Below are 57,671 nucleotides of genomic sequence, written 5' to 3'. Positions count from 1 at the left end.
GGTCCAACACGCATTTACAATTAATCAGATGGGGCATATCTTTTTTAAGATAAGAGTTGACCTAACTATTCCAGGCCATCCTATGTTAAAGGTGATTTATAGGGATAATGGTTGTGGTATGTCTGAACATACAATTGAAAATTTATACAAACCATTTTTCACCAGTGCCCGTCAAAATGGCGGTTCAGGGTTGGGTATGCACATATGTTACGATATCGTGGTTAAAGTATTGGCTGGACACATTGATTGTAAATCAAAAATTGGAAAAGGTGTCGAGTTTACAGTCACCTTTCCTGTGAGTTTAGATAACCCCGAGTTCGATAGCTTTTAAAACCGCACGAGTACGATCCCGAACCCCCAGTTTATCCAAGACATTTGATACCTGATTTTTGACCGTACCTTCAGATTTAAATACCGCCTGTGAAATTTCACGGTTACTACACCCAGCAGCAATTAAGCGTAATATCTCAATCTCTTTGGCAGTGAGAGGAATAGGCACATCAGAACTTTCAAATGTACTCTGTTTACTTTGCAAACTTGACACTACACGCTGAGTAATACTGGGTTGAATTAAGGTTTCCCCATTGCTTACTTTTATAATGGCTTCAACTAATGTTTCTAGCGATACATCTTTTAATAAAAACCCTTTTGCCCCCGCCTGAATGGCTTGAATAACCAATTGGTGGTCATCAAAAGTAGTCAGCATAATGACCGGGGAGATATCAATTTCGTTACGGCTATTAAGGGCCTCAACCACTTCAATCCCGTTCATAACGGGCATACGAATATCCATCAAAACAACATCTGGTTTCTGCGTAGAAATAACCTCTAATGCACTTTTTCCATCCGCAGCTTCAGCAACAATGTTGATTTCAGGCGCTAAAGACAACAAACTTTTAATCCCTTCGCGAACCAAGGTTTGGTCGTCGACTACCATCACATTAATACTCATGATAACTCCGGTAATTCTATTTGTATTTGAAAGCCTGCGGTTGTTAATTTTGTATCTAAAACACCACCTAAGTGAGCAATTCTTTCTCGCATTCCGGTCAAACCATTCCCTTCTTGAATATTATTTTGCTGTTTATGACGGCCATCATCATACATTTGAAGTTGCACTGAATCTTTTTTCTGGCACAAATGAATATTAAAATTGGAGGCGTTACTGTGACGCAGAGTGTTAGTAATAGACTCTTGAACAGATCGCAAAATCGCTTCGGCTACATCCACATTGGATATAGTCAAATCGTCTTCAATATCTAAGGAGATAGACAAGTTAGGAACATCGTCTAATAGAGCGTGCAGCGCCTGACTCAATTCAATATGAGACTTTTCCCGAATCTCAGAAACCGCTTCACGCACATCACTTAACAATAACTTAGCTAAATCATGACACTGCTGAATTTTAGCCTGTGCCTCGCCGTCGGATATCCGAGAAGCCACCTGCAAATTGATAGTTAATGCGGTTAAATGATGGCCCAACAAATCATGGATATTGCGCGCAATTCTAACTCTTTCCGCTTGCTTAGATGCTTCGCCTAGCAAGGTTTGAGTAGCCATTAATTCGCGATTAAGCTCCATTGCCTTCTCAGTAGCGCGCTTTTCTTTAATATTTGTATGCACCATATGTAAGGCAAAAATATTAAAGGTCCAAAACAATAACGCGGATACCAGTGATGTATCGGCCTGCCAATAAAAATACATTATTAGCCAAAATGGCGCTGTCCAAATGGGTGACGTGAAAACGGCCTGCTTAAACGACATAAGATAAGGCAGTTGTGCACTCCAAATCGTGACAAGAATGGCCAGAAAGGTAAAAGGACTGAGGAAGCCTAAGCTCATAATTGCTGCATATTGAATGGCAATGAATAGCAGCCGGGTTTGCAAGTTATTTCTGTATTCGTGGTCTGAGATGGCAAGCAAAAAGAACACTATATAAACCAATAATGCACAACCGGCTGCAGCCACTTTTTGCCCAGAGTAGTTATCAGAGCTCACCATCAAAGACAGCGCTATGCTGCTTACTACTGCCCAAGGGAAAATAGCTGAAAGGTTTTCTTTTCTAAACAAGCTTTTCAAAATCTGCATTTAAGAACCACGATAAAATTGCCCCTATGCCAGCAAGTGACACTTAACGAAGACCAAGTATGAACAATTTTAGAATTGAACGCTATAGGTCAAAAGTCACGTTTTAAATAGTGACTTTTGGCACTAAACATTATCTCTAGATTATTTAAACTGGACTCAAATCAAAGCGATGAGCTTAATTATTGTTTTAATTTAAGATAGTGAATTAATGGAGATAAAAATGACAACCTTACTTGCTAGTTTATTCTTTGCACCGTTTATTATAGGAGCCTTGGCTTTTATTCTGTTCAGGCTCCCGTTCAAAGCCACAAAAAGTAAATTCAAGCCTAAAAAGTTTAGTGGTTACTATACTGCGATCATATATTCACTGGTATGTTTCGGTGCGCTCACGGCACTTATGACCATATATTTTCCTATGCTGGTTGAAGAAAAAATGCTGTCTGCGGCCATCGAGTCGCAAGGTTTCATCATAAGTTTACAAGTCATTTTTAGCATCTTAAGCGTGTTATTCGGTATTATGATGCTGGTTTTTTCCTTGCAGCGAGTACATAGTCTTAAGCCAATTGTCACTAAATATCGACATTCAATCATCGCTTCAGGAATTGTTGTCCTTACCGTTCTTACCGCCTTTGGCGGCGGCAAGTTGTTTGCAAACATTGGCAATGCTCAAATTATATTCTGGTTTGCTCCTGGTATAATTGGCGGTATAACAATATTTCTAATTTCAAACGTTTTCGCCCCTAGGGTTAGGTTAAAACATTAATTTTCGCTTTGCTCAAAGTGTTGTTCACGGTATTCCTTGGGGGTTTGGTCAAAGTGTTTGCGAAACACAGCATACATATATTGTAGTGAGGGATAACCACACATTAATGCAATTTCCGATGTTTGCTGTTCACTCGTGGTAAGCATATTACAAGCTTTCGCGAGTTTCTCATTATGAATTTCATTGTGAATACTGTGACCTCTTTCTTCATGAAAGCGAGACTCTAGATTGGATCTTGAAATACCAACATAATCTAAAACTTGATCTACTTTTATGCCTTTACAGGCATTTTGACGAATAAAGTGCATGGCTTGTATTACATGAGGGTCTTTTAAGGCTTTAAAGTCTGTAGATTGTCGCTGGGCAACGCCTACAGGAGGAACGGTCACAATTTTATTTTTTAGGTTTGGGTTTTCCAAACGACGGTGAAGTAACTTAGCAGCCTGATAGCCCATATCAAACCCACCTTGCGTAACAGAGCTTAAACTGATTCGACTCAAATTTCGGGCAATATCATCATCGTCAATTCCGACAATAGAAATCTGATCAGGCACCATCTTACCGGTATGATCGCATGCTTGCAGCAAATGACGGGCACGGGCGTCTGTGACGGAGATAACCCCTACTGGATTAGGCAAACTTTGCAACCAATCGGATAATCGGTTCATTGAATATTGCCAGGTTTCTGGACGCGTAGGATGCCCTCGATACACAGCACATTCGTAGCCATCTTCCTTACATAATTTGATAATGGCTTTTTCACGCTCGGTGGCCCAACGATGATTATCATCTGGCGGAAAGCCATAAAACGCAAAACGCTCTAAGCCTTTATGTTTTAGGTGTTCGTAGGCGCATTTCACCACAGCGACGTTATCGGTGGCCACATATGGAACTTTGGGGTAATCATCGAGGTTTTCGTAAGAGCCACCCACTCCGATAATAGGAAGATCAATATGCTCTACTGCTTGTTGAATAGATGGCGCGTCGAAATCAGCAATGATGCCGTCTCCGACCCAGTCATTGATATTATCTATCCTAGCTAAAAAATCTTCCTCTAAGTACACATCCCAATCTACTTTGGAAGATTGTAAATAGTGCCCAATCCCTTCAATGACTTGCCGATCATAAACTTTATTTGCATTGAAAAGTAACGAAATACTGTGCTTTGCCTTGAACATGCAACACCTCTTTTACGTATTAACATAATTACGTTTTTTTAAGTGAGCGTATAGTAATACCAAATCTAGTAAAAAGAACCCAGACAACAAATTACGAAATTTAATAATTAAATAACATAATTGATACAAAATGGCCTCTCGTAAAAGATGCACAGACATTTTTTCACTTACTGAGACCAACATGTACCTTGGCGTTGATTTAGGCACTTCAGGCATTAAAATTATTTTAATGGACGAAACAGGCAATATTGTAGACAGCGAAACAGAAGCGCTACAGGTTTCTCGTCCACAACCATTATGGTCAGAACAAGACCCTCAGCACTGGTGGTCTGCATGTGACACCGTTATGCAAAAATTGGCAAAACGAAACCAATTACAGCAGGTTAAAAGTATTGGCCTATCTGGACAAATGCATGGCGCGACTCTTTTAGACAAGCAAAACAAAATTATTCGACCGGCCATTTTATGGAATGACGGGCGCAGTCAAGCCCAATGCGAAGAGCTTGAACAGCAAGTAGCAAATTGCCATCAAATTACTGGCAATTTGATTATGCCCGGCTTTACCGCACCGAAAATTTTGTGGGTTCAACAAAATGAGCCAGAGAACTTTGAAAAAATTGCCAAAGTTTTGTTACCAAAAGACTATTTACGTTTCCTTTTAACAGGCGATTTTGCATCTGACATGTCTGATGCAGCGGGCACCATGTGGCTCGATGTAGAAGCACGAGACTGGCACAAAGATATGTTATCAGCCTGTGGTTTAACCATTGAACAGATGCCTAAGTTATTTGAAGGAAACCAAATTAGCGGGCATTTGAACAAAGATTTGGCTAACCGTTGGAATATGCAGTCCGTGCCCGTTGTCGCTGGCGGAGGTGATAACGCAGCCGGAGCCATTGGAGTCGGTTTAGTTAAACCCGGCCAAGCAATGATTTCTCTAGGAACATCAGGTGTGTATTTCCTGGTTTCAAAGGGATTCAAAGCCAATCCTAAGATGGCAGTACATAGCTTTTGCCATGCGGTTCCCAATACTTGGCATTTAATGTCTGTGATGCTCAGTGCGGCAAATTGTTTGCAATGGTTTGCCGAAGGCGTAGCCAAAACAAATGTAACCGACTTATTAACAGAGCTGGAGTCCAAGTCAACTGCATTGGACATCAGTCAAGCCCCCATTTTTCTTCCCTATCTAAGTGGTGAAAGAACGCCACACAATAACCCCCATGCCAAAGGTAACTTTTTCGGCATAACCAATGAAAGTCATCAAGCAAGTTTTACCCTCGCGATTATGGAAGGGGTGAGTTTTGCCTTTGCAGATGGTGTCGATGCCGTCCATGACTCTGGTGCTCAAGCAACAGAAATCACCTTAATTGGCGGAGGTGCCAAAAGTCCCTATTGGCGCCAATTATTAGCCGATGTATTAAATACAAAAATTACCTTTCGTAAAGGTGGTGATGTAGGGCCAGCGTTAGGTGCTGCAAGACTCGCTAAAATGGCGATTCACCCTGAACTAAGTCTAGATGAGGTGTGCCCAGAGCCTGAGATTGTAGAGGTCCACCAACCTAACCCCCATATGGTGGCCATTTATCGCTCCCGTCGAGATAAGTTTAAGAAATTATACCCAGCTCTAAAGGAGCTGTTTTAAATGTTAGCGTGCTGTCGGCTTTTTCAACTGACTTTCAGTAAAAAGCACAAGAGTCTAAGCACAAATCGTAATTGTTAGCTTTGCAATAAACACTCACTATTCATTTTATATTCACAGCAGTCATTAATTTGTAGCAGGAGACCAACATGTCCCAATATTTCGAAAACATTGAAAAGATCCAATATGAAGGTGTGGATTCAGATAATCCATTGGCGTTTCACCATTATAATCCAGAGCAGATGATTCTTGGCAAAAGCATGAAAGAGCACTTACGTTTCGCAGCGTGCTACTGGCACAACTTCTGTTGGGATGGTGCTGATGTATTTGGTCAAGGCACCTTTGGTCGCCCATGGTTGAAACCTGGTGACCCTATGCAACGAGCAAAACAAAAAGCGGACGTGGCATTTGAGTTTTTTAACAAACTAAACATTCCTTTTTATTGCTTTCACGATATAGACGTTTCTCCAGAAGGCGACTCCATCAAAGAATACACTGAAAACTTTGCACAGATGGTAGATGTGTTAGAAGCAAAGCAGGAAGAGTCAGGAGTGAAGTTATTATGGGGCACTGCCAATTTGTTCAGTAACCCTAGATACGCAGCCGGTGGCGCAACTAACCCTAACCCAGAGGTATTTTCCTACGGTGCAACTCAAGTATTCCATGCGATGAATGCCACCAAACGTCTTGGCGGTGAAAACTATGTTTTATGGGGTGGTCGTGAAGGTTACGAAACCCTGTTAAATACGGATTTGCGTCAAGAACGTGAGCAACTTGCTCGTTTTATGCACATGGTCGTAGAGCATAAACACAAAATTGGATTTAAAGGTACTTTACTTATAGAGCCTAAACCTCAAGAACCCACCAAGCACCAGTACGATTACGACAGTGCCACCGTGTACGGTTTCTTAAAACAATATGGTTTAGAACAAGAATTTAAGATGAATATTGAAGCTAACCATGCAACCTTAGCTGGTCATTCGTTCCACCACGAAATAGCTACTGCTGTTTCCTTAGGGATTTTTGGCAGCATTGATGCAAACCGCGGTGATGCACAAAATGGTTGGGATACAGATCAGTTTCCTAATGCCGTAGAAGAGTTATCTTTGATTATGTATGAAGTACTCAAAGCTGGCGGTTTTACCACAGGTGGACTTAATTTCGATACTAAATTACGTAGACAAAGTTCCGATCCTACAGACTTATTCCACGGCCATATTGGTGGCATGGATCACATGGCATTAGGTTTGAAAAAAGCCGCAGAGATCATAAACAATGACTTCTTATCTGCCAAAGTTAAAGAGCGTTATGCTGGTTGGAACAAAAATCTAGGGAAAGAGATTATCGGTGGTGAACATTCTTTGGAATCATTGGCCAAATTTACAGTGGATAATTCATTGGATCCGAAACATCAAAGCGGACAACAAGAATTGTTGGAAAATAAAGTAAACCGTGTACTTTATGGTTAAACCTTAGGGTTACTCATTTTACGTTAACGAATAAAAAGGCCTCTTAATACGAGGCTTTTTTAGATTTAAAGGGTGACCAAAGCAATGAGTGAGTTTTTGACTTTGGACGAGGAAGGTGACTTATTCACGCAACCCTTTGCCACTATATGCCCAGTATATTCCGCCAAATAAATGCGCCACAAAAGCACTATTTTCATAGACTGCAGGTAAATGGCCTAACCCCGTATAAAAAGCGCGTCCACCATGAACCTCTTGATACCAAGCAATGGGATGAAACTCTCCCATTCCCTGGCCTTTAACTCTTCCCCAATCGGCTTGGGGGGCGTAAGTTGACTCATCAACACTCAAAATATAATTTAAGTTAGTACTTAATTCTGGGCCATACTGATACCATTCATCGGTCCATAGTGACACATCAGGTAGCAATTCCAACCCAGGGAAAGTCCGGTCAATAACCGACAGCTCTGCGGTCTGAATAAGCGGATGAATGACAAATTGTCTGCCTACTAACTTTCCATACCAGGGCCAATCGTATTCTGTATCACTTGCGCTATGCACGCCTACAAAGCCCTTTCCAGATTCAATAAATTGTTCAAATGCGGTTTGCTGTGGCTGATTTAAAATGTCCCCAGTGGTAAGTAAAAACATAACCACGTCATACTGAGCGAGATCCTTTTGATTGAATATATTCGCATCTTCGTGCCAATCCATATCAAAATGATGTTTTTCCGACATCTTTGTGAGGGCGCTTATTGCTTGATTCACTGAAGTATGATGAAAACCAGCCGTTTTGCTAAAGACTAAAAGCTTAAACTGTTTGGCCTGCGCTGACATGCTGATGAATAAGGTTACAACCAATACAGCAAATAGGTTTAAGCCATTTTTTATGCTCATAACACCTTTCCTTTTACAAAGTATCTAAAACCAAAAAGGGTGCAAACAAAATGCACCCTTATTTATTAATAATCAGCTCTTAACCAATCATATCTTCTAACTCAGTCCCTTTAGTTTCATGCACTAACTTCACGACAAACAACACCGACAATAGCGCGCAAGAGGCATAAAAACCGTAAGCTCCTGCTAAGCCAATACTAGACAGCATGATTGGGAATGTCATGGTAATGGCGAAGTTCGCGCCCCACTGAAATAACCCAGCTACCGCCAAACCGGAACCGCGAATTTGGTTAGGAAACATTTCTCCCAACATCACCCACATTACCGGTCCCCAAGAGAGGTTAAAGAAAAATACATAAGCATTAGCAGACACCAAAGCTAAGGTGCCTAAACTGCCCAGATCTAAATTACCACTGCTATCAAATTCGGCTGTTGCAAAACAAAAGACCATTAACCCCAAGGTCAATGTCATGCCTATCGAGCCTATTGTCAAAAAAGGCTTACGGCCAATTTTATCAATTAGCATCATAGTAATGACACAAGCGGCAATACTCACTGCACCACTGATAATATTAATCAGTAACGCGTCTGACTCGGAAAATCCAACGGCCTGCCACAACACTGCGCCATAATAAAAAACAACATTGATGCCGACTAGTTGTTGGAACACCGCTAGACCAATCCCTACCCAGACGATTTTTCTTACTTTTCCTGATTGCTTATCCTTCAAATCAGATAATTTAGGTTGATGGTCATCTGCTAACGAAGCTTTAATATCTGTTAATTTTAGCTCTCCTGCCCCAACACCATATAAACGAATAAGCACCTCTTTAGCTTGAGGAAGTTTGTTTTTTATGACTAAAAAGCGTGGGCTTTCTGGAATAAACAACAAGCTGCCGAGAAATAAGCATGCAGGTACTAATTCAATCCAAAACATCCAACGCCAAGCGCTAAATCCCATCCATAAATCAGCTGTTGATACACCAGCTAAATCAGCAAGAAAGTAGTTGCTAACGAAGGCTGCAAATAAGCCGCAAATAATAGCGACCTGCTGAATTGTTGTCAGCATACCGCGTAATCTTGCTGGTGCGATTTCACTAATGTAAGCCGGGGCCATAACTGATGCAGCTCCCACAGCTAAACCACCCAAAATGCGATAAATAATAAACTCGCCAGACGTATCAGCAATACCAGATCCCCAAGCGCTGATAATAAAAAATATGGCTGCTATGATCAGAATTGTTTTTCGACCAAATAAATCGGCTAATCGTCCAGCACAAAATGCGCCTACTGCACAGCCCAACAACATACTAGCGACGTTAAAACCTGTCCCCACACTGTCTGACTTGAATGCAGTTTGTAAACCGTCAACGGTACCGTTAATGACTCCACTGTCGAAACCAAATAAAAAACCACCAATAGTTGCTACACAACTCACCAAAATGATGAACAGCATATTTTCTTTTTCTTGTATCAACGGACGCCCCTAAATGTTGTATCTGATTTTTAGCTGGCAGCCGAAAGCTTTCCATTGCCTTTCAATCACATAACACTGTTAAAGAATTGTTAACGGATAGAATATAGAGAAGACTGTAATTTTGGAAACAAAAAATAATTAAAATAAATCCAATACTAGATTAATGAATGGGATCACCTGCAGGGCTTAGTAAGCGCCTCTGCTAAATGCTTTGGTAACAGAATGACTGGCGGCTCAGACAATAGGTAAGGTAGTTGTATATTTAATTTGTTCCATGGCAAAACTAGAGGTCACATCCGACAGGTCGATGCCTGATACTAACTTTTTATAAAACACATCGAAGGCTTTAAGGTCTGCGACCATCACTTTAAGCATGTAGTCGTACTCTCCGCTCATGCGATAAAATTCAACTACCTCTTCTAAGTTACTGGCATGAACAGCAAACATTTTTAGCCATTTATCATCATGTTTGCCCGCTTTGACTTGTACGAATGCAGTGACATTTAAGCCGACTTTTTCACTGTTCAACAAGGCCACTCGACGATTTATAATCCCCTGTTTTTCAAGGAGTTGAATACGCCGCCAGCAAGGTGTGTTGCTTAGCCCTACCTGCTCGGCAATTTGACTGACCGAAAGTGTTACATCTTGCTGCATTAACCGTAAAATTGCCTTATCAATAGCATCCACAATGTATATATCCAAATTTATTAGAATAAAATTCTAATATAAAGCAAAAATGTAAAACAGTTTAGAATTTTTTACTTTTTTTCTGTGGCACACTTAATAAAAAACAACAATGGATACAAATTTTATGTTGGCAAGGCAAAACACCATTCAACCTCAAGTAGCGTTAAACGAAAAGATACATGACAACATCACCCAAACAATTGGCAATACGCCATTGGTTAGGCTGTCACGATTAATCGAAAATAGCGGACTCGAATGTGATCTTGTTGCCAAAGTGGAATATTTTAATCCTGCGGGCTCGGTAAAAGATCGCCCTGCCCTAGCGATGATCGACGCGCTAATGGCCTCTGAAGAATACACCCCAGACACCCATATCATTGAACCCACATCTGGCAACAATGGAGTGGCTTGTGCATGGATATGTGCGATTCGAAAAATCCCCTTAACCATTGTTATTCCTGAGCACATGTCCATTGAACGCAGAAAGTTAATCCGTTTATATGGTGCACAGGTGATTACCACACCCAAAGCCTTGGGCACTAAAGGCGCAATTGACCACGCAGCGTTATTGGTTAGCCAACAACCTAATGCCGTTTCATTAGATCAGTTTTCTAATCAAGCTAATGTGGACACCCACTTTAATTCCACCGCCCAAGAGATTTGGCGGGACAGCGGTGGCAATCTCGATATCTTTGTCGCTGGCGTGGGCACCGGTGGCACTATTACTGGTATTGCTAAAGCATTGAAGCAACTGAATCCCAACATCCAAATAGTTGCCGTTGAACCCAGTGCTTGCCCAGTGTTAAGCGAAGGAAAAAGTGGAGTTCATAAAATTCAGGGACTCAGCTCTGGCCATGTTCCTGATATTTTAGACGTCAGTGTCATAGATAAGATTGAAACAGTAAGCGATGAGGATGCCGTTGAATACGCGAGAATGTTGGCCAGAGTAGAGGGTATTCCAGTGGGTATTTCATCCGGCGCAGCTGTGTGTGCAAGTATGCGTTTAGCTAACTTAGCAGAGAATAAAGGCAAAAGAATTGTGACATTATTTGCTGATACAGCGGAACGTTATTTTAGCACTGACTTGTTTTCTCATTGCCAGTAAATTTAGGCTAGTTCAGCTTACTATGCGGGTTTAAAGCAAAAATACACTAGGCTGTAAAAAGCTTCTTGCCGGGTGAAAAATCGGGATTTTCAGATAAGTCAGTAATTTTTGCGCTGGCTTTCCCTTGAAATTTTTAGTCGTAGCACAAGATCTTAGGTATGATGAATTATTATCAACCAGCAAGGATCAATATTGGCTATTAAACTCGGGATCGTCATGGATCCTATCGAAAGCATAAATATCAAAAAAGACACCAGTTTTGCGATGTTATTAGATGCTCAGCAACGTGGGTATGACATTACCTATATGGAAATGTCTGATCTTTATATTGATAACGGCGTTCCTATGGCGCAAATGCGTCCTTTAAAAGTTATCAAAGATCCACAAAAATGGTTTGAGCTAGGTGAGTCAAAGAACCGTAACTTAGCTGAGCTCGATGTTATTTTAATGCGCAAAGATCCTCCTTTTGACAGTGAGTTTCTATACTCCACACATATCTTTTCATTAGCTGAACAGGCCGGTACGTTAATTGTAAACCGCTCCTCCAGCCTACGAGACTTTAACGAAAAGTTATTTACTTCTTGGTTTCCAGATCTAATCCCAGATACCTTAGTTACCCGTAATTCAGCCCTGATCCGCGAATTTCATAAAAAACACCAAGACATTATTTGCAAACCCTTAGATGGAATGGGTGGTACATCTATTTTTCGCGTCACTCCAGAAGGCACCAACTTAGGTGTGATCATGGAAACGTTGACTGATAATGGTTCTACTTATGCCATGTTCCAACGCTATATGCCGGAAATTAAAGACGGCGACAAACGTATTCTGATCATTGATGGACAAGTCGTCCCCTACTGCCTCGCGCGCTTACCTAGCAAAGGTGAAACCCGCGGCAACTTGGCAGCAGGCGGCACCGGGAGAGCCCAACCTTTATCTGATTCTGATCGACAGATTGCCGAAAAAATTGCGCCTCTATTAGTGGAAAAAGGCTTAATTTTTGTTGGTTTAGATGTGATTGGCGACAGAATTACCGAAATTAATGTAACCAGCCCTACCTGTGTTCAAGAAATTGAAGCTGCATACGACGTTAATATCACAGGTATGTTATTTGATGCCATAGAGAAACGTTTAGGTGATAGAAATGCAGAGCTTTGAACATCATTTATTAGTTGCCATGCCAAGTCTTGATGACCCCTATTTTGCCCGCTCGCTTACTTATATTTGCGAGCATAATGACAAAGGCGCTATGGGCTTGGTAATTAATCAGCCCATTGGTATGAGTTTACAAGAGTTGATTAATCAAGCTGATAAAGATGCGATAGTATTGGAAGAAAAAGCCGATGAAATCGTCTTGGCTGGTGGACCTGTGAGTCAAGACAGAGGCTTTATTTTACATACTACTCAGCCAGGGTGGAGTTCAAGTTTACAACTTACATCTGAGATAATGATCACTACCTCCAAAGATATATTATCAGCCCTTGGTAACGAACAAGCACCTGCCAAATCATTAGTGACTTTAGGTTACGCTGGGTGGTCTGCTGGTCAACTTGAAGAGGAAGTGCAAAACAACTCATGGTTAATAGTGGAAGCCGATGAGGAGTTGTTATTTGATGTTCCTATACATAAAAAATGGGAAGAAGCTGTACGTCGACTTGGTATTGATGTGTGGCAACTTGGACCGGATGCTGGCCATGCTTAAAAGGCGTATAACAATATGACAGTCACATCTAAAACTTTGTTGGGATTTGACTTTGGCACTAAAAGTATTGGTGTTGCAATTGGCCAAGAAATTACCGGCACAGCCTCGCCATTAGAGGCAATTCAAGCTCGAGATGGTATTCCAGATTGGGATTTGGTTAAAAACGTCTATGAACAATGGCAACCCCACTTGGTGGTAGTTGGTTTACCGCTAAATATGGACGGCAGTAAACAAGAAATGACCTTTAAAGCGCAAAAGTTTGCCAACAGGTTGCATGCTAAATTTAAAGTTCCGGTGCAAACCCTAGACGAACGATTAACCACTGTGGATGCCAAAGCTCGACTTTTTGAGATGGGCGGATTTAAAAAGCTCAGCAAAGGCAAAGTGGATAGCGCTTCGGCGTGCTTAATCTTAGAAAGCTTTATGTCTCAGTAGCTTCAGTTCTCGCTGGCAATAGTGCTAACACTATTGCCGCAATTCCAGCACAGCGCAAAACTTCCTTCATTTTCTTCATGGCATTTATCACACACCCAACTCTGGGTATTTTCAGGCTCAAGGTTGAATTGGTCTATCAATTTAGAGGCCTTGTCTTGCCATGCGTCATCGGTTAACCACACTTCGGGCATAGCATCTAGTGGTGATAATTCGCCAATTGCCCCGATGGCAAATTCATTTTTGATAAAGTTAGGGATCTGATGATCATCTAATAACTGCTTAATTTGATAAATTCGAAAACGCTCATGGTGCCAATAGATTTTCTTCATCAAAGCTAATCCATATCAATTGAAACATTCGACAACGAACCTAAGCTTGTTCCCTCTTCTGTATCCAATTTAATCATTAAGCGTAGATCATTGGGAGAATCCGCATGGTGGATGGCCTGCTCCAGGCTAATCCGTTCTTGTTTGTATAATTCATACAAAGCCATGTCAAAGCTTTGCATGCCCATTTCTTTGCCTTTTTTCATGGCTTCTTTAAGGGAGCCTATCTCATTACGTTGAATCAGATCTGTCACCAAAGGTGAATTGAGTAAAATCTCAATTGCTGCCACACGTCCCTTACCATCTATCGTCGGCACTAATTGTTGAGCAACGATAGCGCGTAAATTTAAACTCAAGTCGAAGCGTAATTTCTCGTGCTGTTCCGGTGGTGCTAAGTGCATAATCCGCTCAATCGCTTGGTTGGCATTGTTAGCGTGCAAAGTAGCTACACATAAGTGACCGGTATCGGCAAAAGACATTGCATATTCCATCGTCTCCATGGAGCGGATCTCACCAATCAATATCACATCAGGCGCTTGTCGCAACGAACTTTTCAACGCATCATCGAATGAACGAGTATCAATACCGACTTCCCGTTGAGTCACCACACAACCTGCATGCTCGTGAACAAATTCAATGGGATCTTCTATGGTTAATATATGACCACGAGAATTTTGATTACGATGCCCCATCAAAGCAGCCAATGAAGTGGATTTACCCGTACCAGTGGCCCCCACAAACAGTAACAGTCCACGTTTAGACATTATGACGTCTTTAAGAATCTCCGGTAAGCCTAGATCATCGGCTTTAGGAATTTGCGTAACAATACGTCGTACCACCATACCGGCCATATCCCGTTGCCAAAACGCACTGCAACGAAAACGACCTATACCGTCTCTAGCAATCGCAAAATTACACTCTTTACTGTCACTAAACTCGTCTTGTTGTTTTTCACTCATAACGTTATTAACTAACGCAAGTGCAGCTTCTTCTGTTAATCGTTCATCGTTAAGGGGAGTCATTTGTCCGTTTATTTTCGCACTAATGGGAAAACCAACCGTAATAAACAAGTCAGAAGCACCTTGTTCTGCCATTTTTCGAAGATAGGGGGTCAAATCCATTGGGTACTCCTAAAAACCAATTTTTGGTTGTTTATCAACAGATTTCGCTGCTGCGTCTTGTGCGGTAATTACACCCTGCGCGACTAAGCGTTGTAAACATTGATCCATAGTTTGCATGCCGTGGGACTGACCAGTTTGAATAACTGAGTACATTTGCGGCACTTTATCTTCGCGGATCAAATTACGAATCGCTGGAATCCCCACCATAATTTCATGGGCAGCAATACGTCCTCCGCCCACTTTTTTCAGTAAGGTTTGAGAAATAACCGCTCGCAACGATTCTGAAAGCATAGAACGCACCATTGATTTCTCTTCCGCGGGAAAGACATCAATGATTCTATCAATAGTCTTAGGCGCTGAGTTGGTGTGTAAGGTAGCAAAAACCAAATGCCCCGTTTCAGCAGCAGAAATAGCCAAGCGAATCGTTTCTAAATCACGTAACTCACCCACTAGAATAACATCAGGGTCTTCACGCAATGCTGAGCGAAGAGCATTGTTGAAACTATGAGTATCACGGTGTACTTCCCGTTGGTTAAGTACGCAGAGTTTGTTGTCATGAACAAATTCAATGGGATCTTCTATGGTAAGTATATGTTCGCGTTTACTGGTGTTGATGTGATCGATCATCGCAGCCAAAGTGGTACTTTTACCTGAACCCGTAGCCCCTGTGACTAATACAATACCTGTAGGCTGATTAATAATATCTTTAAAGATTGCTGGCGCACCTAAATCGTCTAGGGTCAGAACTTTGCTTGGAATGGTACGCAAAACCGCTGCAGCACCTCTATTTTGCATAAACGCATTTACCCTGAATCGCGATAAATCTTTCACTTCAAATGAAAAGTCGACTTCAAGATTTTCTTCGTATTCTTTGCGCTGTTTATCGTTCATGATTTCGTAAACCAACGCATGCACTTGTTTGTGATCCAACTCCGGCACATTTAATCGACGAATTTCACCATCTACACGAATAATCGGAGGCAAACCCGCTGATAGATGTAAATCTGATGCATTATTCTTAACACTAAAAGCTAAAAGTTCGGTAATATCCAAAATATAATTCTCCGTCTAAATAGTGGCTCATGGAAACAATAGCAGAACGTCTCAAAAGCGCACTTAAAAGCCTGTCGATGGCAGTAAATAAAGCTAATCGTGCGCCAAATTCAGTCCAATTACTAGCAGTGAGTAAAACAAAACCGGTATCTGATATCGTTCTTGCGTATGAAGCTGGACACCGATCTTTTGGCGAAAACTATGTCCAAGAGGGTGTAGAAAAAGTCCAAGAATTGCAAGAACTTAAAGATATCAAGTGGCATTTTATTGGGCCCATTCAGTCAAATAAAACTAAGCCTGTTGCAGAAAATTTTGATTGGGTACAAAGTGTCGATAGGGAAAAAATTGCCACGCGCCTTAATAATCATCGCAGTCCACACAAGAAATTAAATGTTTTAATTCAAGTCAATATTAACGCCGAAGAAAGTAAAGCTGGGGTTTTAGCCAATGAAGTTGAGACACTTGCCGCGCATATTGCTACACTACCTAACTTAACGCTTAGGGGATTGATGACGATTCCAAAAGCTTCACAATCTGCACAAGAATTGGTTAACACCTATCAACACATGCACCAACTTTTCGTCGACTTGCAACAAACTTATGAATCAGTTGACACATTATCAATGGGCATGAGCGCAGATATTGAACCAGCAGTGCTGTGTGGAAGCACAATGGTACGGGTAGGAACAGCCATTTTTGGTGCCCGCAATTACACAAACTAAGAGACAAGAATTTATGAGTGAAAAAACCATCGCGTTTATTGGCGCAGGTAACATGACACGTTCGATTATCTCAGGTCTAGTGAACTCTGGGTATGACCCAAAAAAAATTATTGCCAGCAACCCCTCTGTCGGCAAACTAGAAGCTTTAGCGTCTGAATTGAGTGTTAACACCACTCAAGACAACCAAGAAGCAGTCAAACAAGCTGATGTGATCGTGCTTGCTGTAAAACCCCAACTTATGGAAGGCGTTTGCCAAGACCTAGCCAGCAAACAAAATTTAGACGGCAAACTTTTCGTATCCATCGCCGCCGGTATCAGTCACGCACGCTTACTAGAAATGCTTGGAGGTGATTACGATTTGGTAAGAACAATGCCAAATACGCCAAGCTTGTTGAGTAAGGGTATGACAGGTTTATTTGCTCCTAGCACCTTAGCCGATGAATTGAGAGATTTTGTTGATCAAATGATGGCCAGTGTTGGTGAGACCCTTTGGGTTACTAAAGAATCTGACATCGATATTGTTATTGCTACAGCTGGAAGTAGTCCTGCCTATTTTTTCTTATTCTTAGAATCCATGCAGAATCACGCAATGTCGTTAGGAATGAGCCAATCCGATAGCAGAAAGTTAGTTCAACAAGCCATGTTAGGCGCAGCAGAAATGGTTTGTCACAATGATCACCTTGAAATTGGTGAACTTAGAGCCCAAGTTACTTCAAAAGGCGGTACTACTAATCAAGCAATAGAAAGCTTTCAAGAAAGTGATTTACCAGCAATAGTCGCCAAAGCGATGGATGCTGCAATTAGTAGAGCCCAACAAATGTCTAAACAATTTTAAGGTATCAAAGTATATGGAAGCCGTGGCTTTTTTAGTTGAAACAATTTTTAAGCTTTATCTAATGGTCGTCATGTTACGACTTTGGCTGCAACTTGCCCAAGCTGATTTTTATAACCCTTTGAGTCAGTTTGTGGTCAAAGTGACCCATCCTGTTGTTGGCCCGCTACGCAGAATAATCCCTTCAATAGGCAAGTTTGATACAGCAACCTTTGTGTTTGCTCTGGTTATAGCCCTAGCAAACGTCTGGGTGATAGCCTGGCTAAAAGGTTTCATGATTCTAGATGTATTATGGCTACTAAAAAGCGCACTCTTGATGCTAGTAGTCGAAGGCGTGCAATTAATCATTTACGTGCTAATTATACGCGCTATTTTAAGTTGGGTAAGCCAAGGCAATAATCCTTTGGAATTTTTATTCCACCAGCTAACTGAGCCAATGATTGCACCTATTAGAAGAATCATTCCTCCCATCGGTGGTCTTGATTTATCTCCCATGATACTAATCATCTTTTTGCTTTTTATTATGCGACTTTTTTAGGAGCTTTAAATGTTTTATCGGGCTATCTGTTTATCTCTATTATTACTTACGAGTGTATCCTCTGCAGAACAGAAAAAGGTGTTGGGAGACTGGGATGTTCATTACATTGCCTTTAATACCACATTCTTAACACCCGAAATTGCTAAGGCAAATGGGATTGTTCGCAGTCCCAATAATACCTTGATTAACATATCAGTGATTGACCGCAAAACTAAACAAGCTCAAAAAGTCGATATTAGTGGCACAGCCAGAAATCTAATTGGTTCAACCACCGAATTAACTTTTATACCAGTCATAGAAGGGGAAGCCATTTATTATTTGGCTTCTATGCCCTTTGAACATGAAGAACACTACCGTTTCAGCATATCTTTAAAACAAAATAAGATCAGTCAAACATTAAAGTTTGAACAAAAACTTTATCGAGAAGAATAAGCAATATTAGGCTAAATTAGCTTCTTTTTTATACCATTGTTTAATAGATAAACTTGTCAAATTGCTCTAACGTTGGGTTATTAATTACTAATAACCCGAATTCATGACAAATAATTCCAAACCGTTGGATAATACCAAACGCGAAACCCTAAAAACGTTAGCAAAGAGCGGCGCTACTGCAATGCTTATTGGTAAGGCGCCCTATGTCTTTGCCCGGACCAAAACTGTACTTAAAGTTCTTGGTACTCACGTTACCTTGCAAGAGGAATTGCGCAAGCAAGCTATGCAAGATCTAGGGATAGATTTGATATTTGAAGCCGGAGGTAGTGCTTCCATATTGCAAAAGGCATCTGTTGATCCAACTTCGTTTGATGTATACGAACAGTGGTCAAATAGTATTAACGTGCTTTGGGCATCAAGTTCAATTCAAGCAATCGACAAAAAGCGGCTAACCTATTGGGATGAAATTAACTCTTTAACCAAAACTGGCAAAATAACTGACAATGCTAAATTTGGTGCGGGAGATGCGCCATATAAAATATTACACGTTCAAGACAATGGCCAACTAGGAACTGAACACACAGATAAAGTCAGCTTTTTACCTTATGTACATAATGTTGATTCGTTTGGTTATAACACTGAAAAGGTTGCCGAAGGTATTCCCTATAAAACAGAAAGCTGGGGTTGGTTATTAGATCAGAAAAATCGAGGAAAGGTGGGGATTGTTAATGCTCCAACAATTGGGATTTTTGATTTAGCCTTAGCGACCCAAGCTCAAGGTGTATTAACGTTCGATGATATCGGCGCTATGTCTAAACGAGAATTAGATATCATGTTCGATTATCTTATTGAACTGAAGCACAAAAATCACTTTAGTGGGTTTTGGACCTCAGTACCTGAATCAGTTGACTTTATGCGCTCAGAGCGGGTTCATATAGAAAGTATGTTCTCCCCTGCTGTATCTGCATTAAATGGCCAAAATGTCCCTGTTTCATTTGCAGCTCCTAAAGAAGGATATAGAGGTTGGCATGGCGTAATGTGCCTATCATCTGCAATTTCTAATAGCAAAAAAGACGCCGCCTATGACTATATGAATTGGTGGTTATCAGGATGGCCTGGCGCCTTCATCGCCAAACAAGGTTATTATATTTCTAACCCTAAACGTTCAACAAAATACTTGAATCAGGCAGAATGGGACTATTGGTATAGAGGTTTAGCAGCAAGTCACGATCTACAAGGGACTGATGGTAAAATATCAGTTCGCAAAGGTAATATTCGTTCTGGTGGAAGTTACGAAACTCGATTCTCAAATGTAGCAGTATGGAATACAGTGATGCCAACTTACGATTATAGTTTACAAAAATGGTACGAATTTATTAGCTCGTAAGAGTCTTGGAGATCTAAAGGAATTGTTTAATTCGTTAAAAACTCAAATAACGATAGTGTTAGCTGCGCTTATTCTTTTTTTAAGCGCTCAATCGTATTTGTCTACAAAAAACCAAGAAACGTTTTTGGCGGGCATTACCTTATCTCAACAAACAATGGATAAGGTTGGACTTGTGCGAGATCTTGAAAAAGACTTGCTCGATATTCAGCGATACGTACTGATTTTTAAACAAACCGCCAGTGACTCGGTTATTGAACGCTTTAACTTAATTCAAGACAAAATTAATACCAATCTGTCATTGCTAAATACCTCTGTAGAGTCTGATGAACAAGCCTCGGTTTATATCGATAGAATAACCAGAATGCGCGCCCACCTGGATGAATACAGAAATAACTTTGAAAGCGTGGTTCAAGGGCGAAGCCGCAGGGAGCGGTTATTTGAAGATAACATAGAAACCCAATTCGAAAAAAACCTTGCTCAATTAGAAGCGTACCAAAGTAATAAAAACCTATCAGAGGAAGAAAGCAGAGCGGTATTGGCAATTAGCTTGCTATTATCTGAAGCACATAGTCACTCTTTAGAATATTTGTTGACCCCAGATCCAAGTATAATTAATGAATTTGATAGCTTGCTATTACAGTCAAAAGAGATTTTGAGTAACTCACTTCAAGATACTCCGTCACTAAATATGATGGAAACCAATTTAAGTAAGCTAAGTAATGATTTTAAACAACTCACACAGATTACTCGGGGGTATTTATTCTTAATCAACGTTGTAATGGCAGGGTCAGCAAACGAGTTTTTATATTTAACTAGAGAGCTGAATCAGCTCGTTACTGAAAACCAGCAACGGATAAACGCTGAAATTATCCAAAGTGGTAAAGATGCACAAAACCGCAATAGTCTATTCGCAGTCATTAGCGTTGCTCTAGCAGTCTTAACAGCATTGTTCTTTACGTATCGAGTAATGATGCCGATATCTGAAATGACTGAAGTATTCAAAACGTTAGCCAGCGGTAAAGGCATAAATAAAGCTATTAAGAAACGCAGAAATAACGAAATTGGAGAATTGGCTGTAGCGGCACAAGTGTTTCAGGAGAAGAATAAACAAACCCAAGAACTTTTGGAGCATTCCAAAAATCTGAATGCTCAGCAGGAAGTGTTGAACCAAGAATTGGCAGTCTCTAAAAAGAAAGCGGAAGAAGCTTTAGCTACTAAGAGTATTTTTCTGGCCAATATGAGTCATGAAATCCGCACCCCAATGAACGGCATTATCGGATTAGTTGATATCGTTTTAAAATCGAAACTCGATGACAAACAAAGAGCTAACTTAGAAAAGGTTACCTACTCAACCCATATTCTACTGAATTTAATCAATGGTATTCTCGACTTTTCTAAAATAGAAGCTGGCAAACTTGAAATAGAAAAAATCAAATTTTCTCCCCGCTCTATGTTCGAAAATTTATTGGCAAATATCTCGACCAAAGGAAACGAGAAAAACCTAAACATACAATTTATTGTCAACCCACTTTTACCTGTAGAGCTTATTGGTGATCCCATGAGGATAAATCAAGTTCTACTTAATTTGTGTACCAATGCGGTTAAATTTACGCGTAATGGTTCTGTGTTTATTAATATCGACTTTACCCAATTAGATAACCAGGAAATCTGTTTAAAGATATCGGTGAAAGATACCGGTATTGGCATGGATGAGACTCAACTGACCAGTATTTTTAATCCATTTACCCAAGCAGATGACTCTACAAGCAGAAAGTTCGGTGGTACAGGCTTGGGCTTAACTATTGTTAAGCAGCTGGTTGAATTAATGCACGGAAAAATATCCGTTGAGTCTAAAGTTAATAGTGGCAGTCATTTTCAAGTAGAGTTTGTTGTAGGTACTGGTAATTCTAATACGCGAATTATGGACTTAGGGTTTGACGTTAATATTGGACATGTTTCCATCAATGATTCGGGGCTAACTCCACTCACTTACCTAAACAGCTTAGATCAGGATTATATATCCTTAGAGTTAGCAGATTTAGATGACTTCGAATTTCAAAATAACGAAAAATCCCTGTTATTGTTGGATATTGATGATATTCAAACCCATAAAGCTTTAAACCAACACATTGCCATTGCAAAAGAAAAAGGAATCAATATTGGCTTAGTGACTAATACTCAACCTAGTACACTGCCTTCCTTATTACACAAAAAGTGGGATCTTCCCGTGCTTTCTCACCCCTTTACACCTAGGCAGTTTACCCTGTTTATGTTGCAGACTTTAGGGGTAGAATTACAATATAATCAGCAAGAGTTAGGTGAGATTGATACTGTTTCTGAACGTCTTAGTGGCCATGTTTTATTAGTGGAAGATAACCATATTAACCAAATCGTAGCCTGCGAGATGTTAACCAATCTGGGCCTTACCTTTGACGTGGCTGAGGATGGGCATCAAGCGGTGACAAAAATAGTCAACTCTCCTCAATACGACATTGTTCTGATGGACATCCAAATGCCTATTATGGATGGTTATGAAGCAACTAAGCAGCTCAGGAAGCAAGGTTTCAAAGATTTAGTTATATGTGGGTTGTCTGCCAACGCAATGAATTCAGATTTTGAATTAGCCTATGCTGCTGGCATGAATGATTATATAACTAAACCCATCAAGCCTCAGATGTTAAATCATGTACTAGGTAAATATCTTCCTTCAGAACCCAAAAACAGCTTAGTAAAAAGTGACTTCAAACTTCAAATCGAAAATGAGTCAACAACCTAGTGTCTACTAGCTGCTTAAGGTAACCGCCTCTTGCTGGTTAGCTACCGCTTAAATTTGAGCGCACAGCTTCTTGCACACCACTAAATACACTGTCATCTGGATAACCGTCAGCTAACATATTTCGGGACAACTGGAATTGACGAATGCCTTTGCGAGTAGCGGGCCCCATAATCCCATCGGCTTTTCCTACATCAAAGCCCAGATCGTTCAAGCCATCTTGCAATTCAACCATTTGGCTAATGGGGTAATTGGGTAGATCGGGTAACGACTTTGCCCACTCGGGTTTACCAATAATCCGATCCGCCAAGTAACCAACTGCGAGAGCGTAAGACTCAGAGTTATTCCAACGCATAATCACATCAAAGTTTCGGTATACCAAAAATGCTGGCCCTTTAGCGCCTGTGGGTAAAATTAATGACGCATCAATTTCGCTTTTAGGAATTTTATCATCATTGACTTTGCGAATACCGAATTCAGACCATTGAGTTAACTGTTTACGGCTGTCTTTTCCAGAATGACTGTAATCAAAGTTGTCAGGTAAAGTAACTTCTCTGCCCCAGATAAAGCCTTTTTCCCAACCTAACTTATTCAAAAAATTAGCAGCGGAAGACAAAGCATCAGGTTCACTATCCCATAAATCAACTAACCCATCATTGTCACCGTCTACAGCATAATTAATATAAGCAGACGGCATAAACTGTGTATGCCCCATAGCACCGGCCCAAGACCCTAGCATCTTATCTTTTTTCAGATTTTCGCGTTGCATCAGCTTCAGAGCGGTTAGTAATTCTTGGGTAAAGAATCGACTGCGACGTTCGTCACAAGCCAGGGTCGCTAAGGAGTCGATAATCGGCATTTTACCTTTATAACTGCCAAAGTTTGTTTCCAATCCCCAGAATGAAATTAAGTAGTGGGCTGGAACGCCATACTCTTTTGTTAGGTCATTTAGTAAGTCTTTATGCTTACGTAGCATTTCTCGACCTTTATCAATACGCCACTGAGTTACACGTTTGTTTAAATAGGTGGGGAAAGTTTGCACAAACTCAGGTTGATTACGATCGTATTCGAGTACTTTATCAATCTGTTTCACATCATCTAAAGCATAAGAGATGACCGATTTATCAATACCTGCCGTTTCAGCTTTTTGCTGGATATTCGAGATGCAGCTAGCAAAAACCTGTTCCCCAGATTCTGACGTTGTTTGCACAGGCACTTCTTGTGCCATCAAAGTAGCTGAAAACAGTAAATTGGCGGCAATCAAGGTGCTTTTGGTCTTAACAGAAATCATATAATTCCTCGGCTAGAATAGTTCTATTATTAGCTTAACTGGATAATGGCATTGGAAAAGCTTAGTTTCAATTTCCGCCCTGCCCCATCACTATTATTGTTCTTCGCGGGTAAAAACCCATTGTTTGTCATTACTTAAAGAAGCACTAAATTGATACCCAGCACCATCAAATTGTTTAATTTGTTCAGGCTTAGATAAACGCTTTTCAATAATATAGCGCGCCATTAATCCGCGCGCTTTTTTAGCAAAAAAGCTGATGACTTTGTATTCACCGTTCTTTTTGTCCTTGAACACTGGGGTGATAACAGTCGCCTTTAGGTTTTTAACCTTGACCGACTTAAAGTACTCATTCGATGCTAAATTCACCAGCACATCGTCACCTTGTTGCTGCAAGGAATCACTAATACCTTGGGTTATTTTGTCACCCCAAAACTCGTACAGATTCTTACCGCGCTGGTTATTCAATTTAGTCCCCATCTCTAACCGATAAGGTTGCATTAGGTCTAAAGGTTTTAGCAACCCATACAAACCCGATAAAATACGCATATGTTGTTGTGCATATTCAAGATCCTCTTGACTAAATTGCTCAGCTTGAATACCTGAATAAACATCACCGTTGAACGCTAAAATGGCTTGTTTGGCATTGTCAGAAGTAAAGGGTAAAGACCAACTACTGAAGCGAGCAGCGTTTAGACCAGCTAATTTATCACTAATATGCATCAGACTAGATAATTGAGCAGGTGATAATTTGACACACTCTTTAATTAGCAGCTCAGAATCAGCCAAATAATCGGGTTCGGAGAAAAGTGGTGTCGTGGGCGGTGTTTCATAGTCTAAATTCTTTGCAGGTGATACAACAACTAGCATCAAATATCCTTTCGTAAATTAGTATTAATGACGGAGTATAAACTCGTCATCACTATACCATTAATTGTAAATACTAAACATTTGGACAATTACATATTTAACAGTTCAATTTATATTTTAATGGAATTAAAGCCGCAAAAAGTGACAAATAAATGCAACAATTTTGAGTAATTACTCACAACTCATATAATTGCTCACTTTTATTTATTATAATAAGCCTATTATTTTTAATAGTTCAGGGTTCGATAATGTAGAAACCAAGCGTTAACAGTTATACCCTGTGAGGCATACCTAAGGTTTACTACTTTTATCAGGCAATCTCGACACGTAATAACGATCGATGATTGTACAATTAATTATTTCTAAAGAGGTTTTTATGACAAATCAATTAGCAGCTTTGCGGGAAATCACCACAGTTGTGGCAGACACCGGTGACATCGAAGCCATTAAAAAGTATCAACCTGTTGATGCTACTACTAACCCGTCTTTGTTACTGAAAGCTGCAGAACTCCCACAATACCGCACATTGATTGAAGAGTCGGTTGCCTGGGCAAAAGAACAGTCTAATGATGAGTTACAGCAAATCGAAGATGCTGGTGACATGTTAGCGGTTAAAATTGGTAAAGAAATTGTCAATATCGTACCTGGGCGCATTTCAACAGAAGTAGATGCTCGTCTATCTTTCGATACTCAAGGTAGCATTGCTAAAGCCAAAAAACTTATCTCCTTATATGACCAAGCAGGTGTGAGTAAAGATAGAGTGTTAATTAAGCTAGCTTCCACTTGGGAAGGGATCCGCGCTGCTGAGATTCTGGAAAAAGAAGGAATTAACTGTAACCTAACGTTGTTGTTTAGTTTCGCTCAAGCCAGAGCCTGTGCCGAAGCTGGTGTATTCTTAATTTCTCCTTTTGTGGGCCGAATTCTGGACTGGTACAAAGCCAGTACAGGCAAAGACAGCTACCCAGCTGATGAAGATCCAGGTGTAGTGTCTGTGAGTAATATTTATCAATATTACAAAGAACACGGCTACAAGACCGTTGTTATGGGTGCAAGTTTCCGTAATACCGGTGAAATCATTGAGTTAGCAGGCTGCGATAGATTAACCATAAGCCCAAATCTTTTAGAAGAGCTTTCACAAACCGAAGGTGGTTTGGAAACTAAGTTAGTTGATAAAGGCGCAAGCAAAACTGCTGGCGAAAAGCTAACTGAAAGTCAATTTAGATGGGAACATAACCAAGATGCCATGGCCACAGAAAAGCTTGCCGAAGGTATTCGCAACTTTGCCAAAGACCAAGACAAACTAGAAGTTATGTTGAAAGACCTTTTGTAATTTGATTTAACCTGAACTATAGAACACTTACGTACTTAACGACGTGTTTCTAATGGTTAACCTAAAAATTAGATAATACAGCAATCTTTAATCGCCGATAAAAGAAGAGAATTGATAAATGTCTTTAGTAAATCAAAGTGAACAATGGAAAACCCTTGAGAACTTAGCAAAGGGTATCGCTGGTCAGCATATGCGTGATTGGTTTGAAGCAGACAACACCAGAGCTTCTAAGTACTTTCTTGAAAGTTGCGGGATCAAGCTAGATTATTCCAAAAACTTAATAAACCAAGAAATACTGCAAGCACTGTATAGTTTGGCAGATAGTCAACAAGTCGCTGAAAAGCGTGATGCTATGTTCGCTGGCAACATTGTTAATCACACCGAAAAAAGAGCGGTACTACATACTGCCTTGCGTAACTTTTCCGGTGAACCTGTAATGGTTGACGGCGAAGATGTCATGCCAGAGGTGTTAGCCACTCAAGATAAGATTAAAGACTTTGTTCATTCGATTCACTCCGGCGAGCACCTAGGTTATACCGGTAAAACAATTAAACACATTGTTGCTATCGGCATTGGTGGTTCATTTTTAGGTCCTAAAATCATGTCAGAGGCGTTAAAACCTTATTGGCATAAAGGCATTTCGGTCCACTATGTGGCCAATGTAGATGGATGTCATATTCACGATGTGTTGGCTGAGCTTGATCATACTGATACCTTGATTGTGATGTCATCTAAGTCGTTCACTACTCAAGAAACACTGCAAAACACCCTGACAGCAAAACAATGGTTCCTTGACCAAGGTGGCAGTCAAAAAGATATTGCTAAGCACTTCGTGGCGGTTTCATCTAACGTTAAAGCAGCCGTTGAATTTGGTATGGATGAAAATAACATCTTTCCTATGTGGGATTGGGTTGGTGGCCGCTATTCACTGTGGTCGGCTATAGGTTTACCTATTGCTTTGACGATTGGATACCAACATTACCGTGAGTTACTTGAGGGTGCTTACGAAATGGATTGCCACTTCAAAGAGGCACCAGCAGAGCAAAACCTTCCCATGTTATTAGGTCTTCTTGGGGTTTGGTACACCAACTTTCACGGTGCACAAAGCCATGTTCTGCTGCCTTACTATCATTACCTGCGGGGTTTCCCTGCCTATGTTCAACAATTGGACATGGAAAGTAATGGTAAGGGTGTAGCTGGTTTAAACGAACAAATCGACTATGCCACCGGGCCTGTTATTTGGGGAAGTGAGGGAACCAATGGTCAACACTCGTTCCATCAATTGATCCATCAGGGGAAAGTACTTATTCCTGCTGATTTCATGTTCCCATTGAACGTCAACAATCAAGATGACACCCACCACGCAATGCTGGCCTCTAATTGTTTTGGTCAAACCCAAGCATTGATGCAAGGTAAAACCTATGAAGAGTGTTACGCCGATTTAGAAAGTGCCAATTTAGACGAAGAAACTCGCCAATCTTTGGCCACCCATAAAACCATGCCCGGTAACAAACCTAGTAATACCTTGTTATTTGATCAACTAGATCCTAAGACCTTAGGGGCATTAGTTTGTATGTATGAACACAAAGTGTTTGTGCAAGGGGCTATTTGGGGAGTTAACTCGTTTGACCAATGGGGCGTTGAACTTGGAAAAGTGTTAGGTAACCAAGTGTTAGATAAATTGGTGAATAGCGACGCTCAATTGGACTTTGACAACTCAACCAATCATTTAATTGCGGCTTTTAGAGCGGCCAATAGTAAATAATTTTTCCCTTCAATAAATTCGATTTGCTGCTTGTTAATTCGAGTAGCAAATCTCTTTTCTGTTCTTATACCTCACGGTTTTAGGTTCTGTTTATATTCAGCGCAACATGCTTGTTTTACCGTCTACTTTCGGCTTTTTTGTCATCAAAACTTCATACTTTATTAACAAAAACTAAAACTAATAGTTTTATTTTGATAGCGCCTGTGATAAAAAAATACTCGGTCAGTAAAATCAAAGTAGGAAATGTTGATTGACTGGCTAGCCTTATTTGCGCCAAAAACAATAAATGGAGACGTAAAGTGGATACAAAAAAGTTAATGTCAATGATTGACACCGAATCCCGCCCATCTAAAACTAAAAGCAAAAAGCGTAAGTGGAGAGAAATAGAAGCGATTCAAGATCGCTATAAATTAAGAAAAGAGCTCGAAGATATGGATATGTCTTTAGAAGCCGAACTAGCTAACCTATAATCGATAAATCAAAGCCTCACATTGTGGGGCTTTTTTTATCTCTTTAGAAACTAGTCAATTTGCCAATTTATTGGTGATTGGCCTTGCTCTGTCAGCAGTTGATTGGCCTGGGAGAAGTGTTTGCATCCTAGGAATCCCCGGTGTGCTGACAAAGGTGATGGGTGTGGCGCCTTGAGCACATAATGGCGACTGTGGTCAACTAACTGACCTTTCTTTTGACTGTGGCTGCCCCACAGTAAAAAAACCAGACCATCACGGTGTTGGCTTAGTTCGCTAATCACCTTATCTGTGAATATTTCCCAACCAATTTTTGCATGGGAATTGGCTTTCCCCTGCTCCACCGTTAACACCGAATTAAGCAGTAACACACCTTGTTCTGCCCATTGTTGTAAATTGCCATGGGAGGGAATAACAAAACCTGGGATATCCTGGGCCAACTCTTTGTATATATTTCTTAAGGATGGTGGAATTTTAACCGCTGATTCCACCGAAAAACTTAAGCCATGTGCCTGATCAGGACCATGATAGGGGTCTTGCCCTAAAATAACGACTTTAACATCCGCAAAGAGAGTCATTTTGAATGCGTTAAAAACACTCTCAGTAGGCGGATAAATGACTTTACCCGCACCACGTTCGTCAGCTATAAATTGTTCAATCTGTTGGAAATAAGGCTGTTTTTTCTCAGCCTCAATAATCTTTTTCCAAGTCAGCATTTATGCTTGCAGAGTCTTGAATAAATGAGCTTTAAGTTGCTCATAATCATTTGGCAACTCTACTGAGTAGCTTTCTTTACCCGCACAGTCAGCCAAAGGTTGTGGCAAACTAATAGGCTGGCCTAATACATTTTCAACACTTTCTCTGAATTTAGCAGGGTGAGCAGTCCCTAAGAAAATACCAGTTTCACCTGGCTCAATGAAACGGGTCAAAGACTTATAAGCGATTGCTGCATGGGGTTCACTCACATATCCAAGTTGAGCCAGCTGTTTCATGGCAACCTGAGTGTAGTCTTCATCAACGGCGTCACCTTGCAACATGTCTTTATCAATTAAACCACGTTCGATAAGTGCTTCAATTCTTGGCCAGTTATTAGGTTGGCTTACGTCCATTGCATTGGATAAGGTAGCGACTGTGGCTTTAGGATCCCATTCGCCGGTTTTAAGATAACGGGGAACAGTATCATTTGAATTAGTTGCCGCTACAAAACGTTTGATAGGTAAGCCCATCACTTTAGCAATCATGCCTGCGGTTAAATTACCAAAGTTACCACTTGGCACAGAAATCACTACGTTTTCACGTTCTTCTGCTGATAATTGAGAAATTGCCTCAAAGTAATAACAAACCTGAGCTAGCAAACGACTAATATTAATAGAGTTAGCCGAGTTTAGGTGTAACCCTTGACGTACATCAACATCATCAAATGATGATTTCACCAACTGTTGGCAAGCATCGAAGTCGTCTTCGATAGCCACAGTGTGGATGTTATCACCCAATGTTGTGAAGAGTTTTTCCTGTAGAAGACTAATTTTGCCTTTCGGATACAAAATCACTACATTAATATTATCTAAACCATGGAATGCATGAGCTACTGCAGCACCGGTATCACCTGAGGTAGCAGTTAATATGGTTATAGGTTCACCTTTAGCTATAACTGACAGGACTTGGGCCATAAAACGGCCACCAAAGTCTTTAAACGCCAGTGTCGGGCCATGGAACAATTCTAGACTGTAAATACCGTCGGTCACTTTTGCTAAAGGGGCTCCAAAAGCAAAGGCTTTTTCAACAATGCCTTGAATCTCTGCTTTTGGCAGCTCATCACCAATCAATTGGGACAATATTTCAACTGAACGAGGTACGAATGGCATATCCAAAATTGCCTGGATATTTTCGAATTTAGGAAATTCCTTCGGAAAATACAGCCCTTGGTTTTTACCTAAGCCTTTTTTTACTGCTTCAGCGAAATTTACTTGGTCGCTGTCATCTTTTAAATTAAACAATTCCACTTAATTACTACCTTTATTTTATCGGTTTACCAGCATCTTGGGGCTGGTTTAAGAGACCACAGCACCTTGAGTATCAATCTGGCAAATATGACTAAAGCCAGTGTCATTCTGAATATAGTTTTCAGATAACCAGTTTTGAATACCTTGTGCTTGTTCTAAATTATTACAAACTGCAAATACGGTTGGGCCCGAGCCAGAAATACCAAAGGCTAGACCACCATTGTTCATTACATAGTCTCTGCTTTCATCAAACTTCGGTAGCAAAGATTTACGATAGGGCTCAGCTATTACATCCTTCATTACTGCGGCTGCAAGGGCTTCATCTTTTCGGTAACTTGCATCTACAAATACGGCAAGTTGTTGACCAAAGGTGATGGTTTGTGCCATTGGGATCTGCTTAGGCAAAATATCTCGGGCTGCTGCCGTCGAAACACTGATACCTGAAAAACATGCCACCCAATACCAGTTCTCAAATACTGGTAAAGACAAAGCGATTTTGTCGGATTGGCTATTCATCAACGTTAAACCACCCACAAAACATGGCGCGACATTATCGTAATGCACACTACCACTGATTTGTCCTTCCAATTCACCCATCATCAATAGTAACTCGTTTGCTTCAAAGGGTTCATCAAAAAATTGATTTAAACCATGTAGCGCAGCCACTATCGAACTCGCACTTGAACCCAACCCACTACCTATGGGTAAGTTTTTGTACAACACCATTGCCACTTCCGCAGTGGGTAAGTCACGCTCACGCAATTTTTTAGTGAATAAAGTGTAGCAGTGAAAAACAATATTTGATTGCGGATCTGCAGGTAACTTATCTGCAAAGCGTCCTTCAACCTTTAAACTAAAGGTGTCAGCAGAGCTAACATCCACTTGATCACCTAATGGACTACCATCAATAGGGGTTAATGCAGCACCCAGTAAGTCAAAACCAAGGCTAACATTGCCAATTGATGCAGGCGCGTAAGCTGTAATGCTTTTATTCATCGATTAGATATCCTGTTTCCATGGCATAGTACGAAGTACATCGGCAAATACACCAGCTGCTGTTACCGTTGCGCCAGCGCCGTAACCGCGAATCACATAAGGAATCGGCTGATAATAATGACTATGGATTGCTAAGGCATTCTCACCTTCTTTAATTGCATATAAAGGGTGAGTATTATCAACGGCTTTTAGGGCAACCTTACACTGGCCATTTTCAATTGAGCCAACATAACGTAACACTTGCCCTTTGCTTTTAGCCTCTTCGACAAGTTTTAAATAATGGCCATCCAAGCTTGGTAGATTGGCCATAAAGTCGTCAATGCTGCCACTTGCATCAAAAGAGTCAGGCAAAACAGATTCTATTTCAATATCACTTAACTCTAACTCAAGATCAGATTCGCGAGCCATTATTAACAGTTTTCTCGCCACATCCATACCCGACAAATCATCCCGCGGGTCAGGCTCTGTAAAACCATTCTGTTTAGCTATTTGAGTAGCCTCTGACAAACTATGGCCTTCATCTAACTTACCGAATACGAATGATAAGGAACCCGACAAGATGCCTTCGAAACGTTTTAATTCGTCACCTGCGTAAATCAGTTTTTGTAAATTATCGATAACTGGCAGTCCAGCTCCTACAGTGGTTTCATATAAAAACTGACGGTTGGTTTGCTGTGCCATGGAACGCAGCTTTTTGTAATAAGCAATTTCGCGGGTATTGGCTTTTTTGTTTGGCGTTACTACGTGGAAACCGGCAGACATAAAATCCGCATATTGACCGGCAATATTTTCGTTACTAGTACAATCAACAATGACTGGATTAATTAAGCTATTTTGCTTAACAAATTCACTCAAATTCTCTACCGAGAGAGTTTTCTCTGAGTTATCTAAATCTGCTTGCCATTCACTTTGCAGGTCAATGCCACCAGTTTGTAATAATAACTTACGACTATTGGCAACACCGTATACTTTTAAACTAATACCACGCTCGAATAACGGTTGTTGTTGACGAGCCATTTGTTCCAATAACTCTTTTCCTACATTGCCGCACCCCACGAGGAAAATATCAATGGAGTGGGTATTCGAGAAAAAATTCTGATGCACAACCTTCACCGCCTCTTTTGCACGATTACTCTCAATCACTGTAGAAATTGAACGCTCAGATGAACCCTGAGCAATCGCAACGTTATTCACTCTAGCTTGCGCCAATGAACTAAAGAACTTTGCAGCCAAGCCTTTAGAATGACGCATACCATCACCCACTAGGGTTACAATGGCCAATTCATGGCGCACTTCAATGGGATCTAATAGGTTATTGGCAAGCTCAAGGGCAAACGCATCTTCTAACAGATTCTGTGCTTTTTCGGCGTCTTTGCTGTGGATACAGAAACTAATGCTGTATTCAGAAGAAGACTGAGTAATTAAGCTAATGGAGATATTCGCATTAGACATCACTTCAAACACACGACTCGCCATGCCTACCATACCTTTCATACCAGGGCCGGCAACATTAAACATAGTCATGTCATCAAGGTGAGAGATGCCTTTCACACTGGTCCAAATATCACTCGATTCTTTACCAATTAAAGTTCCAGGAGCAGCAGGGTTTAAGGTGTTACGAATCAAACAGGGAATATGGTGTTGAGCGATAGGACCAATAGTTTTAGGATGCAACACTTTGGCGCCAAAGTAAGACAGTTCCATGGCTTCTTGATAAGTGAGCTTGTCGAGAAGCACTGCGCCATCCACTTGATTAGGATCAGCATTGTAAACCCCATCCACATCCGTCCAAATCTCACAACATTCTGCGTCTAAACACGCAGCAAGAATGGCCGCGGAATAGTCGGAACCGTTACGTCCAAGAGTCACTTTCTCGCCTTCGGCGTTTACTGCAACAAAACCCGGCATAATTAAAATTTCAGATTTATCGTAAACAAACTCCGAGAAGCGGGCTTTGCTTACTGCAACATCGGCAATGCTATCTAAGTATTCACCTTCGGCAACAATATAATTAACCGGATCAATAATGTGATTTTTTTGGCCTAGGGCGTTCAGTATTTCACTGAAAATATTCACACTGACATATTCGCCCATACTTAAAATTTTGGCGGTAATTTGGTCTGGTGCACAACGCAGTAACTGAATGCCATCTAGATGCTGTTTCAATTCAGCTAAAATTGTATCAATAAAACTGCTTAAACGGGCTTTGCGGAAAGCAGGCAATTGCTCAGCTAAGTCGCTAGCAATACCATTTAATGTCATATCTAATTTGGCATACAATTCGCCAAAGTCATTTCCCGCACTTGCTTGTTCACATAACAACGACAATGCATTTGTCACTCCCTTTGGAGCTGATAAAACCACTGCTGCACCGTTTTCTTCATGGCTAGCTAAACTGATGTCTTTAACCGACAAATAACGTTTAGCATCGGCCATTGAAGAGCCACCAAATTTCAACACCTTCATTTATTGCTCCTGTTTACTTCTGTTCCGCTGCTTGAGATTCGCATTCTAATTTCGCACTTTAACCCAACTCTGAAGCCATCTATTTGTTGTGTAGCCATTTAAAGTAGGCAAATAATTTTGCTGTAAATAACAAAAAGCCCGCTTGAGTCGCGGGCTTTTTTAAATTTCTTTAAGCACTAGCCAGCGACCAACTCGTTTGAGGTGGTAATCATAATCATGCCGATGGTGCTTATTATTATTTTCATGGGCTTCAATTTGCCGTATAGACGTCTATATGTCAACCGTCAAAGGGTGATTTGTTGGCGATTTATGCTGATCTAATTACTCTAAGGTAGAATTAAATGGATTGAATAGGTACTTCACATCGTCACACGAGTAAATATTTAACCTTTACTGCAGTTTACTTTGTAATGAGTCATTCGTTAATGAATGACTGGATCTGGACAAACAGGATAAATCTAACATTGAGAAGTTTAGAAACTGAAAATAAGACTTCACCCTACTCCCCATGCTGTCTGAAGCCGGTTAGGGGAGCTAAATATCAGCTAATATTGATGTGAATCATATATTTGCCGCTATTTTATGGGTAGTATAAGAATGAATAAAAACTTCAGATTGATAATGATTAAGGAGCAATTATGTATAAAACAATCCTGTGTGCTATTGAGGCGTCTACAGAAGGGAAACAAGTTCTCGCTAAAGCTGCTGAAATGGCAGAGTTATACGGCAGTAAGTTAATTGTTATGCATGTTCTGCCTTACCAGTTATTGCCTAAGGATTATCAAAAAGAACTGAAAGACAAAATATCTCCTAAAATTGAAGAGTTGTGCGCAGACTTCAATGTCCCTAAAAAGAACCGCATCATTAAGGTTGGTAAACCTTATGAGCTAATATGCAATGAAGGGATTAAACGAAAAGCTGACCTAATCATGCTAGGCACACACTCTAAAAAAGGCATTCAAGCATTAATCGGTTCTACCGCGAATGGCGTTGCAAACTATGCAGACTGTGATGTTTCATTAGTAAGAATTGCAAAGTCTAGCAAATAAGCAAGGAACGATATTCGATCTATTGTTACCTGCAGTTTCGAGGTAACAATAGATTAAGTCGGGTAAAGCTACAGTGCGAACCTGTTAATAATTGCTGTTCGCGCAAAGGTTAAAAACAAGGAGGTCAGATTCGTTGAAATGTCTTTCGGGCCTTTAGTTGTTAATTCAATCATTAAACTATTTTCTAAACTCAGACCTTGCAGCCATTATTGCAAGTTACCTTTGAACTCGTTTGCAAGTTGAATAAAGAGTTCTACCTTCTGCGGTTCAATATCTTTGAGCATAGTGTCGAAAACTTGCTTTTCAATTTTGTTAAATTTGTCGAGATATTGTGTTCCCCTGCCAGATAACGACAAAATTTGACTACGGCCATCTTCTTTATTGCTAGTTTTTATGACTAACTCCTGATTAACGAGCTCTTTAATCAAGCGGTTAATTTGAGCTTTATCTCGTCCCATAAAAGTGGCTAGCTTTTGTCCAGTACAATCTTCAATCTTAGAGATTACCTTTAGCGACTTTAAATGCATTGGCGATAAGTCTGAGTCCATTTGCTTAACCTGTTCAATAATTTTATTGCGTACAGTATGAAAAAGGCTAAACAGCGCTTCATTTAATTCCATTATTTCTCCATATCTAGAAAATCAACAACAACTTAGTTGACATTGTCAACCAATGTAAATATAGTAGACTTTATCAACTTTATTTAATTGGATACTAAAATGCAACTTAAGTTAAAAAATGTGCTAGTGATATTCACAATTCTCAGCACTTTAGTTGCTGCAATTACGGCTATTATGACATACACAAATTTGCAGCCAACACAAAGTTTTTTAAACAGCTGGATCAACTCCTATATATTTGCCTTAGTGGTGATGCTGCCAACTGGTGGTTTAATCTTTATTGCCATGAACAAATTAGTCGAACTGCTTTTTTCAACCCGCACACAAATGCAGCAAAAGCTGCTTCATGGTGTTTTTATGGCGGTAGTCATGGAATCTGTAATGGCAATGGTAACTACTGTGGTCAATCACGATTACATCACCTTTGCACAATACAGCCGTCTAATGCTCAGCAGTTTTTTGTATGCCTTGCCCATAGGATTAGGATTCTCATGTTTAATGGTGTTTGTGATCCGCCCCAAACTGCAACGATTTTTAGCTCAACCAACAACCAATAACCTTTAATAAGAGGAGAAAACTATGGGACCTAGAATGCGCATGACGACGGTACATTCAGTTATTGATTTGTCTCCGCACATGAGACGGATAATTTTAAGTGGTGAGGAACTTAAAGACTTCCCCGATGATAAAAAAAGTGCTCACGTGAAAGCTATTTTTCCAAATCCTAACTCTACTGAGAAATTGCCTAAACTAGGTATGTATATTGGATTCAAAAAATGGATGCGTTCATACACTGTGCGGGAATTTGATAAACAGAATAATCAACTGACTATAGATTTTGCTGTACATGACCACCAAGGGCTAGCCAGCAATTGGGCCGCCTCAGCAATACCTGGTGATTTTTTAGGGATTGCAGGACCCGGGGAGACTAAGCATGCTGACTTAAATGCTCCTAGGCATCTTTTTTTCGGTGATATAACCGCCCTGCCCGCCATTGCCGGCACATTGGAACAGTTACCCTCAGATGCCCAAGGTTCTGCATGGATTCAAGTGCCTGAACAATCAGATAAACAAGTGTTTCATGGCCCTGACGGTATTAACGTTAACTGGCTAATCACTCCTAATAAGTTAACTGAAGACTTCTTATTAGCCTTGTCGGCTCAACCGACAGATTTGCGAAACACCGCTATTTTTATTGCTGCCGAAGCTGGCATAGTCAGACAATTGAAATCCTATTTAAATACACATTGCCAATATGACAAACAAAAGCTTTACGCTAGCGCCTACTGGAATCAGAAAAAGTAATGCGCTAGACATTGGATACTGTGAATTATAAAACTGGTGTAAAGTGTCAATTAACATCCAAATCAAATTAACAGGAAAGTACTTTTTAAATGGCTTTCGATACCCAAGCAATCAACAAATCACGCCAGAATTTAACCGACTATGATGAAATATGGCTGTTCGGTTATGGCTCCCTTATATATAAGGTAGACTTCGAGTTTATTGCCAGTGAATATGCTTATATTACTGGGTATTCACGGCGTTTTTGGCAAGGCAGTCATGATCACCGAGGCACACCAGAATGCCCAGGAAGAGTGCTAACCTTAACGCCTTCTTCCGGTGAAAGGTGTTTTGGTCGAGCATTTAAAGTCAATCATGAGGTTTTCGAGCACTTAGATCACCGTGAGAAAAATGGTTACCTGCGCCATGAAATTCCTATCCATCTATCAGATAATCGAACGGTTAAAGGTTTAATATACCTCGCCAGTCCAGACAATGCCGCTTACTTAGGGGAGGCCAGTGTAAAAGACATTGCAACGCAAATCTTCAACTCATCTGGACCAAGTGGATTGAATCGTGATTATGTGTATGAACTCGCGGCTGCATTAAGAGAGCAAGACGAAGTGGACGAACATGTGTTTGAAATTGAAAAAACACTTATTGCCATGGATTGATTGTTGGCTATCACCGGGATGGTGATACATCTCACTGCAATAAAGTCCAGCCGACAGACATATTTACCCCTCTTACGACAACCACAGAATCTGTAGCTTGGGCTTCAGCCCGAGACATTAGCCCAAGCCCTCGACTAGAAATATCCCAGCAATAAAGTCCAGCCTACAAAAAAGCGCATTGCCCAAGGGTGCGACAATGTGTCGCATTTTCGGAGGCTAACTGCCCCGTTATACTGCTACTATATTAGACTCAAAAGGTTCAAATTAGTGTCAGTAACAACCAGTAATCTAAGTAATTTTCAGAAACTTTCCCCTATTGCCCTAGTCATCTGCACATGCTTTTTAAATTCCCCTGTATATGCAAATGATGAAACCGAAGTCGTAGAAGTTATAGGCTATAAACCCCAAGATAAAGTGCTTTTGGGTTCGCCAGAAGCGCTACTAGAACAACAAGGAGTCAGTTTTTCGGCAGCCGGCGGGATGTCCAGCTTACCAGTACTTAACGGTATGATGGGGGATCGCGTTAAGGTGTTGGTAGATGGTGCCGATGTTACCGCAGCCTGTGCAAATCATATGAATCCACCGCTCTCCTATATTTCTGCCAATCAAATTAAGACAATTTCAGTAATAGCCGGCATTTCACCGGTAAGTTCGGCAGGTGACAATATTGCTGGCGTAATAGAAGTGAACACCATAAATCCTCACTATAGCGACAGCGAAAATATAGGCTGGCAATCGGGCTATGCTTCGGCGGAGTACCGCAGTGTTAACGATGCCATGCTAATTGGTTTAGGCATGCACTTATCAAGTGATTCAATCAGTCTAGATTATCAAGGTGCCTATGAAGACGCCTCAAGTTATGATGATGGCAATGGTGAGCAAGTGCGCGATACGCTTTACCGAGCACAAAATCATGCCCTAACTGCCGCATTTAAAGATCAGCAACAGCAACTGGCCGTTAAACTAACCCATCAATATATCCCTTTTCAGGGCTTTGCAAATCAATACATGGATATGACTTATAACCAAAGTTATGGGCTAACCACACAATATTTTCGTGAGCTACAAAATGGCGATTTCCAGGCACAATTCAATTGGCACCAAGTTGAACATCGCATGGGCTTTTTTACATCAGAAAAAACGGGCATGATGCCGATGAATACTGAATCTGATGATTACAGTGCTAAATTACGCTGGCGTCTCCCTACCTCCGACAACCAAACTTGGTTATTGGGTGCAGAATGGTTTGCTTATCGACTTGAAGATTGGTGGCCGGCCATTGCAGATTCTACAATGATGGGTCCAAATGATTACCACAATATTCATGATGGTGAGCGCGACCGCTTGGCAATCTATGCAGAAAGTATTTCCCAGTTAGCTAACCAATGGACAATCTCTGCAGGCGTGCGGGTTGAAAATGTGACAACCGATACCGGTGAAGTGCAGTCATACAGTTCTATGTCGATGATGGGCATGCCGAATGAGGACTATGCCGCCAGCCTGGCATTCAATGCAGCTGATCGAGATCGTTCAGATACATTAGTGGACATATCCTTATTGGCGTCTATTCCCCTCAATAGCCAACAAACTTTAGAGTTGGGTATAGCACGCAAAAACCGCGCACCCAACTTATACGAACGGTATAGTTGGGGTCGCGGTAGCATGGCTATGACCATGATTGGCTGGTTTGGCGATGGTAACGGCTATGTGGGAGACATTAATTTGGCCCCAGAAACAGCAGTAACCATCAGTGCCGGATACCAATATGCTAGTACAGATGAAAGTTGGCAGTTTTCCATAACCCCTTATTACACCAAAATAAACGATTATATTGATGCACAAGTTATCGGTAGCTTTAGTGCCTTTGGCCAATCAGACAACCCTGATGCCACCCGCAACCTACTACAGTTCATTAACGAAGATGCCACTTTGTATGGTGTGGATATTCAGGCACGTAAACAAATTGCAGACGATGCGCAATTGGGCCAGTGGAGCTTACAAGCCGATATTAGCAGTGTGCGTGGTTCTCGCGACGATAGTGGCGAAAGTCTTTATCAAATTAAACCCATCGAAGGGAAACTGAGTTTGCAGCACAAGTTAGCTAACTGGCAAAACAGCTTAAGTGTTCAGTGGGTAGACAGCAAAAATCGTGTTGACTCTCGTCGACTCGAAAATACCACCGAGAATTACACATTAGTTGATATCGCAAGTCAGTATCATTGGCAACATATGACCTTAAGTGTAAGTGTCAATAATCTTCTAGATGAATACTATGAATTGCCGTTAGGTGGCGTCAGCGTAGCAGATATTAGAATGGGTGAAAGCACCGATTTTGCCCAGCTAGCTGGTAAAGGTCGCTCGATTAACATTGGCCTTCGTGCCAGTTTTTAATGAGCTTACAACCTTAGCAAAATAAACAATTGCGGTCAGGATGTTGCCAGGCTATCAATGGCAACATCCACCAGCGAATCAAAGCGGCTTAGTTTGTTTATTAATCTTGAATATATTCATTGGGTTTTTAATCAATCATACTAGGCAGCCCCAGTCTTATTTGCTGACCGTTTTATTTGTAGACCGTTTTCTAATTAATAGAGTCCAAAACGTGTTAACACATTATGCAATTTGGTTTTATCTATGGGTTTTTCGATAAAATCGAGTGTGCCAAATTTAGCTACTCTTGATTTCATTTCAGGCTGAATATCACCTGAAACAATAATCACAAAGACGTCTATACACTCTTCTTTTAACGCCTCTAATACCTCAATACCATTCATAATAGGCATGACTAAATCAAGAATGACTAATGCAAATGATCCTTCGATTAGCTTATTGATGGCTTCTTGGCCATTACTGACTAGTTCGATTTCACTGGCAAAGTTATTAGGAAGGCTGCGCTGTACCATTTTACGCGCCAACGCAGAATCATCACAAATTAATACGGGAAAGCTCACCATCTCACCTTTTTTTTTATTATTATTGGATAGTTTTATGTTTCAATAGTCTTTTCTTCAACTTTATACTGTGACCGAAGTTATGCCAAGCATTCAAGAAAAAGTCGCCTATCAGATACTTTATGGATTTGAGAAAAATTATCGTTGGTTTTGTCGAATTACCTCAGGGGCAAAACAGCGGTTTGAGCAAGCACAGTGGCAAGCAACTCAACTTGCGGTAAAAGAACGCATATCTATTTACGAACAAAGTTTGGCGGATACCATATCCGAAGTCTATACACTTATAAATCCGCGCCAACAAAGCCATGAATTCTGGCACCAAGTAAAAAATCTATTTGCGTTGCAATTGGAACAGCATCCCCAATACGAATTAGCCGAAACCTTTTACAACTCAGTAATAGGCAGATTGTATAAACACAATAAAATTGATGACCAAATCATGTTCGTTCTGCCTAGCCGTTGTTATATCCCGGGACAAGACAAGCATAAAGTGGTCAACAGCTTCGACACTAGCGGCACTGTTGGCTCAATGATGGAAGCAATTCTAGCTATCTACCGCTTTTCCATTCCCTACGAAAATAAACAAAGTGATATACAGCAACTTGATCAGGCACTAAGAGCGCGGCTAAATAAAGCTCAACTGGCATCAGTGCACACTGTAGAGATTCTAAAACCTGTCTTTTTCCGAGGTAAAGCGGCATATTTGGTCGGCCGTATCTGTATGCCGGAAGAAACCCTTCCATTTGTCATTGCGTTATTAATTAACGACGAAAAGCAACTGCAAGTCGATGCGCTGCTAACCAGCAATAAAGACTTGAGTGTTATTTTTGGTTTTGCCCGCGCCTATTTCATGGCCGATACATTATATCCAGCTGAAATTGTTGCGTTTTTACAAGAATTGATGCCAAACAAAAAGAACTTCGAATTGTATATGTCCATCGGTCATTACAAACACGGTAAAACCGTATTTTATCGAAACTTCCTACAACACTTAGATAATACAGAGGATAAATTTTGCATTGCCCCGGGAATTCGCGGTCTGGTGATGGCAGTTTTCCATTTGCCTTCCTACGGAGTGGTCTTCAAAATAATCAAAGATGAATTTCCCGAAAGTAAAAGGGTCACTCGTGAACAGGTACGAGAGTGCTATCGTTTAGTGAAAACCACTGATCGGGTTGGTCGCATGGCAGATACCCATGAGTACGTAAACTTCAGGCTACCCAAAGACCGCGTAGAGCCAGAGCTATTGGAAGAGTTATTGGACGTTGCAAGTAAAAACATCGAGGTTAATGAAAACGAAATAATCATTAAACATGTTTATATCGAAAGAAAAATGACCCCGTTGAACATCTTTTTACAAACGGAAACCGATGAAAACAAAATCCACAATGCAATTAATGACCTAGGCTTTTGTATTAAACAAATTGCCGCAGCTAATATCTTCCCCGGCGATATGTTACATAAAAATTTCGGGGTAACTCGGCATGGTCGCGTCATTTTCTATGATTATGATGAAATTTGTTTGATGCATCAGCGTACTTTTAGGGAACTACCAAAATCAGATGATCCTTTTGCCATGGATACACTCTCGGTATCACCGGAGGATGTTTTTCCTGAGCAGTTCGAACATTTTATTGTAGGGAAACGTCATTTAAAGGATCTCCTTAAAAAATTACACCCTGACCTAATGACGGCAAAATACTGGGTTGAAGCACAAAAAGTAGCCGCAACAGGGACAGTCCAGCACTTCACACCGTATAGTCCTGAACTGCGTTTCAAGCGAGTGTAAGTATCCAGTGAATCAAACCCAGTTAACCGCAGAGGACCTAACCCAGCAGCTCGGTATTCAGTTGCCCTCTGCGGAGCAGCCATTAAACCTTACTTGGCGCAATGAGAATGATGTGCGTGTTTGGGTGAAGCGCGACGATTTGATCCACCCAGTAATTTCCGGCAATAAATGGCGGAAACTGAGCCAAACCTTATTGCACTCGGCACATGCACCTCCGGCGAAAATCATCAGTTTTGGGGGCGGCCATTCAAATCATTTGCATGCATTAGCCTATAGTTGTCAAAAATTAGAAATCCCGTTATTGGCCATTGTTAGGGGAGATTATTCACAACATATGACCCCTATGCTCAGGGATATTAAACACTGGGGCGCAGAAATTGAATGGGTGAATAAAATCACTTACGCGAAACGGGCTTACGCTAATTATTTAGAGCAGCTTAACGCACTGCATCCCAATTCCTTGATTATTCCAGAAGGCGGCTCACAGCTTGACGCCTTGAACGGCGTAGCCTCTACTGTTGCAGAATTTACCCAGCCCTATGACGTCATAGTGACACCTGTTGCCAGTGGCGGCACTATGGCTGGTTTAATCCAAGGTACGCACAACAGTCGCTGCCAGGTATTAGGCCTAGGTGTATTAAAAGGCCATGACTATTTACAAGAATTGGTCACTAGGCTTCTACCCAGTGAGATACAACATTCAGGTTCATCAATACAAAAACCAACAGAACAAAAAAGCTGGCAAATCAATTCGGATTTTCACTTTGGTGGATACGCCAAAAAAACACCCGAACTGGTCACGTTTTGTGAACAATTTGAACAAGATTACCAGATCCCCATCGAACCCATTTATTCGGGCAAACTGTTTTGGGGTTTACGCCAATTAATCGAAAATAAAAGTTTTCCACCAGGCTGTAAAATCCTTGCCATACATACCGGTGGGCTACAAGGTAAACGAGTTCAACAACCCGCAAAGATAATAAGGAATCAAGATGCAGTGGACTGAATGGCTAGCAGGTTTCGCAGGCGCGTCTCCCATAGAGTGGATAGCCACCATCAGCGGCTTTTTGTGTGTATTCCTGATCATAAAACGCAGTATTTGGTGTTTTTTCTTTGGTTTTATCCAAGTCAGTTTATACAGTTATATTTTTTACGACGTCAAACTTTACTCAGATATGATTCTGCACCTGATTTATGTAGGCTTTCAAATCTATGGTTATTGGATTTGGTCGAAAAATTTAGATGATGGTGGTCATGTGGTTGTCCATCACGGCAGCAGGCAATTGTATCTGCTAACCGTAAGCTTGGCGATTGTTGCAACCGGGCTCTGGGGCTGGTTTATGGCAAGCAATACCGATGCTAGCTTACCCTACTTCGATGCTTTTACCACTTGTGTCAGTTTAATGGCTCAGTGGTTAATGTCTCATAAGAAGCTATATAATTGGAGCTTTTGGATTGTGGTGGATGTCGTTGCCATCTGGGTATATTGGCAAAAGGGTTTGTACCCAACCTCCGTTCTCTATTTATGCTTTTTAGTGATGGCTTGTATTGGTCAATATCAATGGTGGCGGATTTATCAAAAAAATACGGCACAGTTCGTCTAAGTAACTTGGATTAGATGAATAAAGTGTCTATATTTTTGCATTCGCCTATTGCGTCTTTAGCTAGCAGTGTTAGCATGCGCAAAATTTTCAGCTTGGATAAAAGGAAGCTAATATGTCTCGTGTTTTGATCATCGGTGCTGGCGGCGTTGCTGCAGTCACCATTAAAAAATGTGCCCGTATGCCTGAGCATTTCGATGAAATCTATTTGGCCAGCAGAACAGTATCAAAATGCGAAGCGCTACAAGCTGAAGTTGGCGCAGATCGCGTAAAAGCAGTATTTGCCATTGATGCTGATAATGCCGCAGAAGTTGAAGCGTTAATTAATAAAGTAAAACCTGATTTGCTTATTAACTTAGCGCTGCCCTATCAAGATCTTCCTATTATGGATGCTTGTCTTGCTACGGGAACGAACTACTTAGATACCGCCAACTACGAACCAAAAGATGAAGCCAAATTTGAATATTCATGGCAATGGGCCTACCAAGACAGATTTAAACAAAAAGGCATAATGGCTCTTTTAGGAAGTGGGTTTGATCCCGGTGTAACTAATGTTTACACCGCCTATGCAGCTAAACATTATTTTGATGAAATTCATTATTTGGATATTGTCGATTGTAATGGTGGCGACCATGGTCAAGCTTTTGCCACTAACTTCAACCCAGAGATAAATATCCGCGAAATCACTCAACGAGGACGTTTTTGGGAGAATGGTCAATGGAAAGAAACTGATCCATTGAGTGTCAGAGAAGATCTGGATTACCAAAACATTGGGGTCAGAGCATCATATTTGATGTTCCATGAAGAGTTAGAGTCGATTGTTAAACATTTCCCTAGTTTAAAACGTGCTCGTTTTTGGATGACCTTTGGTGATGCTTACTTGAACCACCTTAAGGTGCTTGAAGGTATTGGCATGACCAGCATTGAACCCATTGATTTCCAAGGCCAACAAATTGTGCCCCTTGAATTCTTAAAAGCCGTGCTACCAAATCCAGGTTCACTTGCCGAAGGTTACACCGGCATGACCTGCATAGGTACTTACATCACAGGTATTAAAGATGGCAAAGAAAAAACCATCTTTATATACAACAACTGTGATCACGCAGCCTGTTTTGAAGAAGTTGGCGCGCAAGCCGTTTCCTACACTACCGGTGTGCCGGCAATGATTGGTGCGGCGCTTATGTTAAACGGTACCTGGAAAGGTGAAGGGGTATGGAACATGGAACAATTCGATCCAGACCCGTTTATGGAAATGCTTAATCAACACGGACTGCCTTGGCAGGTGTTAGAGTGCGAGCAAAGCCCGTTTAAACGCTAATTGGGAGTCAGACCTTGAGCGAGCAAATGTTAAACCCAGCAATCCCTTCACCATGTTATGTGTGTGAAGAGTCTAAACTCGAACACAATTTACAAATAATGGAACGAGTACAGCGAGAAGCTGGGGTAGACATTATTCTTGCCCTTAAAGGTTTTGCCATGTGGTCTACCTTTGATCTGGTGGGTAAATATTTAAAAGGTTGCACCGCCAGTTCAGTTTGGGAAGCCAAACTTGCCAAGTATGAAATGGGTCAAGAAGTCCATGCTTTTTCACCGGCCTACAAACCGGCAGATATGCACGAGTTATTACAATTAGTGAATCACATTTCATTTAATAGTTTAACTCAGTGGCAGCGTTATAAAGAGCAAGTTTTGGCTGCCGGGATATCTGCTGGCATACGCTTGAACCCAGAACACCGCGAAGCGGAAACTGAACTCTATGATCCCAGTGCACCTGGCTCACGTTTAGGCATTCGACTGGCGGATTTAGAAGGGGCTGATTTAACGGGTATCGAGGGTTTTCACGTGCACAACTTATGTGAGTGTGATTCTTATGCCACAGAACGAACTTTACTGGCAGTAGAAAAACGCTTCGCAAAATGGCTACCAGAGATTAAATGGTTAAATTTAGGTGGCGGTCACTTGATGACCAAACAGGGTTATAACCTAGAGCACCTAATTGACACCTTGACGCAATTTAAACAACGTCATCCACATATTCATATTATTCTTGAGCCAGGTTCTGCAGTAGCGTGGCAAACTGGCAGTTTAGTGTCTGAAGTCGTGGATATAGTGGAAAATGACGGGCAAATTGCTATTTTGGATATCTCTGCCACCGGTCATATGCCCGATGTGCTGGAAATGCCCTATCGGCCTGAGGTGACAGACGCAGGGGAACCAGGTGAAAAAGCTTTTGACTATAAACTTGGCGGCAACTCCTGTTTAGCCGGTGACGTTATTGATACTTATAGCTTTGACCATCAATTAACAGTAGGTGAACGGATTGTGTTTGAAGATATGATCCATTACACCATGGTCAAAACCACGTTCTTCAACGGTGTTGAACACCCAGCCATTGGCATCATTCGAAAAAATGGCGAATTTGAGCTAATTCGTCAGTTTAATTACCAAGATTTCAAAAATCGGCTTTCATAGTCCTTTCATCTCGACTAAACCTCATCCCCACTTCACAAATATACTTTGCGCGGCAATTAATTTTTCAGTTGCCGCATGCCTAAAATTACCAACAATAATCCAGTTATATGCAAAAGAGTGACAGGCTCATCCAGCAACTGATTAGATAAAATAATGGTAAATAGAGGTCCTACTGCCCCGACAATAGAGGCTTTACTTGCGCCTATTCGTTTTACCCCGGCACTGATCATAAATGAGGGGATCAAGGTCATAAAAATCGCCACAATCAAACCACCTATATAGAGTTCATTTGAGTAATCCAATAAATCTCCAACACCTGCGGCATAGGAGTGGATAAGCAGGGTAATACAGGCTGATATCATGGCTAAACAGACAAAACGTTGGCTACCAATTTGACGGGAAAAACGTTGGGTCGCCACCAAATACCAAGCCGTTAAAATACTCGCAATAAACACCAAAAAACTGCCTAAATAGAGATTTTCACCACCAAAAGAAAGGTCGGCATAGAAGAACACAAAAATGCCAGCATAAGACAATATCAGTGCTAACCAGACTTTAGGCACCGGCTTTTCTTGCAAAAACCACCAACCAAATAAGATAGCCACCGCCGGATAACAGAATAGAATGATTCTCTCTAGTCCTGCCGTAATGTATTGCAAGCCGAGTAAATCAAAGTAGCTACCTAAATGATAACAAGCAATACCCGCTGCACAGCAGGCTAATAATTCCTTTGCACTCAGGGTTCCCCAGCCTGCTCGTTGTAACGACCAGATTAAAATCAGTAAATAGAAAGGTAAAACAAACAACATACGCAGTGTTTGCAATTCCAATGGACCTATACCTAACTGGTAGAGGTATTTGATCATAATCGCTTTACTGGAAAATAGGACAGTACCTAGTACTACTAGAAAGATGCCAGGATCAATTCTGGACATTGACGGCTTCAAATGAACGGGAATAATGGAGACGGCGTTGATTATCCAAAATAATGGCTTCATAACCGCGGGTGCGGTTAATTAAATTTATGCCTTTTTTTACCCCTAATACAAACACCGCGGTGGATAAACCGTCATTCAAGGTGCTTCTAGGGCCAATGATAGTCACACTTTGCACTTCATAGCTGGATTCACCACTTTTGGGTGACAGAATATGATGGTAACGTTTGCCATCTTCTTCGAAGTAACGCTCATAATCTCCAGAAGTGGACATAGCTGTGTTTTCAAGGGGTAAAACCACCGCTTGTTTTTGATGATTTCGCGGATCGCGGATCCCCACCGTCCATGGACGGCCATTACGATCCCCTAACAACCCTGTATCTCCGCCAGCTGTCACCAGAGCATGCTCAATTCCCATGTTTTTGAGAATAGATAAGGCGTTATCAACAGCGTGCCCTTTGGCAATGCCACCTAAATCAATTTTCACTTTTGGGTGAGTAAAAGCCACTGATTGGGTGTCTGGATTTAACTGTAGATGCCGATAATTAATTGCATCCAACAAACTTTTAATAGTTTGCGAGTCGGGACGTTGCTTTTGTCGATAGTCGTACAGATAACCCACACTGGCAAAGGTAATATCGAATGCCCCTTGGGTTTCTTCTGATAAGCCCACAGACAATTGCAATAACTCAAACAATTCAGAAGAAACGGGCACCTCTGAGTGTGGAGCCAAACGATTCACTTTCGACAATTCACTGCTGTCGATATACGGACTCATGAGCTGATTTATACGCTGCATTTCCTGCATGACGGCTTCTACGGCCGCGTGACCTAATTGCGGGGATGTGGCCCAAATTTCGGTGTGAATATTGGTACCCATAATGCCGCGACTATCAGAATACCAAGCGCCCTGCTCGCTTTTATCCTCACTTTTATCCTCGCTTTCAGTGTGAACTAAGGTTTTTTCTGACGCGCCATAAGCATAATTAGCGACCGGAATATTGATACCAGCACACACAAACAGCAGCGCCACAAAGATGGCCTTGAGATTAATCATTCAAGGTTAAACCATACTGATAGAGTGCATTCTTTTTAAGGCCGTAATGGGAGGCTGTAATGGCTGCGGCCTTTTTCAATGGTAGCTCGGCCATCAAGGTTTTCAATAGTTGCAGACTTTCAGGAGGCATCTCAGTATCATTTTTTGGCGCACCGGCAACCATCAATACAAATTCTCCACGCTGATGGTTGGCATCATCTAAAAGCCAGGCTAGCACCTCAACCGCCGACGCCGAATAAAACGTTTCAAATGCTTTAGTGATTTCTTTGGCAATGGTTATTTTGCGCTCTTCCCCCAGCACCTCAATAATGGCCTTCACAGTATCGGCTATACGACGAGGAGACTCGTAGAATACTGTGGTGGCGGTTTCGCTATTTAAACGCTCTAACACACTGTGTTTAGCCACCTGCTTAACTGGCAAAAAACCATAGAACAGAAACTGATCGGTCGGCAAGCCAGATGCACTTAAAGCGGCAATTGCAGCGCAAACTCCAGGTACAGGCACCACAGTTACCTCTTTATCAGTGCAACGATTCACTAAGTTATAACCAGGATCACTTATTAAAGGTGTGCCGGCATCGGAAATTAACGCGATATCCATTCCCCCCTTCAACTGTTCAATTAAACGATCGGATATTTGTTTCTCATTGTGATCATGAACTGCCGTCATTCGGGTGTTTATTCCCCAATGTTGTAACAGCTTTTGACTATGCCGTGTATCTTCAGCGGCAATCAAATCAACTTCATTTAATACTTTGATTGCGCGGTGCGTAATATCGTCCAAATTGCCAATGGGTGTTGAAACAATGAACAATGTGCCAGTTTTTGCCACTTATAATCAGCCTTTGATTGTTTTACATCATTAGGCATTTTAAACTACCTAAAGATAAATGGGTTGGAAAATTTTGAGAGTATCAATGGGCAAGTTAAAATGGTTAGTTGTTTATAGTGCTGCCGCGGCATTAATTGGTTGTGGCTCTACACCCGAAGCAACCAAAACGACTAGTAGCAATAAGTCCAAACAACAAACAACGCAACAAGAAGAAGCGTTACCCAAAGATCCTATTTTTTACTTAAATGAAGCAAAACGCATTTATGCTGATAGCAAAGACAAAACTCAGCGTAACCAATGGATCTTGCAAGCAGCAGAGTCATATAAGCAACAAGAACAATGCCAGCAAAGCGAAAAAGTGGTGCTACTCACTATGGCTGAAATCTCAGATACGGCGTTGCGTAATCAAGCACAGATTCTACTCGCAGAATGTGAATTGACTAAAACCCCCACTAATTGGGAAAAAGTTGCCACGCTGCTAGGGCAAATAAACCCAGATCTTAATCATAAGAATCGCGTGTTTCACATTCAGCATAGACAATACGTGCACTTAAAGCAGTGGCTCAATGCAGCACTGGCGTTGAACCAAATTGAACCCGTCGAAAATCTGCAAGAGCAAAACATATGGTATTTGCTACAACGGTTGAACGAACAAGAGTTAGAGAATGCTCTTCGTTCCCATTCAGAATTATCTCCGTGGTTACAATTGAGCTTAATTGTTAAACGTTTTGGTCTACAACCACAACAATTACAAGTTGCAGTGGATGAATGGCAAACTCGTTTCGGGTCACACCCGTTGAGTGTTAACTTACCAGAAGAAATTCAACGAGCGATAGATATACGCCCCTTAGAAATGCAAAAGATAGCGGTACTCTTACCGCTTTCTGGCCGACTATCTCAACAAGGTTTAGCTATAAAACAAGGTCTTTTGGCTGCCTACTACTCAAATCAAACATCCATCTCAAGTGATGCAAAAGATGGCTTCCCTGCACTGCATTTTTTCGATATTGAAAATAAACCAATGACGGAACTGGTAGCAGAAGTATCAGAATATGATGTGGTGATAGGTCCTTTGGTAAAAGACAAGTTGGCAGAATTTACTCAGTTAGCTCCACCAGAGCTAAATATCATCGGCTTAAATCGACTCGATAACAGCAAACTCGTATCTGAACCCGGCAGTATAGATCCGTCACTCCTTAATGATAAACAAAGTACAGAGCTAGCCAACCTAGAGCCAGAAGTAACAGAACAGGTTGACGGCGTAAGTGAACCTGGTATTCGCATATATTTTGCGTTATCACCAGAAGACGAAGCCGTGCAATTAGCTAACAAAGTATTCAAAACTGGAGCACTCAGCCCTATTGTTGTGACCCAACAGAGTGGCGCACCTAAACGTATGGCGAATGCCTTTTTACAAACTTGGCAACTATTAACTGACGGTGATGGTGTAGCACCAGGAGTAGCGACCTTTACCGATAATAAGAGCATGCGTACCAGCCTAACCACGTTACTGGATGTTTCTCAAAGTAAAACTCGTATTGACCAATTAGAAAGTATCACTAGCGAAAAAATTTATTCGGTACCACGTAATCGCCGGGATATTGATGCCATAGTGTTATTTGCATCACCTGAGCAGACTGAATTACTTAATCCTATCGTTGAAACCAGTTTAAGTCCCTTTAACGACAAAGCTGTTCCTGTTTACGCTTCTTCACGAAGCTACAGTAAGAATTTCAGTAACAATACCTTACGTGACCTGCGTAACATCACCTTTACAGATATGCCTTGGATGTTACCAGATGGGGAGCATCAGTCTTTGAAAAGTGAAGTTGAAGCGATTTGGCCGAAACAAGACGATACTTTAAAACGTTTGTTTGCTTTAGGTTTTGATGCCTATACTCTGGTACCAGTGTTGACGAGTCTAGAAGCTTTGCCTCAGGTTTCAGTTAAGGGGTTAACAGGCACCCTTTCTGTAGACCAAAGCGGTAATGTTATTCGTGTTCTACCCTTCGGTAAGATTACTGAAAGAGAGGTTATTTTGCTTGCAATGGATTAAGCAACGCTTTGCCAGGGAAACTGGGCAACAATCAGAGATAAAAGCTCGCCATTACTTGCAAGAAAATGGACTGGATTTTTATCAGAGCAATTATCATTGTCGCTCAGGTGAAATTGATTTAGTTATGCGAGACGGCCAAGAATGGGTATTTGTTGAAGTCAAATATCGCAGCAATTCTGATTATGGTACGGCAGCGGAATATTTTCATGCAGCCAAACGAAAAAAATTTACTCAGGCAGTGAAACATTTTATGCACTTTCACCGTCTAAACCCCGCAATGGTAGCGCATCGGATTGATTTAGTTGCAATTGACGGTGATCAAATTCAATGGTTCAAGTCGGTCTAAAAGCGCCATTGGAATTCTATTTAAAACACAATTGAGATTGTCATGATTGAACAAATAAAAGCTAATTTCACTGAAAGTATCCAGACTAAAATAGCCGCTGGAGAAGTACTTCCAGAGTCGATTTTTAAAGCATCACAGATGATGGTTGATGCACTTATTCACGGCAATAAAATTTTATCATGCGGGAATGGAGGCTCAGCAGGAGACGCACAACACTTTTCTTCAGAACTTCTGAATCGTTATGAACGGGACCGCCCCAGTTTACCTGCAATGGCTTTAACAACTGATTCATCGACTATCACTTCCATAGCTAATGATTACAGTTATGATGAAGTTTTTTCTAAGCAAGTTCGAGCATTAGGGCAAGCCGGTGACATTTTGTTAGCCATTTCCACTAGTGGTAACTCTAGAAATGTGATTAATGCTATGGAAGCTGCATTAAGCAGAGATATGACCATAGTGGCGCTTACCGGAAAAGACGGTGGTGAGATGGCAGGTTTATTGGGTCCGAATGATGTTGAAATTCGTGTTCCATCCAGCCGTACTGCGCGTATTCAAGAAGTCCATTTATTGGTTATTCACAATTTATGTGAATGTATCGATGATAGTTTATTCCCGGAACAAGGAGCAGATTAAAGCATGTTGTTTACAACTCGTCGCTCTCTAATTTTTATCGCTGTTATCACCTTGTTTTTACAAGGTTGTGCTGCCCTAGTCGTCGGTGCTGGTGTCGGTGCCGCTTCTGCCGCTCATGATAGACGAACTTTAGGTACTCAACTAGATGACAAAACGACGACTGCCCGATTGGCGGCTAAGTTTGCCAATAATGCCAGCCTAGACGCTGCCAGAATCGATATCACTGTATTCAATGGCATAGTGTTATTAGTTGGCCAAGCACCTTCAGAGTCGATTAAAGCGGAAGTATCTACTACCGCCCAGAGCGTTGAAAATCTGCGTAAGATCCACAATCAAATGCGTATTGCTGAACCTATCCCTGCAACGGTTATCGCTAATGACACCTGGTTAGCAAGCAAAGTAAAAACCGCGCTAATTGGTGATAAACGAGTAGATGGCTTGAATATTATTGTAGAAGTCGAAGACTCAGAAGTATTTTTGATGGGACTAGTTAGCAGCAGTGAAGCTGATATTGCCGTTGAAGTCGCACGAAACGTTAATGGAGTGGCTCGAGTCATCAAAGCATTTGAAAACAACTAGGGATTTCTAGCGGTTACACATCTTAGCCAAGTCGCTAGTTGAAAAGGGTCCGCTCCAAGTTATTGCAAACTTTTTGGAAACGACCCCATATCTTTATTCAACCATTTAGCATCAAACAGTAAGTCATTCACTTTGTTCTGAGCCCTACGTATTTGCGATGGTGTCATCTTCTCGTGCAACTTAAAGTAATGGGCATTCACTTGTGCCTTATTTTCATCAAGGGCACTGTATAAACCCTGCCAAATTGCAGCCTTCTCGAGATCATTTTTTTGTAAATAATAACCAACGTAAAACTCATATACAGAAGGCTGTATATCTTTAATCACTGCGGCTTTTTCGAGTGCTTGGCGAGCGTATTTCAAACCTTGTTCTTGGTTATTTTTCGCGTAGTGGGTCATTAACGCCACATACACATCAACGTGCACTTCTTTGGCAGTCTCAAAGCCATTAACCATGGATTCCCAATTATCTTGATTCTGAGAATTTGTCCAAAGCCAAAGGTTAACTTCTGGTCTTGAAATTGAACGTGTACTGGCGATTAGCTCTTTTTGTAGTTCGGGAATTTTTCTAATAGTTGTCATTTGTGACTGTTTGTCACTTTTGTTTCGAACCGCTTCAGAGACAAATGCATCTTCTAAGCAACTTCGATAAGCATCTAGGGTTCTAAGTGCCACATAGGTATTAATTGAACTCAATTGTTCACGTTGGCGTGCTAGGTCTCGAATAACTTCACTTCGTGGCAACGTACACAACGCCCCTGAGTGGGTGTTGTCGCAGATATCTTGATAAGTATCACAAATTTGCCACATAGAGTCGTCAGCGACACCATCATTATCACAACCAGCAATCAAAATGCTTACCCAAATCAACCAATAACGCATATGTGATTTCCTAGAAATATTAAATTTTATGGTATTTTTATTTGATGATAAAAAAGGCGCTAAACAGCGCCTCTTATAAATTACTTAACGACCGTAAGGTTCGGAGGTCCTTTTCGTTCAGGCTTAGGAGTTGCTTTAGGTGTAGCAGCAGTCCCTTCCTTATCTCCGTCAGCGACAAGACTTTCATCTGGCGTAAAGACGGTACCGGCACCATTTTCCTTCGCATAGATAGCTAAAACAGCGTGAGTGGGAACCACTAATTGCCGTGGCACCCCGCCAAAGCGAGCTTCAAAACTGACATCTGCATCACCAATGTTTAGTTTTACACATGCACTAGGCGATACATTAAGAACAATCTGTCCATCTCGGACATGCTCTTGCGGCACATTAGTACCAGCAACAGTTGCATCAACAACTAAATAAGGTGTTAAGTCGTTGTCTACGATCCATTCGTAAAATGCTCTTAACAAGTAGGGCTGATTTGAAGTCATCATAATAGGCTACCTAAACCACTTAAAGTGGATCGTGTATTTCTCTTTCTTGATCTGTCAACGAAGCTTTGAAAGAGCTACGAGCAAATATGCGATTCATATATGCTAATACTTCTTTACTGCCTGCCCCAGTTAGTTCGATGCCAAGTGCAGGCAATCTCCACAATAGGGGTGCTAAGTAACAATCAACTAAGCTAAACTCTTCACTCATAAAGAATGGCGTTTCAGCAAATAATGGCGCTAAACTAAGTAATGCTTCACGTAACTCGTTACGCGCTGCATCCAAATCACCTTTACCTGCAACAATCTTATCAGAAACTGAATACCAATCTTGTTCTATACGGTGCATCATCAAACGGCTTTGACCGCGTGATACAGGATAAACAGGCATAAGAGGAGGATGTGGGAAACGCTCATCCAAGTACTCCATAATGATATGGGACTTGTATAAAACTAGTTCTCTATCGACCAGTGTAGGCACTGTGCCATAGGGATTTAAATCAAGTAAATCTTCAGGAAGGTTGGTTGGATCAGTATAGCTGATTTCAACGCCCACTCCTTTTTCCGCAAGTACTATGCGTACTTGGTGACTGTAAATATCACTTGTGTCAGAGAACAACGTCATGATTGAACGTTTATTCGCGGCTACAGCCATTAACTATCCTCCAGAATCAACAAAACAGGCCAACCAATACAAGGTTTAAAAACCACCAGATTGATTGGTTGTCTAACTCCAGTTCGGAATTAGACTGATTAAAAAAAGGGGCAATTCCGCCCCTTTTTTGATTATACCTTAATTTTGGGTGAATTAGTGAACATCACGCCAATATTCTTTCTTAAGTAGGTAAACGAAAATAAACAGTACAACGATGAAGGCTAAAACCCATCTTCCGGTAGATTCCAAATTCAAACGACCAGGTTCACCGACATAAACTAGGTAGTGAACAAGGTCACCCACAGCTTTGTCATACTCTTCAGTATTCATCTCACCGTTGCCGTCAGTTTTAATGCCAACGTACACTTCTTTCATTTCACCGTCGATCATTCTTTCTTCATGAGTTTCGCGAGGAGTACCTTGCAACTCTTGAAGCACGTGAGGCATACCGACATCAGGGAAACGTTTGTTGTTCACCCCAAAGGTTTTACTCTCGTCTACATAGAAAGTACGTAGATAGGTGTATAACCAATCAGCACCACGTACACGAGCAACCAAGGTTAAATCAGGAGGTGGAGCACCAAACCATTTAGCGGCATTCTCTGCAGGAATAGCGCTTTTAATATGGTCAGATACTTTCTCACCAGTAAACTGCAAGTATTCTTGTCCCAATTCATTAGGAATATCTAAATCTTTGAAACTACGCTCGTAGCGCTGATACTGCATGTTATGACAACCCAAGCAGTAGTTATTGAACAACTTAGCACCATTTTGTAACGCAGCTTTATCGTTCAAATCAATATCGATGTGGTCGTTTTCGATTCCGCCACTGGCAGCACCAGCAAGTCCCGAAAACAATAAAGTTAACACTAATACAAACTTTCTCATTTCGTGATCCTCTCTGGTACCGGCTTAGTATTCTCATTTCTGCTGTATATGAACATCAAAACGAAGAATCCAAAGTACATAATAGTAGCGATTCGAGACGCAATAATTTTCCAATTTTCTTGCGGTGTACCACCTAGGTAACCTAGGAAAATAAAGACTGCAGCAAATACCAGTAGGTTCCAACGGTGCAAACCACAACGGTAACGCCAAGATTTCACTTTTCCGCGATCAATCCATGGTAATAAGAACAACGCAACGATTGCAGCGAACATGGCTATTACACCAAGTAACTTATCAGGTACCGCTTTTAAGATTGCGTAAAACGGCGTGAAGTACCAAACAGGGAAAATATGCTCAGGTGTTTTCAATGGGTTAGCAATTTCAAAGTTAGGGTGCTCTAAGAAATAGCCGCCCATACCTGGAGCAAAGAACATGATGTAGCAGAAGATAAATAAGAATGCAGCGAATGCAACCATGTCTTTCAGCACTATATGGGGGAAGAAAGGCACTACGTCATCAATGATGTCGTATTTTTTAGTGTAGTACTCATGCATTTCAAACTTGGTTTTTTGATCTTCAGTCAACGAACCTTTTTTACGTTTAACTTCAACACCATCTGGGTTATTTGAGCCCACTTCGTGCAATGCAACAATATGCAAGAAAACGAGTATGACAATAACCAATGGTAAAGCGATAACGTGTAAGGCAAAGAAACGGTTTAGGGTAGCACCAGAGATAACGTAGTCACCCTGAATCCACTCAACTAAATCAGGTCCAATCACCGGAATAGCACTGAACAGGGAAACAATTACTTGCGCTCCCCAATAAGACATTTGTCCCCAAGGTAATACATACCCCATGAAGGCTTCAGCCATAAGCGCTAGATAGATAAACATACCAAATAACCACAATAGCTCACGAGGTTTTTGGTAAGAGCCGTACATCATGCCGCGGAACATATGTAAATAGACCACGATAAAGAATGCAGATGCCCCTGTGGAGTGCATATACCTAAGTACGTCTCCATAAGGCACGTCACGCATGATGTATTCTACAGAAGCAAATGCACCTTCAGAAGAAGGGACAAAGTTCATAGTTAACCATACACCGGTAACGATTTGGTTGATTAGTACAATTGTGGCTAAGAAACCAAAGATGTACCAAAAATTCATATTTTTAGGTGCGGGGTATTGAATAGCGTGCATATTTGCAACGCGCATCATTGGAATTCGATATTCAATCCAATCTAAAAGACCTTTAAACATCTTATGCTGCCCCCTCGGCTTCTGAACCGATAATTACGGTATTATCATCAACATATTGATAAGGCGGAACAACCAGATTCAATGGTGCAGGTACACCGTCGAAAACACGACCAGCCATATCAAATTTAGAGCCGTGACAAGGACAGAAAAATCCTTCGTCCACGCCTTCAACGTATTCAGCGAATGCGCCATCAGTTAAATGCTGAGGAGAGCACCCTAGGTGAGTACAAATTCCCACTAGAATCAAATACTCTTCTTTCAAAGAACGATAGCGATTTTTAGCAAATGCTGGCTGCTGCTCTTGCTCAGAATCAGGGTCCTTAAGAATATCTTCATGTTTAGCTAATGAAGCTAGTAATTCTGGCGTACGTCTTACAACCCAAACTGGCTTGCTTCGCCAGATGACGCGAATCATTTGCCCAGGCTGAATCTTGCCAATGTCAATTTGCACATCGGCACCAGCGGCCTTAGCTCTTTCGCTAGGGCTCCATGAACCAATAAAAGGTACAGCTACACCAACGACACCAGCAGCGCCAACAACTGAAGTTGCTACGGTAAGGAAACGGCGCCTAGGGTTGTCTTGAGGCTGATTGTCATTATTTGACGAATCATTTGTATCGACAGACACATTGCTCATCCACTCTTCTCCAAGTTCGGATTTAGTGATACTTCTTGAACATAAAAAGTTGGTTCCGATAGCGATTTGCTAACAGGTAACTCGCACAAGAAATTACGGTTTTGTTGAATTTATCTATTAACATGAAATGATAAAAGAAAACCCCTAATAAAGACAAGGAATTAAGT

The 57,671-nt window shown here is 41.1% G+C and carries 57 protein-coding genes (1 of these 57 cut by a window edge); 31 read left to right on the top strand and 26 right to left on the bottom strand.

What is annotated here, in order from left to right; translation table 11 throughout:
• Positions 1 to 331 carry the 3' end of a GAF domain-containing sensor histidine kinase gene (locus ABJV04_RS01050; protein WP_348489244.1) on the top strand. 1,139 nt of this gene lie to the left of the window's left edge, so 331 of the gene's 1,470 nt are visible here — the last part of the coding sequence; the start codon falls outside the window, past its left edge; its stop codon occupies positions 329 to 331.
• On the opposite strand, the gene ABJV04_RS01045 is transcribed toward ABJV04_RS01050, so the two are convergent.
• Positions 302 to 952, bottom strand: coding sequence for a response regulator transcription factor (locus tag ABJV04_RS01045; RefSeq protein WP_348489243.1), 651 nt, complete (start codon positions 950 to 952; stop codon positions 302 to 304). The genes ABJV04_RS01050 and ABJV04_RS01045 overlap by 30 nt on opposite strands.
• A complete protein-coding gene (locus ABJV04_RS01040; protein WP_348489242.1) occupies positions 949 to 2,088 on the bottom strand; it encodes a sensor histidine kinase in 1,140 nt (379 codons plus the stop codon). The genes ABJV04_RS01045 and ABJV04_RS01040 overlap by 4 nt, the downstream gene beginning before the upstream one ends.
• A 220-nt stretch (positions 2,089 to 2,308) precedes the next feature.
• Between ABJV04_RS01040 and ABJV04_RS01035 the strand changes: the two genes are divergently transcribed.
• Positions 2,309 to 2,851 (top strand): hypothetical protein, encoded by a 543-nt coding sequence (locus tag ABJV04_RS01035; RefSeq protein ID WP_348489241.1) that lies wholly within the window; start codon positions 2,309 to 2,311, stop codon positions 2,849 to 2,851.
• Here the strand turns inward: ABJV04_RS01035 and ABJV04_RS01030 are convergent.
• A complete protein-coding gene (locus tag ABJV04_RS01030) occupies positions 2,848 to 4,029 on the bottom strand; it encodes a DNA-binding transcriptional regulator (protein ID WP_348489240.1) in 1,182 nt (393 codons plus the stop codon). The genes ABJV04_RS01035 and ABJV04_RS01030 overlap by 4 nt on opposite strands.
• A 181-nt stretch (positions 4,030 to 4,210) precedes the next feature.
• Here ABJV04_RS01030 and xylB point away from each other — a divergent pair, with 181 nt between their 5' ends.
• Together xylB and xylA are read left to right on the top strand one after the other, a co-directional pair.
• Positions 4,211 to 5,671 (top strand): xylulokinase, encoded by a 1,461-nt coding sequence (gene xylB / locus ABJV04_RS01025; protein WP_348489309.1) that lies wholly within the window; start codon positions 4,211 to 4,213, stop codon positions 5,669 to 5,671.
• 146 nt (positions 5,672 to 5,817) lie between these two features.
• Positions 5,818 to 7,137 (top strand): xylose isomerase, encoded by a 1,320-nt coding sequence (gene xylA, locus ABJV04_RS01020; RefSeq protein WP_348489239.1) that lies wholly within the window; start codon positions 5,818 to 5,820, stop codon positions 7,135 to 7,137.
• A 120-nt stretch (positions 7,138 to 7,257) separates the two neighbouring features.
• Here xylA and ABJV04_RS01015 read toward each other — a convergent pair whose 3' ends face one another.
• The 3 genes from ABJV04_RS01015 to ABJV04_RS01005 form a co-directional block, all read right to left on the bottom strand.
• Positions 7,258 to 8,031 carry a ThuA domain-containing protein gene (locus ABJV04_RS01015; protein WP_348489238.1) on the bottom strand — a complete coding sequence of 258 codons (774 nt, stop codon included), beginning with the start codon at positions 8,029 to 8,031 and terminating at the stop codon, positions 7,258 to 7,260.
• 79 nt (positions 8,032 to 8,110) lie between these two features.
• Entirely contained in the window at positions 8,111 to 9,487 is a 1,377-nt protein-coding gene (locus tag ABJV04_RS01010; RefSeq protein ID WP_348489308.1) for a sugar porter family MFS transporter, read from the bottom strand.
• A gap of 255 nt (positions 9,488 to 9,742) precedes the next feature.
• Positions 9,743 to 10,195: an Lrp/AsnC family transcriptional regulator gene (locus ABJV04_RS01005; protein WP_348489237.1), complete on the bottom strand. Its 453-nt coding sequence runs from the start codon at positions 10,193 to 10,195 to the stop codon at positions 9,743 to 9,745.
• 124 nt (positions 10,196 to 10,319) lie between these two features.
• Between ABJV04_RS01005 and cysK the strand changes: the two genes are divergently transcribed.
• From cysK to ruvX, 4 genes are all read left to right on the top strand, one after another.
• Complete coding sequence (gene cysK, locus ABJV04_RS01000; protein ID WP_348489307.1) at positions 10,320 to 11,300, top strand: cysteine synthase A; 981 nt, start codon at positions 10,320 to 10,322, stop codon at positions 11,298 to 11,300.
• 192 nt (positions 11,301 to 11,492) lie between these two features.
• A complete protein-coding gene (gene gshB, locus ABJV04_RS00995; protein WP_348489236.1) occupies positions 11,493 to 12,458 on the top strand; it encodes a glutathione synthase in 966 nt (321 codons plus the stop codon).
• Positions 12,445 to 13,002, top strand: a complete 558-nt coding sequence (locus ABJV04_RS00990) for a YqgE/AlgH family protein (RefSeq protein ID WP_348489235.1) — start codon at positions 12,445 to 12,447, stop codon at positions 13,000 to 13,002. The genes gshB and ABJV04_RS00990 overlap by 14 nt, the downstream gene beginning before the upstream one ends.
• Positions 13,003 to 13,017: 15 nt before the next feature.
• The gene (gene ruvX, locus ABJV04_RS00985) at positions 13,018 to 13,437 is read left to right on the top strand and encodes a Holliday junction resolvase RuvX (protein WP_348489234.1); all 420 of its coding nucleotides are present in this window, start codon (positions 13,018 to 13,020) and stop codon (positions 13,435 to 13,437) included.
• A gap of 2 nt (positions 13,438 to 13,439) precedes the next feature.
• Here the strand turns inward: ruvX and ABJV04_RS00980 are convergent, their stop codons facing one another.
• The 3 genes from ABJV04_RS00980 to ABJV04_RS00970 are packed head-to-tail and all read right to left on the bottom strand — an operon-like array spanning position 13,440 to position 15,937.
• Entirely contained in the window at positions 13,440 to 13,766 is a 327-nt protein-coding gene (locus ABJV04_RS00980; RefSeq protein ID WP_348489233.1) for a DUF2007 domain-containing protein, read from the bottom strand.
• Positions 13,767 to 13,771: 5 nt separating this feature from the next.
• Entirely contained in the window at positions 13,772 to 14,884 is a 1,113-nt protein-coding gene (locus ABJV04_RS00975; RefSeq protein WP_348489232.1) for a PilT/PilU family type 4a pilus ATPase, read from the bottom strand.
• Positions 14,885 to 14,893: 9 nt separating this feature from the next.
• On the bottom strand, positions 14,894 to 15,937 hold the full coding sequence (locus ABJV04_RS00970; RefSeq protein ID WP_348489231.1) for a type IV pilus twitching motility protein PilT: 1,044 nt from the start codon (positions 15,935 to 15,937) through the stop codon (positions 14,894 to 14,896).
• A gap of 29 nt (positions 15,938 to 15,966) precedes the next feature.
• Between ABJV04_RS00970 and ABJV04_RS00965 the strand changes: the two genes are divergently transcribed.
• From ABJV04_RS00965 to ABJV04_RS00940, 6 genes are all read left to right on the top strand, one after another.
• Positions 15,967 to 16,659 (top strand): YggS family pyridoxal phosphate-dependent enzyme, encoded by a 693-nt coding sequence (locus ABJV04_RS00965; protein ID WP_348489230.1) that lies wholly within the window; start codon positions 15,967 to 15,969, stop codon positions 16,657 to 16,659.
• Between the two features lie 13 nt (positions 16,660 to 16,672).
• On the top strand, positions 16,673 to 17,494 hold the full coding sequence (gene proC / locus ABJV04_RS00960) for a pyrroline-5-carboxylate reductase (RefSeq protein ID WP_348489229.1): 822 nt from the start codon (positions 16,673 to 16,675) through the stop codon (positions 17,492 to 17,494).
• A 13-nt stretch (positions 17,495 to 17,507) separates the two neighbouring features.
• Complete coding sequence (locus tag ABJV04_RS00955; RefSeq protein ID WP_348489228.1) at positions 17,508 to 18,029, top strand: YggT family protein; 522 nt, start codon at positions 17,508 to 17,510, stop codon at positions 18,027 to 18,029.
• A gap of 9 nt (positions 18,030 to 18,038) precedes the next feature.
• Entirely contained in the window at positions 18,039 to 18,461 is a 423-nt protein-coding gene (locus tag ABJV04_RS00950) for a DUF4426 domain-containing protein (protein ID WP_348489227.1), read from the top strand.
• A gap of 103 nt (positions 18,462 to 18,564) precedes the next feature.
• Positions 18,565 to 19,848 (top strand): ABC transporter substrate-binding protein, encoded by a 1,284-nt coding sequence (locus ABJV04_RS00945; RefSeq protein WP_348489226.1) that lies wholly within the window; start codon positions 18,565 to 18,567, stop codon positions 19,846 to 19,848.
• A gap of 97 nt (positions 19,849 to 19,945) precedes the next feature.
• The gene (locus ABJV04_RS00940) at positions 19,946 to 22,624 is read left to right on the top strand and encodes an ATP-binding protein (protein WP_348489225.1); all 2,679 of its coding nucleotides are present in this window, start codon (positions 19,946 to 19,948) and stop codon (positions 22,622 to 22,624) included.
• Positions 22,625 to 22,661: 37 nt separating this feature from the next.
• On the opposite strand, the gene ABJV04_RS00935 is transcribed toward ABJV04_RS00940, so the two are convergent.
• Entirely contained in the window at positions 22,662 to 23,912 is a 1,251-nt protein-coding gene (locus tag ABJV04_RS00935) for a lytic murein transglycosylase (RefSeq protein ID WP_348489224.1), read from the bottom strand.
• Positions 23,913 to 24,005: 93 nt separating this feature from the next.
• Positions 24,006 to 24,779: a peroxide stress protein YaaA gene (yaaA, locus tag ABJV04_RS00930; protein WP_348489223.1), complete on the bottom strand. Its 774-nt coding sequence runs from the start codon at positions 24,777 to 24,779 to the stop codon at positions 24,006 to 24,008.
• Positions 24,780 to 25,155: 376 nt separating this feature from the next.
• Here yaaA and tal point away from each other — a divergent pair, with 376 nt between their 5' ends.
• The 3 genes from tal to ABJV04_RS00915 all read left to right on the top strand — a co-directional run bounded on the left by tal (position 25,156) and on the right by ABJV04_RS00915 (position 28,344).
• Positions 25,156 to 26,109: a transaldolase gene (gene tal, locus ABJV04_RS00925; protein ID WP_348489222.1), complete on the top strand. Its 954-nt coding sequence runs from the start codon at positions 25,156 to 25,158 to the stop codon at positions 26,107 to 26,109.
• A 118-nt stretch (positions 26,110 to 26,227) separates the two neighbouring features.
• The gene (gene pgi, locus ABJV04_RS00920; protein ID WP_348489221.1) at positions 26,228 to 27,874 is read left to right on the top strand and encodes a glucose-6-phosphate isomerase; all 1,647 of its coding nucleotides are present in this window, start codon (positions 26,228 to 26,230) and stop codon (positions 27,872 to 27,874) included.
• Between the two features lie 299 nt (positions 27,875 to 28,173).
• The gene (locus tag ABJV04_RS00915) at positions 28,174 to 28,344 is read left to right on the top strand and encodes a DUF3545 family protein (protein ID WP_348489220.1); all 171 of its coding nucleotides are present in this window, start codon (positions 28,174 to 28,176) and stop codon (positions 28,342 to 28,344) included.
• A 50-nt stretch (positions 28,345 to 28,394) separates the two neighbouring features.
• On the opposite strand, the gene ung is transcribed toward ABJV04_RS00915, so the two are convergent.
• Genes ung through thrA form a run of 4 tightly spaced genes read right to left on the bottom strand, consistent with a single transcriptional unit; the run spans position 28,395 to position 33,806 of the window.
• Complete coding sequence (gene ung, locus ABJV04_RS00910; protein ID WP_348489219.1) at positions 28,395 to 29,057, bottom strand: uracil-DNA glycosylase; 663 nt, start codon at positions 29,055 to 29,057, stop codon at positions 28,395 to 28,397.
• On the bottom strand, positions 29,058 to 30,344 hold the full coding sequence (thrC, locus tag ABJV04_RS00905; protein WP_348489218.1) for a threonine synthase: 1,287 nt from the start codon (positions 30,342 to 30,344) through the stop codon (positions 29,058 to 29,060).
• Positions 30,345 to 30,392: 48 nt separating this feature from the next.
• The gene (gene thrB / locus ABJV04_RS00900; protein ID WP_348489217.1) at positions 30,393 to 31,340 is read right to left on the bottom strand and encodes a homoserine kinase; all 948 of its coding nucleotides are present in this window, start codon (positions 31,338 to 31,340) and stop codon (positions 30,393 to 30,395) included.
• A gap of 3 nt (positions 31,341 to 31,343) precedes the next feature.
• Positions 31,344 to 33,806: a bifunctional aspartate kinase/homoserine dehydrogenase I gene (gene thrA / locus ABJV04_RS00895; protein WP_348489216.1), complete on the bottom strand. Its 2,463-nt coding sequence runs from the start codon at positions 33,804 to 33,806 to the stop codon at positions 31,344 to 31,346.
• 638 nt (positions 33,807 to 34,444) lie between these two features.
• On the opposite strand from thrA, the gene ABJV04_RS00890 reads away from it, so the two are divergent.
• Entirely contained in the window at positions 34,445 to 34,855 is a 411-nt protein-coding gene (locus ABJV04_RS00890) for a universal stress protein (protein ID WP_348489215.1), read from the top strand.
• Positions 34,856 to 35,061: 206 nt separating this feature from the next.
• Here ABJV04_RS00890 and ABJV04_RS00885 read toward each other — a convergent pair whose 3' ends face one another.
• Positions 35,062 to 35,475 carry a MarR family transcriptional regulator gene (locus ABJV04_RS00885; RefSeq protein ID WP_348489214.1) on the bottom strand — a complete coding sequence of 138 codons (414 nt, stop codon included), beginning with the start codon at positions 35,473 to 35,475 and terminating at the stop codon, positions 35,062 to 35,064.
• A 99-nt stretch (positions 35,476 to 35,574) separates the two neighbouring features.
• On the opposite strand from ABJV04_RS00885, the gene ABJV04_RS00880 reads away from it, so the two are divergent.
• The 4 genes from ABJV04_RS00880 (at position 35,575) to ABJV04_RS00865 (ending at position 39,824) form a co-directional block, all read left to right on the top strand.
• Positions 35,575 to 36,039 (top strand): DUF2798 domain-containing protein, encoded by a 465-nt coding sequence (locus tag ABJV04_RS00880; protein ID WP_348489213.1) that lies wholly within the window; start codon positions 35,575 to 35,577, stop codon positions 36,037 to 36,039.
• Positions 36,040 to 36,054: 15 nt separating this feature from the next.
• Positions 36,055 to 36,780: a siderophore-interacting protein gene (locus ABJV04_RS00875; protein ID WP_348489212.1), complete on the top strand. Its 726-nt coding sequence runs from the start codon at positions 36,055 to 36,057 to the stop codon at positions 36,778 to 36,780.
• Between the two features lie 89 nt (positions 36,781 to 36,869).
• Entirely contained in the window at positions 36,870 to 37,433 is a 564-nt protein-coding gene (locus ABJV04_RS00870) for a gamma-glutamylcyclotransferase (protein WP_348489211.1), read from the top strand.
• 267 nt (positions 37,434 to 37,700) lie between these two features.
• Complete coding sequence (locus tag ABJV04_RS00865; protein ID WP_348489210.1) at positions 37,701 to 39,824, top strand: TonB-dependent receptor; 2,124 nt, start codon at positions 37,701 to 37,703, stop codon at positions 39,822 to 39,824.
• A gap of 194 nt (positions 39,825 to 40,018) precedes the next feature.
• Here ABJV04_RS00865 and ABJV04_RS00860 read toward each other — a convergent pair whose 3' ends face one another.
• Positions 40,019 to 40,387: a response regulator gene (locus ABJV04_RS00860; RefSeq protein WP_348489209.1), complete on the bottom strand. Its 369-nt coding sequence runs from the start codon at positions 40,385 to 40,387 to the stop codon at positions 40,019 to 40,021.
• A 79-nt stretch (positions 40,388 to 40,466) separates the two neighbouring features.
• Here ABJV04_RS00860 and aceK point away from each other — a divergent pair, with 79 nt between their 5' ends.
• The 5 genes from aceK to nspC all read left to right on the top strand — a co-directional run bounded on the left by aceK (position 40,467) and on the right by nspC (position 46,246).
• Positions 40,467 to 42,173, top strand: coding sequence for a bifunctional isocitrate dehydrogenase kinase/phosphatase (gene aceK / locus ABJV04_RS00855; RefSeq protein ID WP_348489208.1), 1,707 nt, complete (start codon positions 40,467 to 40,469; stop codon positions 42,171 to 42,173).
• Between the two features lie 7 nt (positions 42,174 to 42,180).
• Entirely contained in the window at positions 42,181 to 43,179 is a 999-nt protein-coding gene (locus tag ABJV04_RS00850) for a pyridoxal-phosphate dependent enzyme (protein ID WP_348489207.1), read from the top strand.
• Positions 43,166 to 43,777 carry a nicotinamide riboside transporter PnuC gene (gene pnuC / locus ABJV04_RS00845; RefSeq protein WP_348489206.1) on the top strand — a complete coding sequence of 204 codons (612 nt, stop codon included), beginning with the start codon at positions 43,166 to 43,168 and terminating at the stop codon, positions 43,775 to 43,777. Before ABJV04_RS00850 ends, pnuC begins: the two co-directional genes overlap by 14 nt.
• A 112-nt stretch (positions 43,778 to 43,889) precedes the next feature.
• Positions 43,890 to 45,092 (top strand): saccharopine dehydrogenase family protein, encoded by a 1,203-nt coding sequence (locus ABJV04_RS00840; protein WP_348489205.1) that lies wholly within the window; start codon positions 43,890 to 43,892, stop codon positions 45,090 to 45,092.
• A gap of 14 nt (positions 45,093 to 45,106) precedes the next feature.
• Positions 45,107 to 46,246 (top strand): carboxynorspermidine decarboxylase, encoded by a 1,140-nt coding sequence (nspC, locus tag ABJV04_RS00835; protein ID WP_348489204.1) that lies wholly within the window; start codon positions 45,107 to 45,109, stop codon positions 46,244 to 46,246.
• A gap of 56 nt (positions 46,247 to 46,302) precedes the next feature.
• Here the strand turns inward: nspC and ABJV04_RS00830 are convergent, their stop codons facing one another.
• From ABJV04_RS00830 to rsmI, 3 genes are all read right to left on the bottom strand, one after another.
• On the bottom strand, positions 46,303 to 47,181 hold the full coding sequence (locus tag ABJV04_RS00830) for a DMT family transporter (RefSeq protein WP_348489203.1): 879 nt from the start codon (positions 47,179 to 47,181) through the stop codon (positions 46,303 to 46,305).
• Entirely contained in the window at positions 47,168 to 48,061 is an 894-nt protein-coding gene (locus ABJV04_RS00825; protein WP_348489306.1) for an FAD:protein FMN transferase, read from the bottom strand. Before ABJV04_RS00825 ends, ABJV04_RS00830 begins: the two co-directional genes overlap by 14 nt.
• 169 nt (positions 48,062 to 48,230) lie before the next feature.
• The gene (rsmI, locus tag ABJV04_RS00820; protein WP_348489202.1) at positions 48,231 to 49,070 is read right to left on the bottom strand and encodes a 16S rRNA (cytidine(1402)-2'-O)-methyltransferase; all 840 of its coding nucleotides are present in this window, start codon (positions 49,068 to 49,070) and stop codon (positions 48,231 to 48,233) included.
• An 85-nt stretch (positions 49,071 to 49,155) separates the two neighbouring features.
• Here rsmI and ABJV04_RS00815 point away from each other — a divergent pair, with 85 nt between their 5' ends.
• The 4 genes from ABJV04_RS00815 to ABJV04_RS00800 are packed head-to-tail and all read left to right on the top strand — an operon-like array spanning position 49,156 to position 52,687.
• Positions 49,156 to 51,126 carry a penicillin-binding protein activator gene (locus ABJV04_RS00815; protein WP_348489201.1) on the top strand — a complete coding sequence of 657 codons (1,971 nt, stop codon included), beginning with the start codon at positions 49,156 to 49,158 and terminating at the stop codon, positions 51,124 to 51,126.
• Positions 51,113 to 51,472, top strand: coding sequence for a YraN family protein (locus ABJV04_RS00810; protein ID WP_348489200.1), 360 nt, complete (start codon positions 51,113 to 51,115; stop codon positions 51,470 to 51,472). The genes ABJV04_RS00815 and ABJV04_RS00810 overlap by 14 nt, the downstream gene beginning before the upstream one ends.
• Before the next feature lie 42 nt (positions 51,473 to 51,514).
• Positions 51,515 to 52,108: a phosphoheptose isomerase gene (locus tag ABJV04_RS00805; RefSeq protein ID WP_348489199.1), complete on the top strand. Its 594-nt coding sequence runs from the start codon at positions 51,515 to 51,517 to the stop codon at positions 52,106 to 52,108.
• Between the two features lie 3 nt (positions 52,109 to 52,111).
• A complete protein-coding gene (locus tag ABJV04_RS00800; RefSeq protein WP_348489198.1) occupies positions 52,112 to 52,687 on the top strand; it encodes a BON domain-containing protein in 576 nt (191 codons plus the stop codon).
• A gap of 59 nt (positions 52,688 to 52,746) precedes the next feature.
• Here ABJV04_RS00800 and ABJV04_RS00795 read toward each other — a convergent pair whose 3' ends face one another.
• From ABJV04_RS00795 to petA, 6 genes are all read right to left on the bottom strand, one after another.
• The gene (locus tag ABJV04_RS00795; protein WP_348489197.1) at positions 52,747 to 53,568 is read right to left on the bottom strand and encodes a DUF2989 domain-containing protein; all 822 of its coding nucleotides are present in this window, start codon (positions 53,566 to 53,568) and stop codon (positions 52,747 to 52,749) included.
• A gap of 80 nt (positions 53,569 to 53,648) precedes the next feature.
• Positions 53,649 to 54,059 (bottom strand): ClpXP protease specificity-enhancing factor, encoded by a 411-nt coding sequence (locus ABJV04_RS00790; protein ID WP_348489305.1) that lies wholly within the window; start codon positions 54,057 to 54,059, stop codon positions 53,649 to 53,651.
• Between the two features lie 22 nt (positions 54,060 to 54,081).
• Entirely contained in the window at positions 54,082 to 54,714 is a 633-nt protein-coding gene (gene sspA, locus ABJV04_RS00785; RefSeq protein ID WP_348489196.1) for a stringent starvation protein SspA, read from the bottom strand.
• 153 nt (positions 54,715 to 54,867) lie between these two features.
• Entirely contained in the window at positions 54,868 to 55,602 is a 735-nt protein-coding gene (locus ABJV04_RS00780; protein WP_348489195.1) for a cytochrome c1, read from the bottom strand.
• Positions 55,599 to 56,867, bottom strand: coding sequence for a cytochrome b N-terminal domain-containing protein (locus ABJV04_RS00775; protein ID WP_303472588.1), 1,269 nt, complete (start codon positions 56,865 to 56,867; stop codon positions 55,599 to 55,601). Before ABJV04_RS00775 ends, ABJV04_RS00780 begins: the two co-directional genes overlap by 4 nt.
• Before the next feature lies 1 nt (position 56,868).
• A complete protein-coding gene (petA, locus tag ABJV04_RS00770; protein WP_303472590.1) occupies positions 56,869 to 57,504 on the bottom strand; it encodes a ubiquinol-cytochrome c reductase iron-sulfur subunit in 636 nt (211 codons plus the stop codon).
• Between the last annotated feature and the right edge of the window lie 167 nt (positions 57,505 to 57,671).

The sequence above is a fragment of the Aliiglaciecola sp. genome (assembly GCF_039982535.1).
Taxonomy (GTDB): domain Bacteria; phylum Pseudomonadota; class Gammaproteobacteria; order Enterobacterales; family Alteromonadaceae; genus Aliiglaciecola.
The sequence above is the reverse complement of the archived record's forward strand: the minus strand, read 5'-3'. Positions and strand labels throughout refer to the sequence as shown.

Bases quoted from the DNA above. Each gene is read 5' to 3' on its own strand.
- ABJV04_RS01040 (WP_348489242.1), bottom strand. From the start codon at position 2,088: ATGCAGATTTTGAAAAGCTTGTTTAGAAAAGAAAACCTTTCAGCTATT.
- ABJV04_RS00965 (WP_348489230.1), top strand. From the start codon at position 15,967: ATGGAAACAATAGCAGAACGTCTCAAAAGCGCACTTAAAAGCCTGTCG.
- ABJV04_RS00975 (WP_348489232.1), bottom strand. From the start codon at position 14,884: ATGGATTTGACCCCCTATCTTCGAAAAATGGCAGAACAAGGTGCTTCT.
- proC (WP_348489229.1), top strand. From the start codon at position 16,673: ATGAGTGAAAAAACCATCGCGTTTATTGGCGCAGGTAACATGACACGT.
- pgi (WP_348489221.1), top strand. From the start codon at position 26,228: ATGTCTTTAGTAAATCAAAGTGAACAATGGAAAACCCTTGAGAACTTA.
- pnuC (WP_348489206.1), top strand. From the start codon at position 43,166: ATGCAGTGGACTGAATGGCTAGCAGGTTTCGCAGGCGCGTCTCCCATA.
- ABJV04_RS00815 (WP_348489201.1), top strand. From the start codon at position 49,156: ATGGGCAAGTTAAAATGGTTAGTTGTTTATAGTGCTGCCGCGGCATTA.
- ABJV04_RS00775 (WP_303472588.1), bottom strand. From the start codon at position 56,867: ATGTTTAAAGGTCTTTTAGATTGGATTGAATATCGAATTCCAATGATG.
- ABJV04_RS00955 (WP_348489228.1), top strand. From the start codon at position 17,508: ATGGAAGCCGTGGCTTTTTTAGTTGAAACAATTTTTAAGCTTTATCTA.
- ABJV04_RS00790 (WP_348489305.1), bottom strand. From the start codon at position 54,059: ATGACTTCAAATCAGCCCTACTTGTTAAGAGCATTTTACGAATGGATC.
- ABJV04_RS00870 (WP_348489211.1), top strand. From the start codon at position 36,870: ATGGCTTTCGATACCCAAGCAATCAACAAATCACGCCAGAATTTAACC.
- ABJV04_RS00795 (WP_348489197.1), bottom strand. From the start codon at position 53,568: ATGCGTTATTGGTTGATTTGGGTAAGCATTTTGATTGCTGGTTGTGAT.
- ABJV04_RS00805 (WP_348489199.1), top strand. From the start codon at position 51,515: ATGATTGAACAAATAAAAGCTAATTTCACTGAAAGTATCCAGACTAAA.
- ruvX (WP_348489234.1), top strand. From the start codon at position 13,018: ATGACAGTCACATCTAAAACTTTGTTGGGATTTGACTTTGGCACTAAA.
- ABJV04_RS00990 (WP_348489235.1), top strand. From the start codon at position 12,445: ATGCAGAGCTTTGAACATCATTTATTAGTTGCCATGCCAAGTCTTGAT.
- yaaA (WP_348489223.1), bottom strand. From the start codon at position 24,779: ATGCTAGTTGTTGTATCACCTGCAAAGAATTTAGACTATGAAACACCG.
- cysK (WP_348489307.1), top strand. From the start codon at position 10,320: ATGTTGGCAAGGCAAAACACCATTCAACCTCAAGTAGCGTTAAACGAA.
- ABJV04_RS01045 (WP_348489243.1), bottom strand. From the start codon at position 952: ATGAGTATTAATGTGATGGTAGTCGACGACCAAACCTTGGTTCGCGAA.
- ABJV04_RS00825 (WP_348489306.1), bottom strand. From the start codon at position 48,061: ATGGGTACCAATATTCACACCGAAATTTGGGCCACATCCCCGCAATTA.
- ABJV04_RS00885 (WP_348489214.1), bottom strand. From the start codon at position 35,475: ATGGAATTAAATGAAGCGCTGTTTAGCCTTTTTCATACTGTACGCAAT.
- ung (WP_348489219.1), bottom strand. From the start codon at position 29,057: ATGCTGACTTGGAAAAAGATTATTGAGGCTGAGAAAAAACAGCCTTAT.
- tal (WP_348489222.1), top strand. From the start codon at position 25,156: ATGACAAATCAATTAGCAGCTTTGCGGGAAATCACCACAGTTGTGGCA.
- ABJV04_RS01015 (WP_348489238.1), bottom strand. From the start codon at position 8,031: ATGAGCATAAAAAATGGCTTAAACCTATTTGCTGTATTGGTTGTAACC.
- ABJV04_RS01035 (WP_348489241.1), top strand. From the start codon at position 2,309: ATGACAACCTTACTTGCTAGTTTATTCTTTGCACCGTTTATTATAGGA.
- ABJV04_RS00875 (WP_348489212.1), top strand. From the start codon at position 36,055: ATGGGACCTAGAATGCGCATGACGACGGTACATTCAGTTATTGATTTG.
- xylB (WP_348489309.1), top strand. From the start codon at position 4,211: ATGTACCTTGGCGTTGATTTAGGCACTTCAGGCATTAAAATTATTTTA.
- petA (WP_303472590.1), bottom strand. From the start codon at position 57,504: ATGAGCAATGTGTCTGTCGATACAAATGATTCGTCAAATAATGACAAT.
- ABJV04_RS00830 (WP_348489203.1), bottom strand. From the start codon at position 47,181: ATGTCCAGAATTGATCCTGGCATCTTTCTAGTAGTACTAGGTACTGTC.
- aceK (WP_348489208.1), top strand. From the start codon at position 40,467: ATGCCAAGCATTCAAGAAAAAGTCGCCTATCAGATACTTTATGGATTT.
- thrB (WP_348489217.1), bottom strand. From the start codon at position 31,340: ATGAATAAAAGCATTACAGCTTACGCGCCTGCATCAATTGGCAATGTT.
- ABJV04_RS00945 (WP_348489226.1), top strand. From the start codon at position 18,565: ATGACAAATAATTCCAAACCGTTGGATAATACCAAACGCGAAACCCTA.
- ABJV04_RS00950 (WP_348489227.1), top strand. From the start codon at position 18,039: ATGTTTTATCGGGCTATCTGTTTATCTCTATTATTACTTACGAGTGTA.
- ABJV04_RS00780 (WP_348489195.1), bottom strand. From the start codon at position 55,602: ATGAGAAAGTTTGTATTAGTGTTAACTTTATTGTTTTCGGGACTTGCT.
- xylA (WP_348489239.1), top strand. From the start codon at position 5,818: ATGTCCCAATATTTCGAAAACATTGAAAAGATCCAATATGAAGGTGTG.
- thrA (WP_348489216.1), bottom strand. From the start codon at position 33,806: ATGAAGGTGTTGAAATTTGGTGGCTCTTCAATGGCCGATGCTAAACGT.
- ABJV04_RS00840 (WP_348489205.1), top strand. From the start codon at position 43,890: ATGTCTCGTGTTTTGATCATCGGTGCTGGCGGCGTTGCTGCAGTCACC.
- ABJV04_RS01030 (WP_348489240.1), bottom strand. From the start codon at position 4,029: ATGTTCAAGGCAAAGCACAGTATTTCGTTACTTTTCAATGCAAATAAA.
- ABJV04_RS00935 (WP_348489224.1), bottom strand. From the start codon at position 23,912: ATGATTTCTGTTAAGACCAAAAGCACCTTGATTGCCGCCAATTTACTG.
- ABJV04_RS01010 (WP_348489308.1), bottom strand. From the start codon at position 9,487: ATGCTGTTCATCATTTTGGTGAGTTGTGTAGCAACTATTGGTGGTTTT.
- ABJV04_RS00890 (WP_348489215.1), top strand. From the start codon at position 34,445: ATGTATAAAACAATCCTGTGTGCTATTGAGGCGTCTACAGAAGGGAAA.
- ABJV04_RS00980 (WP_348489233.1), bottom strand. From the start codon at position 13,766: ATGAAGAAAATCTATTGGCACCATGAGCGTTTTCGAATTTATCAAATT.
- ABJV04_RS00800 (WP_348489198.1), top strand. From the start codon at position 52,112: ATGTTGTTTACAACTCGTCGCTCTCTAATTTTTATCGCTGTTATCACC.
- sspA (WP_348489196.1), bottom strand. From the start codon at position 54,714: ATGGCTGTAGCCGCGAATAAACGTTCAATCATGACGTTGTTCTCTGAC.
- ABJV04_RS00880 (WP_348489213.1), top strand. From the start codon at position 35,575: ATGCAACTTAAGTTAAAAAATGTGCTAGTGATATTCACAATTCTCAGC.
- ABJV04_RS00860 (WP_348489209.1), bottom strand. From the start codon at position 40,387: ATGGTGAGCTTTCCCGTATTAATTTGTGATGATTCTGCGTTGGCGCGT.